Genomic DNA, 57,671 nt, shown 5'->3' on the forward strand with positions numbered 1-57,671 from the left:
TACACTGATCAGGCTTTCCGTGTAGCTCAGGCTTCTTCTGCCAAGCGCTTTCACCCTGGCAATAAATTCACTTGCCGCAAATGGCTTGGGGAGATAATCGTCTGCACCTGCGTTCAGACCTGCCACCCGGTCCTCAATTTCTGACCTGGCAGTAAGAAGCATCACAGGCGTAGCATCATGGCTGTCCCGCATTTTTCTCAGCACCTCAAGCCCGTCCATTTCCGGCATCATAATATCCAGCACAACCACATCGAATTTCCCCTGGCTGATATAGTCCCAGGCATCTTTCCCATTATGTACAATGTCCACCGAGCACTTGTTTTTTTCCAATAAAACCTTCAGCGCCGCGCAATCTCCACTTCATCTTCCGCAATCAGAATCCGCATCCTGCCACTCCCTTCTTTCCAAAAAAGGATGCTCACGCATCCTTTTTAAGCACCTTGCATTCTTTTTTGTAGCATGCGATGCCATATTTGATAATATTACGCATGCCATCCTCCGCATATTTCAGTTCAACTACAATTCCAAGAAGAATTCTGTGGTGAAAATTTTCTTTTCGGTCATTTCCCTTTCAGAAGTTGTTTGTATTTATCTTACCATTTGGATCTTCGGATGGCAAGCTTACGGGACGAATTGTGGGAGATTTTTCGTTTTGAATCGGAAAATCACCGGAGGTGAAATCAGGCTTTTGGGGATGGTTGTTTGGGTTTCTTTTTGGCCATCATGCCGCCGATTCGGCCGGTTTCTTTGGCGGAGAGGCTTTTCCAGCCGTTTTCCAGGACTTTGTCCAGGATACCGAGTTCGCGGGCGATTTCGTATTTGGTTTGTTCTTCGGTGGTGAGATTACCTTGTCTGTAGGCTTCTACTTCTTTGTCTTTGTTCATATGTCATTGCTCCTTTTTGTAAGTTTTGCATGTATATGAGGAGTATGAACAAAATACAGAAAATTATACATTTTTATGCTTTTGGAATAATAATGGCTGCGATGATGTAGGCCCAGATTCCGGCGCCGCCGAAACAGGTGAGGATGACCCAGGCCAGACGCACCAGAGTGGGGTCAATGTCGAAGTACTCGGCGATTCCGCCGCAGACACCGCACAGCATACAGTTTACAGTGGATTTGTATAGACGCTTATTGCTCATAATCGAATTCCTCCTGATTTTATTTTACATATTTTCCAAGTTACTGTTCATTCCATGACCAGTAACGTTTCAAGCAACACTTTCTATTCTTTAAGTGCTGCTATGATTCATTCTCATTTACAGATCTGTTAGAGCATGTTTGAAAAAGGCTTTCTGCAAGATGTGCGTCACAATTTGTGGGAGATTTTGTCCGGATGAGGGCGCCGTAGCGGGCTACGGCAACTGAGTTCGGACAAAATATACCGCAAAGTGGGGCGTGCAGATTGCGGGAATGATTTTTCAAACAGGCTCTAATCTTCATTTGTAAAGCTCACATCAATCTCTCCCATTCCACATTCCAAAGTTACTTTCCGTTTTGCGCCATCGTTGGAGATGGTTTTCTCAACGCCAAGACCGCTGAACTGGGAATCGTTCACCTCAACTTCACCGATTCCGCAGGAAATCTCATAATTGTAATCCTGCTCTTTGCCGGAAAGCTCCATATCGATTTCTCCGGTTCCGCAGTTTGCGCTGATTTCCTTTGCGTCAATCGTCTCGATATCAATGGTGCCTGCACCTACCTGAAGGTCACATTTGTCTGCAGTAATGGTTGCAGAAGCATCAAATTCCCCAGCCCCCACTTCCGCATAAAACTGATCTGCCTTGATTTCTCCGTACAGCTCAATAGTTCCCGCATCCACTCCAAGGGATACGCTGTCAAAGGCTGTTCCAGAAGGAATGCTGACTATTACCTGCTTTTTGGTTCTGGTGGTTCCGGCATGAGTATCCTTGATTGTAATTTTATCTGCATCTTCTGAGATCACTACATCTCCTTTTTCGTCATTGGCCGTGTCTACTTTGATCACATCACCGGCATATTCCTGCAAAATCAGCTCGTCATATTTCAGACTAATTTCCAGATTTTTCTTAAAAGCCACATCCGTGGATACCACATCCTCTTCCTTCAGTTCACCACTGCCTGTGTTTCTATATACCCTTCCCAGGCGTATCAGTCCAGCCCCAGGATAGGCATTGTCCCGAAAGGCACTCACCACCTGATCTACCACCTGGCTTCCTTCTTTGGCAGCCCCCATAGCGACTGCACTCACGCATAAGCCGATTCCTGCTACTGCAAAAACTCCTGCTGCGATCAGCATTCCTTTTGTTCCTTTTTTCATGCTCGATCCTCCTTTCGATTCCGATACAGAATTTTATTGAAAAAGTCCGTTACCTTACGAAGAATCCACGGAAATACTTTGGAACCCAGCCATCCTACAAAGATGCAGCACAAAATTCCAAATGCCATCAAAATCGCTCCGATTCCCATAACCAGAAGCCCTGCTGCTGCATTAGAAAACAGAAGTCCTACTCCTGTGCCAATGCAGGCGCATGCACCAACAATCAAACCAAATGCCACAACTCCGGAAACAAAAATCACCAGAAACGGAAGTAAGATCAGTACCAGTAAAATACCGAATACGCCGCTTGCCGCACCCACAATAAATGGGGAAAGAAACACCAGCGCAATCAAAATCAGAATGAGCCTGCTGTTGCTTCTCTTTTCCTTCGGATGATAACCCTCTCTGGCACGGCTGGAATTCTCTCTCACTTCAGGAACATAGGAATCCTGTTTTTCCCTAAGATCCTCATATCCATGCTCTGTGTACTGCGCGTATTCCTCACTGCTCTCGTTAAGGTCTGCCTTAATAATAGCTGCCACCTTGCCGGGGCTTCCAAGCTCTCTGATCACCGAAGCCTCATTCTCAGGTCCGGCTTCATCAAAATAGCTGTTGTAATAGGCCAGCGCTTCCTGCCTTTCCGCTTCCGAAATATCAGACAGCAGCCTCTCCAGCTGTTTCATAAACTGTGCTCTGTCCATACTACGATTCTCCTCCCTCAAACATGCTGCTGATCTTGGTGGAATAATTCTTCCACTCGATCTTATACAAATTAAGCTGCGCTTTCCCTTTCTCCGTCAGCTTGTAGTATCTGCGGTTCCGCCCTGCATATGCCTGATCATACACCTCCAGGCAGTCATCCTTCTGCAGTCGGCGCAGTACCGGGTAAAGGGTGGATTCCGAAATGTCCAGAACCCCGCGTACATCCTGGGTGATCTTGTATCCGTATGTACCCTGTGGCTCTTTGGACACAACTGCCAGGACAATGGCATCCAGAAGTGCAGCTCCTGTGTTAAATACCATCTGATCACTCCAATCATATTATATGATTCATCAATATTGTTTGATTGATAATACTATACGCCATATAATATAGTTTTGTCAATAGCATTTATTTAAAAAAGCCGCTCCTATTAGGAAGCAGGCTTTTCTTAGCAAGCAGGTCACCTGACGGCAACCCTATATATAAAATTCACTTCGTAATCAAATAAGAATATTTTCGCATCTGCTGGCGCATCAACAGTTCTACGCGCTGGCGGATGTCTTCCGGATAAAAATCCGCCAGCTCTTCCAGTTCCCGATGTATATCCTGGATTGTAAAATGAAATTCCAGCTGTGTTCCAAACAGTTCTTCCGCAGCTTCCAGCTGTGTATCAAATTCGCTGCTAAATGGCTTTGCTTCTATTTTGTCCATGCATTGCTCTATGGACAATTCCATAGGATAATCCTGTCTGGTATCTGCCAAAAGACACAGTCCCTGATCAAAAAAGGGACTTACAAAATACTGCTCATTTTCTTCATCGTAAAGAACCGCAATATTGTTCGTATGTCTGTCCTCATTCAGAAAAAAAGCATCAATTTCTATCATTTCTGTTATATATTCACCAAAACTCTTTATCCCAGTGATGTTTTCCACCTGTTCAACCAGATATCGGATGCGTTCCCTGACATCTGCAAATTCTGCAAGCTTCACAGCCAGACTTTCTCCTGTGTACTGACGAAATAATTTTTCCAGGGGAATCAGCACCTGTCCTTCTTTTCTGAAATCCTGGCTGACGCACGCATTTATAGAACTATTGTTATATTCAATTTTGGTAAGGTCATATGTGACAAAAGCATACTTCAGGCTGCTTTTCTTCAAAAGCCTGGAAACAAGTACCTCCGCCAGACTCTCATAGCCCATATAATCTGCTTTGTACCAGATGCCGTCAATCTCCCATTTTCGCTGATCTCCTTTCGAAGTATGACCTGTTTTGTGAAAAGGAGAATACTTGTCAAGGTTTATATTCTTCATAGTCATCCGTTCTCCTTCTTGACGATCAAAATCCACTGGTAGTCCCCTGCCATATAGCCCTTGGTCTTCTCAATGATCAAAAGGGGATCATAGAAGGGGACTCCCATTTCTCTTAAAATGTCCTTGGCGTGGTCGCGGGTTCTGGGGAAGCAGCGATCTTCCAGGAAATATTCGAAATCTGCCCAGGTTGGCTCTGTTACAACGCCAAATGCACGGAAGATAATTTTGTCCGTGTAATTTTGTATTTTAATTTTCTCGTGTCTGAAGTCGATGTCAATGGTGGTGCAAAGATCATTGTGGTTCATAAAATTCATGCGCATTTTCACATCCGGGTCATCACTGAAATGATGGGCCCGCCGGATCTGGCTGTAAATTGTTTGACGGGATACCTGGTATTCCCGGGCAATGCTGGCAATTTTCTCCCCCTGATCCTGCAGTGCCAGAATCCTGGCAATCTGGGGCTCAGTAAAGGAATTCTTTCTTCCGGAAGCATGCTTGCCCGCTGGCTGCTCTTTTTTCATACAGTCGTAGTTATGCGCAGCTTCCGAAATCTGGCGCAGTTTTTCAATATCTGTCGTGCCGAAAATATCTTGTATCTGCTTTTCAAAATCCGCCTTCATTCTGTCACCCTCCATTTGAATTTCATTTCTTGACAATACCTGTTTTATGTTAACGCATTGTGTAATGTATCGCAGGCACCTTTTGGTTAACCGAAGTATAGCATGACAGAAAAAAAGTGTCAACAAATCATTAGTTGACACTTTTTGCATGTTTATTTTCGGTTGGTGCAGACGCCTCTTCTGTCAAATTTATAATTAATCTGGCCTGGATCCATTTTCACAGTGCGGTTTCTGTACATGGCTCCTTTCTTTTTGTCAAAGCAGTACCATTTACCGCCCCTTCGAAGCCATCCGGTATGTGCGTAGCCCCTATTATTTATGTAATATCTTTCCCCGCGATAGTTGGTCCAGCCGGAACATCTTTTTCCATCGGAACCAATGATGTATATTTTTCCACTGGTGGAAATCAACTGAGTGTTTTCATATCTGATGCCATTTGCGTTAAAGCAGAAAACACCGCTGGGCCTTGTCAGCCAGCCTACACTGGCTTTTCCATCGTTTCTCTTATCAAAGAAATAGCAGTTTCCATTTATGGTTTTCCAGCCATATGCCCGGTTTCCGTTTTTATCTACATAGTAGGTGCCATCTTTTAGATGAAGTACCCGATTTTTCTGTCTTACCCCGTTGATATAGTAGCGCATATTGCTGCCGACTTTTTTCCAGCCATTCTTCTGATTGGAAGTAACCGTATCAGAGGTATCTTTGCTCTGCTCCTGAGACCTTATTCTGTTGAAGTAACGGACAATAGCTCTGGCATCTGCCTGTCCCAGCTTTTTCAGCTGGCTGTTGGTGCGGAAAAAATTATAGGCATCAGATGGACTACTGACAAAAGCATGTTCAATGATCACCCCAGGCAGATCCTGCTGCACGCTCTGTGCCACAATAGCATAATAATCTCTTCTGGCTCCGTTTGGATAAACGCTTCCGTCACTGCTTAAACGGTATTCCATTCCGCCCTGGGCTGAAAAACGTTTGGAAATTCCCAGTTTGCCCAGTTCATCTATAACATACCTGCCAAACAGCTTTTCTGTTTCTGCCAGGTACGGACGGTAGGTTCCGCTGGAAACCAGCACGGAGGCACCTTTGGCATAAGGAGTGTCAGCAGAATTGATATGCTGGCTTACCAGAAGGTCTGCCTGATAACTCTTCGCAATCAGAACTCTGTCTACCAGACCTACAAACTGATTCTGGTTGTTTCTGGTCATATGCACTTCTATATTTGGATATTTCTGCAGCTCCTGCATGGTGTATCTGGCAATTTTCCAGTTAATTTCTGCCTCTATATACTGCTGTCCATTATGCACTTCGGCAGCACCGGAATCATATCCTCCATGTCCCGGATCCAGGACTACTACTTTCTTCTCTGTGAATTTCTCGGTTGCTGCATTTACTGTAGATGGTACAGCCGCTGTCACCAGCATGGCCAGGCACAGGACTGCTGCCATCCATCTTTTTTTCTTTCCCATACGTTTCATACTTCCTTTCTTGCTGCTGTGTTTTCAGATGTCCCTGCAGCGCGTTTTTATTTGTGAAATGGCAAAATGCTACAGCACACCTTCTATGTTTCATTTTTTCTCCAGAAAATTTTCAAAATCCAGTGGAAACGGAGCTTCCAGCAGGATTTTATTTCCCGTAAACGGGTGGTAAAATTTTAGCTTCCATGCGTGAAGTGCTGCTCTTGTAAAAGGATTTCCGGGAACAGATGCTTTCCCTGTTTGGCTTTCGTTGTACAAGGTATCGCCAAGAAGGGGATGACCGGTGCCTGCCATGTGCACACGGATCTGGTGGGTGCGCCCGGTTTCCAGGTGAAGCTGGACAAGTGAGGCGTTCGCATAGCTTTTCAGGACTTGGTAATAGGTCACTGCCTTTTTGCTTCCGTGAATAGTTCCCGCTGGGGAAAGTACCATTTTTAGAGGATTCTCCGGATCTGGGGCAAGAGGGATGGAAATTTTCTCCCACTTCTCTTTTTCCATGCTTACGGACATTTCCTGCGAAGAACTTTGTGATATCTCCTCCTCAAAAGTTCTCTCCACAACTGCCAGATACGTTTTCTGCAGCTTTCCCTCTTCCCGCTGCTTCTGCAGCCTGGCGGCGCTGATCTGGTTTCTGGCAAAAAGCAGGATACCGGAGGTTTCTTTATCCAGACGGCCAATGGAACGGATGCGGGTTTCTTCCCCTTTGCTGCGGAAATATTCGGCAATCTGATTGGACAGGCTGTCCTGGTAGTGGATTCCAGATGGGTGGGTTACCATGCCGGCTGGCTTATTGACTGCGAGAACATCCTGATCCTCATACAAAATCTCTAAGTCAGGAAAGCCACATTTAAAATTTGAAACTGCGTTTTTCCCCTCACTGCATTCCTTCTTGCTATCAGACCTCAAATCAGAAATACTCTCGTTTTTTCCTCTGCACTCTACTCCAAAATCTGCATAACCATCCGAAGTATCATTTCTCTTCTTCGTTTCTTCAGCTTGGATTTGCAAGAACTTAGGCGTCTTTAACTGCGCGGAGTCAGTCCCCCTGGTTTCCAGGCAAATTCGGATCACATCCCCACAGACGGCATTTTCCGTCACCCGGCACTGTATTCCGTTTTTCTGAATGCCGCCGGGGCGAAATTTTATCTGGCTGATCTGTTTTTTGGTCAGTCCCGCCTGCCTGCGGAGAATTTCTCCTACTTTGCCTTCTCTGTTGACAGTTAACTCAAGATATCGTTCCATATTCTTTAGACTGCCAGGCTGGAATTACCGTGGCTTGCATACATCTATCCATTCCTTGTATCCGGAATATTTTTCCATTTCGGGTATGGTCAGTTCAATGGCACTGTTGCTGCTTCCGCATGCCGGAAATGCTGTTTCATATTTTTTCAGGGAAGCATCCAGGTAAATATCCACGCCTGGATTTATGGCAAATGGGCAAACGCCGCCCACCGCATGTCCGATCAGTTCGGTTACCTGCTCCTGGGTGAGCATTTTCGCTTTTTTGCCGAATGTGGCTTTGTATGCAAGCTCCACCGTCGCACTTGACACATCAAACTCCAGCACACGGGATTCCATGCCGTATCCTGCGAAGTATTTTTTTACTTTATCTACTGACATTTGTCATGCCTCCATTTTTATGATGGAAATTTTTTCAAACACGCTTTAGTATAACACTAAATTCACATTCTTGGAATGTAAAATTGCAGAAATCCTGTACGAAAAAATAGAGTATGTACTGCACTGCCATGTTTGACTTTCCCCGGGGCATCCAGTATACTACTTCTGATACTTATTTGACGTCTCGGATTGCTTTGCAGCTGCACGGCTCCCGCAATCCTCCATTTTATAAAATACAAGGAGAAACCTTATGGATTCAGATAGATCATTGGTTCTGCCCCAGGCATTTCTGGACAGAATGAAAGATATGCTGCAAGATGATTATGATGCCTTTCTTCAAGCTTACGATCAGCCCCGCACCTACGGACTTCGGGTGAACACCGCCAAGATTTCCTGCGAGGAATTTGAAAAAATCGTTCCTTTCGAAGTAAAAAAAATCCCCTGGATTTCCAACGGCTATTTTTACAGGGAAGATGTCCGCCCTTCCCGCTGTCCCCTTTACCAGGCAGGGCTTTATTACCTTCAGGAACCAAGTGCCATGACCCCGGCTTCCCGCATTCCAGTGGAACCTGGTGAATATGTGCTGGACATGTGTGCCGCTCCCGGCGGAAAAGCCACTGCTGTGGGATCTGCCCTAAAAGGCGCCGGCCTTCTGGTTGCCAACGACATCAGTACGACCAGAGCCAGAGCCCTTCTTCGCAACCTGGAGCTTTTCGGAATTCCCAACCTCTTTGTTGCCAACGAAAAACCAGAAAAAATGGTAAAAAACTTCCCGGAATTTTTCCATAAGATCATTCTGGATGCTCCCTGTTCTGGCGAAGGCATGTTCCGCAAAGAAGAAGCCCTTGCCAGAGACTGGACCCCTGAAAAATCCCAGGAGCTTTCCCAAATCCAGAAACAGCTTTGCTTAAATGCTGCCGACATGCTCCAGCCCGGCGGACAGATGCTGTATTCCACCTGCACCTTCGCCCCAGCAGAAGACGAAGAGGTCATCTCTTGGCTCCTGGAACAGCGCCCGGACCTCTCCCTCATTTCCATGGAAAACTACGAAGGCTTTTCCAGCGGAAATCCAGCCTGGGGAAACGGCAACCCGGAGTTAAAAAAATGTGTGCGTATTTTCCCACATAAAATGGCAGGGGAAGGACATTTCCTTGCCCTTCTGAAAAAAGAAGGACAATCTGGGCCCACCGCAACTATTTCCAAAGGAACCAAACTGCCAGCAGATGTAAAAAAATATATCGGAGAGTTTTTTAATGAAATTGACCTCAAATCCCTTGGCGGTCAGCCTTTTGACTGGAATCGTGTAGAAGTCCGTGCAGACAAGGTCTATTACCTGCCTCCCGTATCCTGCAGCTTCCGCGGCCTCACCTTCCTGCGCAACGGTCTCTACCTGGGTGACCTGAAGAAAAACCGTTTCGAGCCCTCCCAGCCCCTTGCACTGGCCTTCCGCAAAGATGAAGCAGAGGCCATAATCTCCCTCCCCGTTGATGACCCTCGCCTGGAGCGCTACTTAAAAGGTGAAACCCTCACCATCCTCCCTGAAGAAACCGTCCACACCAAGGGATGGCACCTGCTCTGCGTAGAAGGCTACCCCCTCGGCTTCGGCAAACTTGTCAACGGAACCTTAAAGAATAAATATCCTGCCGGCTGGCGTGCATAGCATCCCTCTTTATCAAGCTGCATATCTACAACAGGCTCACAATCTCTAATTTTCCAAAGGTTGTGAGCCTGTTTCTATTAATTTTCTTCTGGATTTTCTGCCAATCCTTAATATCTTTTCCCAAATACTAAACCATCATCTCTAACCAATCTACGTCAAATAAAGTCCCATTAATTTTGAAAAGTGGAAAATTTCGCGCTTTCTCCGCCTGCGACGTGTCTGGCGCCGTTGGGCCTGGTATGGGGGCGGTGCGCAGAACCCGGAAAATCTAAGGGGATATAATTTTGCTAAAGGCGAAGAAGGGGGAGGACAAACTCACTGCGTTCAGACAGTGTCCTCCCCCTTCTTCAACGCAAAATCCTATCCCCTAAGATTTTCTCGGAACCTGTGCAATGCCCCCAAACCAGGCCCAACGGCGCCAGACACCCCTCGGGAATCCACTCACTCTCCCAATCTTTATAACAATATTGCCTTCTTCAACGCAAACGAATAAATATACTTCTCCTTCACCCGTCTCCCCGTCATTCTCTCCAGCGCCTGCCCATAATCCCCCAGCTGCGTATGATACCTTTCAATCAGCTTCTTTTCCTCTCCTCTGCGGACATAATCCGTCTTATAATCCACCAGCACAATCTCCTCATCTTCCAGAAAATAAGCATCAATAATTCCCTGCACCAGCACCCGCTCACTCTCATCCCAGCTTTCATCAATCTCCGCCGCACTTCTGGAAATCACAAAAGGCTGCTCCCGAAACAGCCGCCCCTTAAGCGCTGCCGCCTTCATCCTCTGCCCCAGATCACACTCCACAAAACCACGAATATCCGAAACCCGAACACACTTCGCCTCAACCTCAGAAAGCTTCTGATTCTGAACAAGCTCCTCAATCTGCTCCTTCAGATTCTGAGATGTATCCGTTTTCCCATACTCCAGACACTCCATCACACGATGATAAGCCGTACCACGGGCTGCCCCCGTAAACTCTTCCTCAGCCTCTGTTTTCTCCTCAATAAACCTTGGAACCAAAGGAACAAGATCCGGCTCAAAATAAACAGCCTCCTCAATCTCCTCATCCTCATGATAACTTTTCTTTTTCAGATCCGACACCGTAACCTTCACCGGAATATCCCTGCGGTACTCATAAGGATACACAAACCCAAACCGCTTATCCAGTTCCTCCCGGATTCCGGAATCCATCACTTTCTCACAATCCCAGTCCTCCAGAAGATTCTCCTCCATCTGTCCGGTCGCCTGATCCACAACCTCCGCCTCCGTCAGCATCTGCGCCGTAATACGCTTCACCTGAAACTGGGCAGGATCCTCATAAAGAGGATTTTCCTTCGTCGGAAAAAGACCAATCTTCTCATAAAGCGAGTCCATGCATCTGTGTCTTGCCAGAGCAGGCAGAACATAATCCAGATAATTTTTCCCTTTCAGCCTGGTCTCCGCCGGAAGAAGCTCTGTCTGATTTTCACGAAAATGAGAAAGGCTGATCAACTCTTTATCCAGATTGGAAACAGCACCTGTCAGAATCATTTTCTCCTTTGCACGGGTCAGGGCAACGTAAAGCACACGGATTTCCTCCCCCAAACTTTCCTCCAGAAGCTGACGGCGGATCACCTGCTTATTCAAGGTCGAAACCACCATTCGCCTGTCCGGCAAAATCGCATCTGCTCCAAGACCATAATCCGGATGAATCAGAAGTTTTGCATTCAAGTCCTGGAAATTGAACTGTTTTCCCATTCCCGCAAGGATCACAACAGGAAATTCCAGTCCTTTACTTTTGTGGATTGTCATGATTTCCACAGAACCTTCCCCTGCACCGGAAAGGTTCACCTCGCCGTAATCCACCTCGTATTTCTGCAGATGTTCAATATAGCGAACAAAGTTAAACAAGCCGCGATAGCTGGTTTTCTCGTAATCCATGGCTTTTTCCACCAGCATGGCAAGATTGGCGCTTCGCTGTGCACCATTCGGCAGGGCCTTGGCATAATTGCCGTATCCTGTTCTTCGCAGAATTTCAAGAATCAATTCATGAACCGGAGTATAAACTGCCAGATCCCGCATTTCATTTAGAAGAGTAATAAAACCATGCAATTTTTCCTGCAAAGCTTCTCTTTCTTTAGGAGAAATCAGGCTGCACTGCTCTTCCTCCCCCAGAAAATGCAGCACGCTTTCATACAGCATGCCTTCCGGGTCTTCTTCCCGGATTACGGCAAGTTCCTGGGTGGTACAGCCTGCCAGCGGGGAACGAAGCACCCCGGCAAGGGGAATGTCCTGCAGAGGATTGTCGCATACCTGAAGATAATTCAGAACCGTAACCACCTCAAGTGCTGAAAAATATCCTGTCTTGGAAGCTGCATATACGGGAATTCCATGGGCACTTAAAACATCGGTAAAAGTTTCGCTCCAGCCAGACGCAGTTCGAAGCAAAATAACAATATCCCCATATCGCACCGGACGGTACTCCCCTGTCTCTTTATCCAGGATTTTCTCTTTCCCCACCATTTCCTGAATCCGATGGGAAATGGTAAGTGCTTCCAGTTCCCTGGCATCCTGCCCCTCCATCAGATCTTCCAGTTCCTCTGAGTCTTTTTCCACAAGCAGCACTTCCGTTGAAAGAAATTCGTCTCTGGCTCCTTCTGGAAAAACAGCGCCAGGATAAAGGGCAGCTGCCTCATCATACGCGATTCCACCCAGATCCTCGCCCATGATCTGCCGGAAAATAAAATTGGCACAGGAAAGCACCTGGGATCTGCTTCGGAAGTTTTTGTGCAAGTCGATTCGCTGTTCTTCACTATCCGTTAACATGTACTTTTTATACTTTTCCATGAACAGTTCCGGTCTTGCAAGACGAAAGCGGTAAATGCTCTGCTTCACATCACCAACCATGAAAATATTCTTACTCTTCTTCGCCCAGCCAGATACACAGGTAGTGATCATCTCCTGCACCAGGTTGCTGTCCTGATATTCATCCACCATAACCTCATCATACTTCATGGATAATTCCCGCGCAGCCTGGCTCATACGATATACCACTTCTCGTTTTTTATCCTCATATCCAGAAGTTTTCTTTTCACTCTTCGTTATGTGAGAATTTTCCTGGTTTCCAAAAGTCATTTCAAAAGCTTGCTCATTGGCGCCCTCATCCTCCACTCGCTCCATAAGGATTTCCAGCGCAAAGTGCTCCATATCCGTAAAATCCAGAATATTCTTTTCCCTTTTTTTCTCCCCATAAAGGCGGATAAATTCCCGGGTAAGCTCCACCAGCATTTCCACAGGCTCCCGGCAGCATTCCAGAAGAAGAGGCAATTCCTCTTCACCCACAGTAAAATACCTGCTTCCCAAATCCTTCAGAATATCCTTCTCGTTTTCCCGAAGTGCCTTTACCTGTTCCTTCAAAAGGTCATCCACAGGTTCCTTCGGTTTCTTCGTAGACAATCTTGCAAAAGCCGGACTGCCAAGGACCGCTCTTGTTCCATCAAAATCCCCTGTCAGGGCTTTTTCTTGTGCATCCCGTATCAGAAGCAGGTCACTTGATATGGCGTCATCATATAAATAAGGACCTCCCGGGGAAAAACACAGCTTCCTGGCCTCCTCCGCCAGACCTTTCGCCTGTTCCAGATCTGCCAGAACATTTTTCCATAACAATTTCATCCATTCGGATGCTTTTATAGATTCTATATCCGTATTTTTATAACTGTCAATACATTTTTCCATCCATTCATCCGGATATGGGTTACTCATGGCTGCATGATACAGGGAATAAATCAGGTCACGTATGCTTTCGTCTGATTTTCCAGTAGCGTAGCACTCAATAAAAAATTTATATTTTTCCTGATCCTTGGCATAGTAAGCTTCCAGAAGCTCCTTCATCACATCTTCCTGGAGAAGCTTCAACTCTCCTTCCTCTCCGGTACGGTATCCCGGGTCCAGTCCGATCAGGTGAAAATAATTACGGATCACATAAGCACAGAAACCGTCAATGGTGGTAATCTGCGCAGTGTGGATCAAAGTAGTCTGCCGCTGCAGATGCTCGTTCTCCGGATTTTCCCCAAGGGCATCCTCCAGGGCATTGGCAATTCGCTCCCGCATCTCCCCAGCCGCGGCTCTTGTAAAAGTCATGATCAGCAGCCTGTCAATGTCCACCGGATGCTCCGGGTCCATTACCTTTCCAAGGATTCGCTGAACCAGCACGGCTGTTTTGCCTGAGCCAGCCGCTGCGCTGACCAGAATGTTCCGGTTCCGCAACTCAATTACCTGTTCCTGTTCTTTCGTCCATTTTACTGCCATGCTACTCCACCTCCTTTGCAAAAGCATCCCACAGCTCTTCGTCTGCAAAATTCTTCAGCCTTCTGAATTCATATCCCGGAATCTCCGTGTCAAAGCCGCACACGGTGCTGTATGGGCAATAAGTGCAGGCATTTTTCTTTCCCAGCATATAGGGGGAAACCTGGGCATCCCCGTCCAGGATGGACTGCCGGATGTGGGAGATTTTGGTCTTCACGTAACGGTTCAGCACATCAAACTGCTCTCTTGTGGCAACCGAGGAATTCCTGCGGAAGCTTCCGTCCTTATTAAAGGACACCGGAAGAGACACCAGAGAACTGTCCATCTTCTCCACCAGATCCCGGTCAGCCTGTACAAGACCGTTCATTTTCAGCTCTTTTAGAACCTTCTGCTGAACTAATTCCACATCCGCGTCAATTTTTTCCTGTACCATAGGGTCCTTAATATTATAATAAAATACGCCGGCCGGAATCACTTCCTGATCCCGATAACGGTTCTGTTCCACCTGAAGGGCACCGTCCAGATAGATCATCAGCTGCAGCTGAAGGCCGTGATACAATGACACCAGATCAAAGGAAGTATTTCCGGTCTTATAGTCAATGACCCGCACATACAGCTTGCCGTCCTCTGTGTGCATGGTATCCACACGGTCAATACGTCCGCCCTGGAACGCCACCTCCACGCCTTCCGGTTCAAACTCCCCGGATTTCAGCTGCTCCTGCACTGCCCACACGGTTCTTCTCATCATTCTCTTGGTGCGCTGGATCATATACTCGTTGCGGGCGCTGCTTTTCAAAATGGTATTGCCGTAGTCCGCACTGACCTCATCCACCAGCCGGTCCACGATCTCATTTCTCTCTTCTTCCGTAAGGGTGGCCCATTTCAGCCCTTCCTTTTTCACCTCTTTTGCAAATTTCTCCATAACCTTGTGCATAATATTTCCCATATCCATAGGGCGGAATTCATACTCTGCACGCTCCGTCAGGCTCAGGCCATACTGGAGAAAATGGGCAAATGCACAGGCGGAAAAACGTTCCAGCCTGGTAGCACTGTAAGGAGACACCTCTCCGTAGAGCACCTTTGCCACGCTTTTGCTGATCACATCGGAAGGACGCCTGGTCATAGATGCCTCCACCAGCTTTCTCGCCAGTTCCCTGTACTTCGGACTTCTTAAGTACCAGCTGTACAGCTCTCCATAAAACGGATCTCCTTTTCCAAGGGCTCCCTCTGTCAGTCCCTTCAAAAAGCATTCCAGGCTGGTTCCCGGAAGTTCCATGCTTCCAAGAGCAAATTCCTCATCCATGGCATTTTTCACTTCAATTTCCGGGTAAAGCTTCTGGATGCTGTGGATCAGATACGCCGGGCTTACAGGCTCCCCTTTTCCGTTGGAAAAACAATAGGAAAGACAGAGATACCGGCTTGGCTTGGTCAGATTCAGGTAAAGATAAAAGCGCTGGGTGTTCATCAGCTCCTTTGGTCCCGGAGCAAGCTCCATTCCCTCTCCTGCAAAAAATTCACGATCCATCTGGGTTAGGATTCCGCCGGAGTCTGTATTTTTCGGAATGTTTCCCTCATTGACACCTACGAAAAACAGAGCCTTGATCTCCTTGAGACGGGTACGCTCCATGTCTCCCACCAGTACCTGATCCATGCTTGGTGGAATCAGTGCTACCTTGGATTTGGCGAAGCCAGTTTCAAGAAGCTGGGTAAACTCCGCCCTTGTAATTTCCTCTTCTCCGAGAATCTCCACCATACGGTCCAGCAGCTCCATAACAATTCCGTATATCTGCGCGTATTCCTTTTCCAGGGCTTTTTCCCCTTTTGCTTTGAAGGAAAGCTCCTGTTCCTTCAATTTTCTCTGAATGTCGCAGTCTGTGATAAACTGGTATAAACTATAACAATATTCACTTACTTTCTTTTTGCCGCTGGAAAATCCCTGGGCCAGGGCTTCCACTTCCGTCACAAAACGCTCCCGGTACTCATTGAGAACCTGGATGTCCCCGTCTTTCATGATCCGGTAAGTGCGCACCCATTTCTCCGACCATTTGTGCCAGCCCCGGATTCCAAGTGCCAGCACATAGTTTTCCAGCTGATCCGCCTGTTCCCTGGTGATTCCGGACATGCCGCAGCGCAGATAGCGAAAAACACTTTCGTAGGTAAAGCCCTTTGTCACCATCTCAAGAGCGGCACGTATATATTCCACAAAGGGATTCATTAAAATCGAATGCTTCTCATCCAGGAAATAGGGAATCTGTGCCTCCTCAAATACCTGGGAGGCAATACTTTTGTAGCTTTCCAGGTTTCCGGTGATCACTGCGATCTCTCCGTATTTCAGATCCTCTTCCCGGACCATTCTGCGGATTCGCCTTGCCGTTTCTTCCAGTTCTTTGATGGGGGATTCTGCCGCGAAAATACGGATTTCATCCTGGGATTTTCCATAAGCTGCTTTTCGGTAGCGGAACAGATGCTGCTCCAGAAATCCAAGAGCCGGGGCGTCAGAAAAGCGTCCCTTTTTTTCTTCTTTTAAGTATACCGGATCATCCAAGTCATTTGTCAGACCGGACAGGGTATGAATCATTTTCCGGCTCATGTAGAACAGCTGGTGAGGTTTTCCCATTTGAAGAGGATTTTCCTTGACATCCATGGTGACAGTCACAAGCACCTGGTCGCAGACTGCCAGCAGTTCCCGGATCACGTTCATCTGCACAGGGGTAAAGCCAGTGAAGCCGTCCAGTAAAAGCACGCTGTTCTTCAGTTTTCTGGAAAAGGGAATTGCTTTTTTGAGAGCATCCATGACCCCCTCACCAGTCATATAGTGCCCTTCCAGATAATCAGTAAAAGCCTGGTAAAGCACGCTTACGTCATTCATCTTCATCTGAAGCAAGGAATCTTCCCCTGTTTTTTCCAGCATGTCCGAAAGCTCTTCCTGACGGATATCATACTGCATGAACTCGGAAATCAGGGATTTCACCTCGTCCAGATAGCCAGGTTTGTTCATCTGACTTCCCAGATAGGGGAGCTCTTTTTTGTGCTGCTGCACCAGCTTCTGCAGTACCAAGCTTTTGCCTGTGTCGTCCAGAAGCACTTCCCTGGCACCGCCCACCTCCTCAAATACGCGGTAGGCAAGGCGCTGGAAGCTGAGCACGTCAATATTCAGGATTCCTTTTCCCGGATGCATTTCTACCACGTTCTTCTGGGTCTGCATGGTAAACTGCTCCGGCACAATAATATAGTACAGCTTTCCCGGATTCTCCAGAGATTCCTGTATAATCCGCTGGCAGGCGTAATGTGTTTTCCCGATTCCGGAACTTCCGATAATAAACTGTAATGACATGTGTGTCTCCCTCCTGTCTGGCATTATCACAATATTCTATCATATTTTTCCCTGTTTGATAATAGGATAGAATAAACAAAGCAAACCAGGAGGCGCAGACCATGAGTTCAAAAACCAGGATCATCGTGTTACATATGAAAGAAGTGGTGTACACAATCGCTTTTCTCATTCTTGCCATACTTCTTGGTGTACTGATCTACTTCATGTTTGGTCCGGGCAGGAGCCAGACCACATCGGGAAAAGCAGACTCCCTCTATACTCCTGGTGTTTACCGCTCTTCCATCACATTGAACCAGAATACCTTTGACGTGGAGGTTACGGTGGACCAGAACAGTATCCAGTCTGTGGAGCTGGTAAATTTAAGTGAAAGCACTACGGCTATGTTTCCTCTTGTGAAACCATCCCTGGAATCTCTGGCAAGCCAGATTGTAGACAGCCAGTCTCTTGACAACCTGAAGTATTCCACGGACCGCAAGTATACGTCAGAATTGCTTTTGAACGCCATTGAGGATGCACTGAAAAAGGCGGAGAACCAAGTCAGTTCTCCGCCAGAAAATTGATATTTTTAAAGATTTTCCAATACTTCCATCCAAACCGCAGCGCTTGCATCACTTGGCATGCGAAGGTCTCCTCTTGGGGAAAGGGCAACACTTCCCACCTTCGGGCCATCCGGCAGACAGGAGCGCTTGAACTGCTGGGCGAAAAATCTTCGGTAGAAGGTCTTCAGCCATTTCAGAATGGTCTCCCTGTCATAGGTATTCTCAAAAGTACGGCAGGCAATGCGGTAAATCTTGTCCGGCTCAAAGCCTGCACGAAGCATATAGTACAGATAAAAATCGTGAAGTTCGTAAGGTCCTACCAGATCCTCGGTTTTCTGGGCGATTTTGCCATCCTTAGGGGGCAGAAGTTCCGGGCTTACCGGAGTGTCCAGAATGTCAAGAAGCACTTCCTCCAGCTCTTTCTCGCCGCAAGTGTCTGCATAGTAGCGGACAAGATGTCTCACCAGAGTCTTGGGAACGGAAGCGTTCACGCCGTACATGGACATGTGGTCGCCATTGTAGGTGGCCCATCCAAGTGCAAGCTCGGAAAGATCTCCGGTACCAACTAAAAGTGCCCCTTCCTGGTTTGCCATATCCATCAGGATCTGGGTGCGCTCTCTTGCCTGGCAGTTCTCGTAGGTCACATCATGAACCGAATCATCATGTCCGATATCCCGGAAATGAATGTTTACCGCTTCCTTAATGTTCACCTCAGTCAAAGTTGCGCCAAGGCACTGGCTTAACTTGCAGGCATTCTGATAGGTACGGTCTGTGGTTCCAAAGCAGGGCATGGTAATGCAGCGGATATTCTCAGAAGGAAGTCCCATCATGGAAAAAGCACGGGCGATCACAAGAAGGGCCAGCGTAGAATCCAGTCCGCCGGAAAGACCCACCATTGCCTTCTGGCAGTGAATGTGACTCATTCGCTTCTTCAGTCCCATTGCCTGGATGTTCAGGATTTCCTCACAGCGCATATCCCTTTCTTCTTTCACAGAAGGTACAAATGGATATGGGGCAAAGTTTCGGGTCAGGGAGGTCTCTTCAATCTCCACATCAAAGGGTACCATCTGGCACTCTGCACTGTCAGCAGAAGGATAAGTGGAAATTCTTCTTCTCTCATCTGCCAGTCTCTGCACATCGATTTCCCCGTAGATCACAGAATTCTGGAAGCGCTTTGCCTCTGCAAGCAGGACGCCGTTCTCCGCGATCAGGTTCTGTCCGCCAAATACCAGATCCTGGGAAGACTCTCCCTCTCCTGCTGTGGCGTAAATGTATCCGCAGATCAGGCGGGCTGACTGTCCTTTCACCAGGTCGCGGCGGTAGGAATCCTTGCCTACCATCTCATCGCTTGCAGAAAGATTCACAATAATGTGAGCGCCGCTCATGGCCAGCTTCACGCTTGGGGGAAGGGGAACCCACAGATCCTCACAGAGCTCTGCTCCTACAGTCAGTTCCGGAAGCTCCTCGCAGGAGAAGATCAGGCTGCTGCCAAAGGGCACGCTTTCCTCCCCGATGGTGATCTCATCCCAGACATCCTCCCCAGAGGAAAAATGTCTCTGCTCATAAAATTCATTGTAGTTGGGAATGTGAGTTTTCGGCACAAATCCCAGGATATTTCCATGATTCAGTACAGCTGCCGCATTGTAAAGCTTGCCATTTTTCCTTACAGGAAGGCCTACAAAAATCAGCGCATCCACATCCTGTGTCTCTTCTGCCAGAGCAAGCAGGCTCTCCCACGCACTGTCCAGAAGTCTTCTCTGCAAAAACAGATCCTGACAGGTATATCCGGTAATGCAAAGCTCCGGGAATACCATGATCTTGGCATGCTGTGCTTCCATCTCTTTAATCATTTCCAGAATTGCTTTTGTATTTGCCCTGCAATCTGCAACTGTAACCCCGGGCGTTCCCGCCGCCACTTTAATAAATCCCTGATTCATGACCTAATCCTCTTTTCCTTCTCGTTCTATCTGCGTGTCTTCCCCAATTATGCAGGATTTTTACCAGAAACATAACGTTTTCGTTCCTTTACCGTTACGCCTTCGTGCCCTGATTATTTACATTTTCTCAGAATTTCTTTCATTTCTTCCACAGTGAAGGTGTAATTTGTGTTGCAGAAATGGCAGTTCATTTCAATAGGCTTGCCTTCCTGGATCATTTCGTTTAATTCTTTTCTGCCAATGCTGATCAGCGCTTTTTCAACTCGCTCTCTGGTGCAGTTGCAGTGGAAGCGGGTGTCTGTTTTCTCGTTGATCTGCATATCAAAGCCTTCCAGAACCTTCTCAAGAAGGCTCTCCGGTGTATGTCCCTCTTCTAACAGACTGGTAACGGAATTAATCTTCTGTACGTTCTGCTCCAGTCTGGAAATGACTTCTTCCTCTGCAAAAGGCATCAGCTGTACAATAAAGCCGCCAGCCTGACGTACCGTATTGTTCTTGTTCATCAGGACTCCAAGACCAACTGCTGAAGGTACCTGCTCGCTTGTTGCAAAATAGTAGGTAAGGTCCTCTGCGATTTCACAGGTCTGAAGCATAACCTGACCGCTGTATGGCTCCTTCAGGCCCATGTCCTTGATCACGTTCAGAAATCCTGGTCCAACAGCGCCTGCCACATCCAGCTTGCCTTTGGAATTGGCTGGGATACAGACATCCGGATTGCCTACGTAGCCTTTCACATTTCCCTGGGAATCGGCTGTTACGGTAATTCCCTGAAGTGGACCGCCTGCCTTGATCTGAAGAGTCAGAACGTCTTTCTCTCCTTTCATCATGGAGCCCATCATGGCTCCTGCAGTGAGAAGTCTGCCAAGGGCTGCTGTCGCAACCGGACTTGTGTTATGGTGTTCTCTTGCAGTCTCCACCATCTGGGTAGTCACTGCTGCAAATGCGCGGATCTGGTCGTTAGCCGCTGTCGCGCGGATAATATAATCGTTCATGTGTTTTCTCCTCTAAAATTTAAACTCATCTTTGTTCAGCATCTTTGCAATTACAATCAAAATGCATTCCTGCCTTCGCGATATACACAAAATCATGCTTCACCCGATTTTGTGCCACAGTTCTCATTTTGCTTTGCTGAACAATTACTATACTTCCTTCCCATGTTCTCTTACTACAAAGGTAAGTCTGCCGCTGTCTTCCTTCGGCGGCTCCATAGTGTAGGCATCGTAAACAGCAAGCAGTTCCATACCTGCATTCTGAATCAGTTCCTTAATTTTCTCCAGCGGATAGGCTCTCTGGTAGTGAACCTCCTCTGTTTTCTCATAGAGTCCGTCCTCCCTTGGAATAAAAAGAGCCAGTTCATAGGTATTGATCCCGGACTCCTCATCATAGCTGTTCTCCCAGATGAAGCTTCCTTCCTCCCGGTTCTCTGCAATGGTGGCATCCCCGATCATGGTCTGGTATTTGTATACCGTGTTCATATCAAACAGAAAGATTCCGTGGGGATCCAGGTAATTGTTCACCAGGGCAAATACATGCTGCAGTTCCTCTTCCTCTGTTATGTAATTCAGGCTGTCGCACACGCTGACAACCGCTCTTACGGTTCCGTATAGTTCAAACTCCTGCATATCCTGCAGAAGATAAAGAATGTCGTGTCCGGACTCCACACGCTTCTCCATGGCCTCTGCCAGCATTTCCTCGGAATTGTCCACTCCGATCATGTCATAGCCAGCCTCTGCAAGAAGCTCTGTCATCGTTCCGGTGCCGCATCCAAGATCCAGCACCAGTCCATCCAAAATGCCGTACTCTTTCAGCTGCTGTTTCAGCCATGCTCCCCAGGCATCGTAGTCCACATTATCCTGGAACATATCATATACCCGGGCAAATTCTCCATAAGCCTGTAAATTCTCCATATTCCCTCCAACCGTCACGGACACAGCCACCCCAAAAGGATAGCTGTGTCCGCCTGATCTTACTTTGTGCTGTTTTCCACGGAAGCTGTTTCTTCGATTTTTTCATCAGCTTCCCTGCTGTCATCTGATTACTCTACAGGCATATAGTATACGTCTGCACCCTCTCCGTGCCAGTAATAATCAACATCATTCTGGTCGTAAACGTCCTCGTTGTTTACGAAACGGTAGGTATTTCCGTCAAAGTCAACCCAGTTGCCGTTTCCATCCGGTGTGATCACAAGAGGATGTCCGTCTGAGTTGCGGTAGATGGTTCTGGTCTGGTTGGTATCGGTCAGCTGCTCCTGGGTAAATCCTGCAGAGTTGCTGATGGTTCCGTCACTGCTTCCTGCGGAGGAATCTGTGCTGTTAGACTGTGTACCGTCTGTACTTCCATCTGCAGTTCCGTCTGTGCTGCCATCAGAAGCATTATCTCCTGCTGCAGGTGCTGCTGCCTTCAGGGAAGAATCTCCTGAAATTCCAAAGGAATCAATAGCTGCCTGGATTCCCGCAAGAGAATCATCGTTCACTACAGATCCGCAGATATTGTAGTATTCATCTGCACTCTTATAGATCTTGTGAAGGGCATATGCGTAGCCGCCGCTCTTGGAAGCGTCTGTATATCTGACTGTGTAGGAATAAACGCCTACTCCCTCTACATCATTGGAAGTATAGTTCTCAACAGTGAAGTCGGTTCCCTGTACAAGATCGGAAGCCTGTTCAAGGGCATTGGCCAGATCCTCAGTATCCGGAAGCATTGCGGAAGACATGGCATCTTCTCCCTGTCCGTGAAGGATCAGGATCTTGCCCTGCTCCGGTGACTCAAAGCTGAGCATATCTGCCTCGTCTGCCTTATTCGCCCAGGTCGCATCCGGAAGTTTAATGGAAACGGCTCCGTTGCTGGATGTATAAGTGCTGTCCTGAACATCCGGTGCAATGGTCGGCTCCGGTGTAGGAGTTGCAGTCGCTGCCGGTGTAGGAGTCTCAGTCACAACAACCTGCTCGTCCGGCTCAGCTCCGCCGAAATTACATCCTGCTGCAAACATGGAAACACTAGCTGCTATGGTTAAGATTGCTAAAATCTTTTTATTCTTCATGGTATCCTCCTTGATTTTTCATTCGGTAAAAAGGATTGCTGCACATTCATGTGCTTCACAATCCATGCCTGCATAAAAATTATCTGTTCATGCAGGTTATCCTGTCCAATGTCTTTACAGAACTTACCAGACGATAAGTCCCTCGGGCTATATTTTACAATTTTATTACAGACCTGTCAATGGATTTCCAAAGTCTGAATCTAAAATTACTGTGAAAATATTATAAACTTTAACCGATTTTTTTATACATTTGTGACTAGAGCCTGTTTGAAAAAACCAGTTCTTTTTCTATTTTAGCTCCTGTTTGTCATACTTTTGTAAAATTTAGTTTCCGTACTCATACATATGCAGCTTGTGAAGGGCACGGGTAGCGGCAATGTATCTGCCCTGCTTTGCAAGTGCACTTGTATCCGCCTCTGGAAACAGAGAAAATACCTGGTCAAATTCCAGTCCTTTTGCAAGATAAAAAGTAGTTACAGTCAGTCCCTTGCAGAAGCTGGTGCTGTCCCTGTGGAGATAGGAAAAACGGTTCTCTGTGTCAAACCCAGCGGCTGCCAGCTTCTCCTTCAGAATACCTGCTGCCTTTTTTGCCTCTCCTTCTGTACGAAGGATCACTGCGGCGGTCTCAAACTGCTCTTCCCCAAGCTCCAGCTTCTTTATGATCTCATCCAGTGCCTGTTCCATAGACTGGGACTCTTTTCCCGGGAAGTGCTTCTCTTCCACAGGGGCGCCGTGACGCTCAAACAGATCCATGTCTGTAATGCCAGCCAGATGATTGGCGTAGGTCGCGATTTCCACTGTATTTCGGTAGCTTTTGTTCATCACGATCCTGCGGATATCTTTGCCGAAAATCTTCGGAAGGAATCCGATCACATCCTGGTTCTCATCCTCCATGGTCTGAGCCTTGTCTCCCAGAATGGTCATGCGGCAGGGGAACATCATCTTAATGATCAGATACTGCAGCCTGGAATAATCCTGCATTTCATCCACAACCAGATGCTTGATCCCATTGTGGCTGCTGTTCTGGCCAAGCAGACGGTATTTCATGTAAAGCACCGGATACACATCCTCATAGGAAAGCCTGCGGTCCGCCAGCTGTACATGGGGAAGTCCCGGATAACCGCAGCTTTCCAGGAAACGGCTGTACATCACATAGACATCCCTTGTCTCGTACATACCCATGAATTTCTCCATCACAAAGGCACGTTCTTCCTCATCCATATCGCTATCCCGAAGTGTCTCCACCTCGTCAATGAAATTCTCCGCCACAGCTTCCATACGGGAAAGCAGGGGAATGTCCTGGAATTTGAAATAGAACAGCTCGATGATCTCCTCTTCTTTCCTGGTGAAGTTCTTGTATTCCACATCATGGAAATTCATCAGCTCATCCTCTAATGTGGTAAGATAGCCTTCCATCTGGTTCAAAAATTCCCTGGACTGCTTCTCCTTGTAAAGAGAGGGCACATCCGGCATGGTCAGGCTTCTTTCGATCTGATCGTAGCGGTCCTCGCAGTCGGATACCGTATCCTTCAGTTCCTTATACGCAAACAGGTCAAAACTCATTTCCCGGATATTCTCTTCCCCAAGCTCCGGCAGGATATGGGAAATATAATCGGAAAAGATGCTGTTTGGTGACAGGATCAGAATGTTGGAGGATTTCAGATTCTTCCGGTCATGGTACAGAAGATAGGCAATTCTGTGCAGTGCAATGGAAGTCTTGCCGCTTCCGGCTGCCCCCTGGATCACCATGATCTTATCCTTGGTATTTCGGATAATGGCATTCTGCTCCTTCTGGATGGTGCGGACAATGTTCTTAAGAGCTACGCTTCCGCCGCTGCCCAGCTCTGCCATCAGAATCTCGTCATCGATTTTCACATCACTCTCAAACTGGTAGATCATTTTTCCATTACGGATCTTGTACTGCCATTTGGATGCAATCTCACCGGTGATAGTTCCAAGAGGTGCTTCATAGGAAGCAGGTCCCTTATCATAATCATAGAAAAGGCCGCTCACCGGAGCTCTCCAGTCGTAGATCAAAGGCGTATGTCCGGTTTCCTCTGCAAAATTGCCGATGCCGATATAAAAGATCTCAGGCTCATCCTCTCCTTCAAATATAAAATCCACTCTTCCGAAAAAAGGGGAATCCAGCATTTTGCGGAATCTTTTTCTCAGATGGATCTGCTGCTCATTGGCATTGATCTGATGGAGCAGTGCCTGCTGGTTATCAAAATTCTCATATCCGTACTGGTCCATCTCTGTATAGTTTTCCCAGTAGTATTCATGCATTCCCTCGATGTCCTTCTGGCCTTCCAGAATGGATTCGCTGATGTGCGCAATACGTGTTTTCAGTTTGTCTGTGACAAAAGTCAGAAATGCTTCTCCGTCTCTGTTGTCAATTGCCATATAATATACTCTCCTTCATCCTTCCATGGCTGGTATATTCATGGTTCCGCACTTCATATTTTGCGGAAACTTTGCTCCATTATACATTATCTTCCCCCAAAAGTATAGATAGAAAAACAGCAGTTTTTCATATATTTTTCTGAAAAACTGCTGTATATTTCTCACGTATTTTTCCTTGTTTTCAAATGGATTTTTGACGAACTATCTTGATAAAAAACTATCTGCAAAATGTGCGTGGCTTCTTATGCGCTCTGTGTCTTATCAAACTGGCTGTTATAAAGATCTGCGTAAAAGCCTTTTGCTGCAAGCAGCTCTTCGTGACTGCCCTGCTCGATAATATCGCCATCCTTCATAACCAGGATCAAGTCCGCATCCTTGATGGTGGAAAGCCTGTGGGCAATGACAAAGCTTGTTCTGCCCTTCATCAGGTTATCCATGGCCTTCTGGATCTGGACCTCTGTTCTGGTATCAACAGAGGAGGTTGCCTCATCCAGGATCAGGATCTTATTGTCTGCCAGGATTGCTCTTGCAATGGTAAGAAGCTGTTTCTGACCCTGGGAAACGTTGCTGGTCTCCTCGTCCAGGACCATCTGGTAGCCGCCCGGCTGCTGCATGATAAAGTTGTGGATGTGAGCCGCCTTAGCTGCTGCGATCACCTCTTCATCTGTGGCATCCAGTCTTCCGTAACGGATATTTTCCATAATGGTTCCTGAAAACAGCCATGTGTCCTGGAGAACCATTCCGAACATTTCATGAAGCTCGCTTCTGTTAAAGTCCTTTACATCATGTCCATCCACACAGATGGAGCCTCTGTTTACATCATAGAAACGCATCAGAAGCTTAACCATAGTGGTCTTTCCTGCGCCTGTCGGTCCTACAATGGCAATTTTCTGTCCGTCCTTTACCTTTGCGGAAAAATCATGGATAATAATCTTATCCGGATTATATCCGAAACTTACATGATTAAATTCCACATTTCCATTAAGACCTTTTATAGATACTGCGTTTTCTTTTATGGTTTCTTCCTCTTCCTCATCCAGGAACTCAAACACACGCTCGGAGGCTGCTGCTGAGGATTGCAGAAGGTTCGTTACCTGGGCAATCTGCTGGATCGGCTGAGTAAAGTTTCTGATATACTGGAAGAAGGACTGGATATCACCAACTTCAATTGCTCCCTTGATGGTAAACCAGCCTCCTAAAAGAGCAACCATAACATATCCAATATTTCCTACAAACTGCATGACAGGCATCATCATTCCGGAGAAAAACTGGGATTTCCATGCAGATTCGTAAAGCTTCTGGTTGTCCTTTTCAAATTCTGCAACTACATCCTCTTCCTTGTTAAATACCTTAACAACATTGTGTCCGCCGTAGTTTTCCTCAATCTGGCCATTTACCTCTCCAAGATATTTCTGCTGTGCCTGGAAATATTTCTGGGAGTGCTTCATAACAAAATTAATAATGATCATAGACAGAGGCAGTATCAAAAGTGCAGCCAGTGTCATCCACACATTAATGGAAAGCATCATTACGAATACACCGATCAGGGTTGTGACAGATGTGATCAGCTGGGTAATGCTCTGGTTCAGGCTCATCTGAAGGGTATCCACGTCATTAGTCACACGGGAAAGAATCTCACCATTTGTCCGACTCTCATAATAGTTCATGGGAAGGCGGCTGAATTTTTTGGAAATATCTTTTCTTAAATTATAAGTAACATCATTGGAAATTCCGGTCATCACATATCCCTGAATAAAGGAAAAGCAGGCACTTGTCACATATAGTCCAAGAGTCCATAAAAGGATATATCCGATTTTTCCAAAATCAATGCTTCCCGTACCGTTTACCTTGGCAACCAGACCGCTAAAAAGCTCTGTTGTTGCTTTTCCAAGGATTTTTGGTCCTACAATATTAAAAACAGTTCCGGCAATTGCAAAAATAAACATCAGCACGAAACGGAATTTGTAGCGTTCCATATACTGAAACAGCCTCTTCATCGCGCCTTTGAAATCTTTGGCTTTTTCCCCAGGCTGCATTCCACGTCCCCGGTGACCGCCCATCACAGGGCCTCTGGCTTTGTTTTCACTCATGCTAATTCCTCCTCTGAAAGCTGGGACATGGCAATCTGCCTGTAAACCTCGCAGTTCTTCATCAGTTCTCTGTGGGTACCTATGCCTGCCATATTTCCCTCATCCAGAACAATGATCTGATCTGCATTCAAGATGGTGCTGATTCTCTGTGCCACAATAATAGTTGTCGTATCTTCTGTTTTTTCCCTTAATGCTTTGCGAAGCCTGCTGTCAGTTTTAAAGTCAAGAGCAGAAAAGCTGTCATCAAAAATCAGGATCTCCGGTTTTTTCGCAATGGCTCTTGCAATAGACAAACGCTGTTTCTGACCACCTGATACGTTAGTTCCGCCCTGAGAAATCGGTGCATCATAGCCTTCCTTTTTCGCCTGGATAAAATCATCAGACTGGGAGATTTCTGCCGCCAGTTTTACATCCTCACTGGACATATCCGGCTTACCGTATCGAATATTGGAATCAATAGTACCGGAGAACAGCACTCCCTTCTGTGGAACATAGCCAATGCGCTCACGAAGATCGTGCTGAGTCATATCTCGAACGTCCACACCATCTACCTTTACGCTACCCTTTGTTACATCATAGAATCTTGGAATCAGATTAATAAGAGTACTCTTTCCACTTCCTGTACTTCCAATAATAGCAACTGTCTCTCCTTTGTCTGCCTTAAAAGCAATATCATTGATTACATTTTCTCTGGCGTCCGGATAGGCAAAACTTACATGGTCAAACTCTACCGTTCCTTTCTTCTGATTCTCCATAAGAACCGGATCTTCCGGATCATTTACTGAAGGCTCCATTTCCAGAACCTCGCAGATACGCCCTGCTGCAACATTGGCTCTTGGAAGCATAATAGAAATAGCTGTAATCATCAGGAAGGACATAATAATCTGCATAGCATACTGAATAAATGCCATCATATTTCCTACCTGCATATTTCCGCTGTCAACCCCATGTGCACCAAAATAAATGATTGCTACAGAGACACCATTCATGATCAGCATCATAACCGGCATCATAAAGGTCATACAACGGTTTACAAACAAATTTGTTCTGGTAAGATCACTATTTGCTTTCTCGAAACGTTCTTCCTCATGCTCTTCACGGCTGAAAGCACGAATAACCGGGATTCCGGTAAGAATCTCACGGGTTACCAGGTTTAATCGGTCAATGAGCGTTTGAAGTATGGTGAATTTCGGCATTGCGATCTGGAATAACACAAAAATTACAATAAGGATCAGTGCTACTGCCACTGCAAGAATCCAGGTCATAGAGGAATCTGTCTGCAGAACCTTGATTACGCCTCCGATACCAAGAATCGGTGCATAAAGCACAATTCGAAACATCATAGTCATAACCTGCTGTACCTGCTGTACATCATTTGTGCTTCTGGTAATCAAGGATGCAGTGGAAAACCTGTGGTACTCATTGCTGGAAAAGTGGATAACCTTGCGATATATATTATCTCTTAAATCATGTCCAAGGGCTGCTGCCACCCTTGCAGACAAAAAGACCACACATACTGCTGCCAGCATAATAAGCAGTGCCATCAGCACCATCCGTATTCCAGCATTCTTAATATACCTCATCTGAATAGTATCCAGATTTTCACCCATGGCCTGATATTCTGCTTTTACGCCACTTACCGAAGCCTGAGTAAGAATGGATTCCGGCATATCGGAAAGCTTCTCATCTACTGTCTCCAGCATCTGCTTCCTTGCTTCATCCGGCATATTGCCAAGAGCCTGCATAGGATCTGTTCCCTTAGGCATCTGCATTTTGGAAAGCATCATCTGGCTTTCTTCGCTTCCGGAAGTAAAAGAAGTATACATCATCAAGGGTTTGCACAAAAGATCGTTTAATTCATCCCTCTTATCCCCTGTAATAGTATTCTTCAGTTCATAAACATCACCATCCAGTACATAGGCATTTAAAACCTCCTTTCTGGTGTCTTCATCCATAAATATCTGCAGATCTTCCATGGTGCTCTTGCGCATTTTTTCCGGAACACCATCCGGAATACCGCCTTGCTGGATACCTACGTTAATAATCTTAGAGGTATAATCTGGCAAAGACAGATCACAGTAAGCCTGCAAAAACAGCAATCCAATGATCAGAACAATATAGCCTGCTGATTTTTTCAGATACTTCATTAATTTAATCATGCTTTGTTTTCCTTTCGTTGTTATCCTGCCCTATTTCTTCCTGACAGCTACTATTCCTTCCGCAAAAATGCCCCATTGGCATTTCATCAGGAGACAGCTCCGGTTCAGGCATTGCTGCGATATTTTCCTTAATCTGCTGACAAAATCTTCGCATCAGACAAAGCTCGCTTTCTGAGAAGCCACTCAGTATCTGCTTTTCGCCTTCTCTGGCCAGCTGCATTCCTTCTTTAATAATGGCATTGCCTGCATCGGAAAGATAGATTCTGCTCACTCTTAGATCCTTCTCATCCTGTCTGCGGATAAGGAGACCATTTTTCTCTAGGCGTTGAATACTGACTGTAACCGTAGGGGGTTTCACACCTAACTCCTGCGCAAGCTCTTTTTGGCTGCAGCCACCCCGCCTGTAAAGAACTGCCAGAATGGGAATCTGCCTTGGATGAATGCCAACCTTTTTTAATTTCACAAAGCATTTCTCCATATACATACGACTGATTTCCATTATCAGGCTTTGAATACTTTTCTCATTATCCTGTTCCACATTCTCACCTCGATTTCATATATTTCTCATTTAGTTAGACGACTAATTTTGTATTCTATACTTTTCTATAAGAAATGCAAGTGTTTTTTGTGCAGTTTATATTTTTTTTAGAATTTAGAATCTGATATTATGTTATTTTCAGATGTGTTTATTTCGTCAGACTAAGCTTTTATATTCTTCATCTGCCTTGAAAACCGGACAAAAATTGCAAGGAAACAAAAAACCGCCTGCAAATTCAGCTGAAAACTGAGTTGCAGGCGGTTTTTGCTTCTTATTTAAATAAACTGATTGGTTTGTTCATCATAATGATAATCGATGGAATCCATTTTCTCCAGCAATTCTTTTTTACGAAGCCCGCGGCAGGTACACAGTGCCTCCAGGGAATCATAATAATCCCGAAGCTGGGTGTTCACATAGCTCAGTAAGATCATTGGGTCCTTTGGTATCATAAGAATCTCCTTTGCAGGTTTATTGCTGCTGATCTTATTTTACCTTCACCACATACTCTCCATTCTCTACATCCAACACCAGTGTATCTCCTGTGTGGACTTCACCGGAAAGAATCTTACGAGCAGTCAAAGTCTCCACATATTTCTGCAGATAACGCTTCAGTGGTCTTGCACCGTAAACCGGATCATAACCATTGTCGATTACATCTTTCTTGGCTGCATCTGTAAGCTCCAGGGAAAGTTCCTGATCAGCAAGACGGTCATTGAGTTCCTTTACCATCAGGTCAACGATACTACCGATGTTATCTTTTGTCAATGGCTTAAACATAATGATCTCATCCAGACGGTTGAGAAATTCCGGGCGGAAATGTCCGCGCAAATCATCCATAACCTCTTTCTGAGCTTCTTCTTTAATCTCACCATTCTCATCAATACCATCCAGAAGATACGGAGATCCGATATTGGAGGTCATGATCAGAATTGTATTTTTGAAATCTACGGTACGACCCTGGGAATCTGTGATACGTCCGTCATCCAAAACCTGAAGAAGTACATTAAATACATCCGGATGTGCCTTCTCAATTTCATCAAAAAGAACTACACTGTATGGTTTACGACGAACGGCTTCTGTCAACTGTCCGCCTTCTTCATATCCAACATATCCCGGAGGCGCTCCGATCAGTCTGGATACAGAATATTTCTCCATGTACTCACTCATATCAATACGAACCATATTCTGCTCATCATCAAACAGGGTCTGTGCCAGGGTCTTAGCAAGCTCTGTTTTACCAACACCGGTTGGTCCAAGGAACAGGAAGGAACCGATTGGCTTCGTCGGGTCTTTGATTCCGGCTTTGGAGCGAAGAATGGCATCTGTAACACGGCGGACACCTTCATCCTGTCCGATCACACGTTTGTGAAGTTCATCCTCCAGGTGAAGAAGCTTTGCACGCTCTCCCTCTGTCAGTCTTGCAACCGGAATTCCGGTCCAGCGGGAAATAATACGGGCTATCTCATCATCGGTAACTACCTCATGAACAAGGCTTCTGTCACTTTCCTTAGTATTTCGCTCTTCAATTTCAAGCTGCTGCTGTAATTTAGGCAGCTCTCCATATTGCAGCTCGGAAGCTTTCTCCAGATCATAATTCTGTCTTGCAATCTGAATCTGCTTATTCATATCCTCAATCTGTTCACGAAGCTTCTGAAGCTTCTCTACAGAATGCTTTTCATTTTCCCACTGGGCTTTCTGTGCATTAAAGGAATCCTGCATTTCTGCAAGCTCCTTCTGAAGCTCCTCCAATCGTTCTTTGCTTAAGTTATCCGTTTCTTTTTTCAGGGAAAGCTCTTCCATTTTCATCTGATCGATCTTACGGCGCTGCTCATCCAGCTCGGTAGGCATAGAATCCAGTTCTGTTTTAATGAGCGCGCAGGCTTCATCTACCAGATCGATGGCCTTATCCGGAAGGAAACGGTCTGTAATGTAACGGTGTGAAAGAGTTGCTGCTGCCACAAGGGCACTGTCTGTAATCTTAACACCATGGAATACTTCATAGCGTTCTCTCAGTCCTCGAAGAATAGAAATAGTATCTTCTACAGATGGCTCATCTACCATAACCGGCTGGAAACGACGCTCCAGGGCTGCATCCTTTTCAATATACTGACGATACTCATCCAGAGTAGTTGCGCCGATACAATGAAGCTCACCACGTGCAAGCATTGGCTTAAGCATGTTGCTGGCATCCATGGCACCATCTGTTTTACCTGCGCCCACAATAAGATGAAGCTCATCAATAAACAGGATAATCTGACCTTCGCTTTTCTTAACTTCTTCCAACACAGCCTTCAGACGTTCCTCAAATTCGCCTCGATATTTAGCTCCGGCTACCAGAGCTCCCATATCCAGAGCAAAAATTTTCTTGTCCTTCAGTGCTTCCGGCACATCTCCTGCCACGATTCGCTGGGCAAGACCTTCTACGGCTGCAGTTTTACCAACGCCAGGCTCACCAATGAGAACCGGGTTGTTCTTGGTCTTACGGGAAAGGATTCGGATCACATTACGGATCTCGCTGTCTCTTCCGATAACCGGATCAAGCTTCTGGCTTCTGGCTTTCTCTACCAGGTCTTCACCATATTTATTCAGAGTATCATAGGTTGCCTCCGGATTGTCGCTTACCACACGCTGATTTCCACGAACTGTGGAAAGTGCCTGTAAGAAGCGCTCCCTGGTGATGCCGAATTCGCTCCAGATTTTCTTCATGCTGGGGCTTGGATATTTCAAGAGGGCAAGGAACAGATGCTCTACAGATACGTATTCATCTCCCATTGCCTTGGCTTCGTCTTCTGCATTTACAAGTGCTTTATTCAAATACTGTCCGAATCTAAGTTCACCACCGGATACCTTGACTTTGGCGTCCAGAGCGTTCTTTACTGTGTTCAGGAAGTATTCCTTATTTATTTCCATTTTCTCAATAAGCTTGAGAATCAGGCTGTCCTCCTGGGTCAGGAGGGTATATAACAAATGTTCCTGTTCAATTTCCTGGTTGCCATATTCGTAAGCAACCTTTTCCAGATCCTGAACTGCCTGTACAGATTTCTGGGTAAATTTGCTGATGTTCATAGGCTCTCCTCCTTCAGCTTATATATACAAATGCGCAGCCTGCGCGGCTCTTTAAAAAAGTAACTCGCGTGGGGCTGCGCTTGTAAGGGTTTCCTCATTACAGTTATTAATATAGCGCTTATTGTTAGCACTGTCAAGAGGTGAGTGCTAATTATTTTGTGAAGAATTTGTGAAAGCTACGAGCCATGCATTCCTCCTACCTTGTAATTTTCCAATCCGCTGATTGTCAAAGGCAACCACAGACTTCATATATTTGATACTTTTCTCCGGCAGTTGTTTTTGCTTGATAATTAAGTCTTTCAAGAATTCGCCTCAAGTAAACATATGAACCTGCACCAACACCACTTGCAAAAAGTCCTATTGCTATTCCAAGTTCTTTACGGTCTTCCTTAGAAATCACATGCTTATAAGCATCTAATTCTGGAAATGTCATGTCTGCAACAGTTGGATGGTATTGAATCAAAAATATTATGTCTCACTTTATTCTCTCCTTTACTACCGCATTTCAGGCACTTTCTCCTCATATTCCTGTTTCAATTCCTCTGCCAAATACGCATCGCTCATGCAGTGCATATCAGAAACACCATCACGGATCAGCTGATAGACCTGGGAATGATAAAAGAAATCCAATGCCGCATCCAGTGAAAGTCCCTGCTGTTTAGCAAAACATTCGATAACACGGCTATATTTTTTTTGAAGCAAAATTGGATTTGCTGTCATAGTGTTTCACTCCCTTCAAATCGCAGCAAAGACAGTGCTTTCTCTGTGCGGAAACATATTTGCAGGTTCGGCTTTTCATAACGCAAGCGGTTGATAGCTTCCGTTTTATCAATCAGTCCGTCAAAGAACCATGCCCGAAGTCTACATTGGGGCGAGAATGAACCAAATCCGGCTTTGCAATTTCTAAGAAAGAACCATGATAGAGAATCATACTTCCACACCCCTTTCTTTCATCACGTCAAGAAGGTCATCAACGATATATTCCCGGCTCTGGGTATGCAGCACTTCATATTCCGGCACAATGTAACCGTTCAGAATATCGCTTTGTTCGGTAAATGCCTGATAAACACATTCTGCATCCACGCCCAGCTTTGCCGCTACATTTTCAATGCAAAATACAGCAAACTCTAGCTCACTGGAATTTTTGATTTTTTCATCTGCCATAATCTACACCCCCTTCGAAATCACTGTTCTCAATTTAAACGCTTTTCTCCGTGATATGTAAAGTTTTCATAAGTTATGCCTTTTTCAGCTCTTTGTTCAGTAGTAATTCCGGTCTGATGATTTGAGCCTTCAGCACTTGAAAGTTGCGGAAGACCTTTTCTATTTTATTCTATCAAAACTTCTATTCTCTTACATTCGTATACGTTATATAAATAGGACACTGCTTTACAATACCAGACAAAATGGACACAGCAATCACGGTTTCTGGCAGTTTCATTTTAGACATTTCATTTTCCACATAAATTCATGCCATTATGTCAAATATCAAACATTTCCTTGCAAATCATTTTTCCACATGCTGTTCTGAAAATACTATGATAGGATTTTAAAGCAGCTTCTTTTGTCAAACCATCCTCCATGATATTTACCAAAAAATCAGCCTCTACCAATATCTGATAATCAATTTCATTAATATTATTATATGTGTGATGATGTGCGATCAAATACTGAACACGATCAGATATCTCTTGATCAAATCCTAATTTTTTAAGCAGTCTTTCTGCTATTGCAGGACCTTCTTGTTCCTGTAATTTACCATTACAATTTCCATATTTTTCTTCACAAAAATGAATTCCAATATCATGTGTCAAAGCTGCAGTTTCAATAGTAAATAAACATTTCTTATCTACATTTTCCGTTTCTGCTATTAACTTTGCATAACTATGCACTTTGCAGAAATGCTGAATTCTCTTTGCATCTCCTCTATATAATTCGATCATTGCCAAATGTAATTTATTTATCATCTAAAGCTCCTCCCCGTATCATCACAAACATTTAATTCAAAATGCTTTCTATTGGTTTTTATTATCTTTTCTTTTTGTAACTTCGATATCTCCGTAGACATTGCCGCGCGGTCAATACAAAGATAATCAGCCAGCTGCTGTCGGTCAAAAGGAATGTCAAATTTGACAAAATATTCCGATGTCCCCAAAGGTCTTCCTGAATAACAAGAACACAGCCGGATACCACAAGTCCCATTACTTCTGTAGAATCTCCAGCTCTGAAAATATAAGAATCTCGTTCTTTGGAAATTATTGCTGCATTTACGCAGTGCAGTATAGATATTATCTCGTTATCAGAAAGACCTTTAAAGAAAGGACTGTTTCTTAGAATTGGTAAATATTTTTTCAATATCATTTCTCCTGTTAGAAATCAAACATACAAGTTGTATTTATCATACTATAATTCTAACAGAAGTAAAAGGCAAAAGTATTATATTTTTAATTCAGATAGCTGCTTTGATTCTTTTCATTATAGCTACCTCTCTTTCATTTTACAGATACTCCACATAAAAAAGGGATCCTTCACTCAGTAAATTTGAATGAAATGATCCCTGATTTTCATGTAAATTGTACTTGGTTTTACATTACTTATTATACTTTATTTTTTTTAAAAATGTAAGCAGTTTTTATTTTTTATTCTCTATGCTTCTGCAATTACACATTATCAGTTATTTTTTTCAGCTGCGCCAAGATAAGCAATTGCCAATATAACGGTTATTGTTTCGCTAATCAGGAAACTCCACCATACCCTGTCTCTGGATTTTTATAAAAATCTTCGGCATTTCACATAGCTGGTATTCATTCTGGATTGCAGAAATCATTGCCTGCATTTACAGTTACTGCACGTCTCATAAATTATTAAAAACAATTTCACAAGAATGAATGTAAGAGGGCATGAATCTGATAGTAGATTCACGCCCTCTTACAAGTTATTTACTACATTCCATAATTATCTTCTCACATCTGTCATATCCTAATTGTGAGCTATTCAGGCACAACGTGTAATTGCTGGCTTTTCCCCAGTTCTGATCTGTGTAAAAATTATAATTTGTCTTGCGCCTTTTATCTGTATCCTCCATCATTTTAACAGCTTTCTGCTTTTCTACATTATATAAATCTGTGATGCACTGTATTTTTTCCGGCATATCCCCATGAATAAATACATTCAGCACATCATCCCGGTCTTTTAAAATGTAATCCGCATTTCTTCCAATAATCACACAAGGCTCCTTCTTGGCCAAATCCAGAATAACCTTTCTCTGTGCCTCATATACCATATCTTCTACAGATTTTCCTGTAATGTCGCGTCCGGCAAGTGCATATGCAAATAATCCTTTCTTCGGAGATAATTCTGCATTTTCCTGAATATATTCCGGAGACAGACCGGACTTTTCTGCAATCTGGCTGATAATATTTTTATCATAATAGGCAATTCCAAGCTTCCTGGCAACTTCTTCCCCGATAAAGCGTCCACCGCTTCCGAATTCTCTGCTGATTGTAATGATTCTTTTTGCCATCTCTGAACCCTCCTTAATTTAAAGCATCAACCTTATTTTTTCTGATTTTCTTTAAAAATACATATCCTACAAAGCATGAAATTATTTCAGTAATCGGAAATGCCCACCAGATCAGTGAGACTCCCATCTGGCCATTTCTGGCAAATACAGAAAAGATTCCAGCCAGTGGCAGAATAATAATAAGCTGTCTCAAAAGCGAAATAACCAGTGATTCCAAGCCGCCATTCAAGGCCTGATAGATTCCCTGATAAGCAATGTTAATTCCAGCAAACAGAAAGCTTACTGAAATTACTCTCATGGCACTGATAAAATATTCTCTTGACTGTCCCGCATTAAACAGAGTTGCAAATGCTCCCGGAAAAATCTCTGTGATTGCAATTCCTAAAATCATCAATACAACGGTATAAAGCAGACCATATTTGATTCCATCTCGAATTCTCTTTTTACTTCTCATTCCATACGCGAATGCAATAATCGGGGTAATCGCATCTCGCAGCCCAAAAGCAAGAAAGAGAACAAACTGCTGAACCTTATAGAATAATCCATAGGCAGTCTGTGCTGACGGATTAAACTTCAGAATCAAATTCATCACATAAACCATAATGGACATCAGAGCCTGAGCAATAATTGCCGGAAGTCCAATTGCATAGATTTCTTTTATAATGCCAGTATCCGGTTTCATGTATTTCGCCCCATGCCCAAATTCCTTATTCAGTTTGATATGAAAGATAAACAGCAATACTGCAGATGCTACCTGACCAATTACAGTTGCGTAGGCTGCACCTTTCACTCCCATTTCAGGACAAGATCCGATGCCATAAATCATAATCGGATCAAGGATAATATTTACAACCGCACCAACTACCTGTCCGATCGTTGAATAAAGAGAACGGCCTGTTGCCTGTAATAATTTTTCAAATAAAGAAAAGAAAATAATACCAAAAGAAATCACACAGCATATTCTCAGATAACTGACTCCCATTTCAAGCACTTTGGCATCAACAGTCTGTGATGCGATATATGCTTTCACGCCAAAAATGCCAAACAATAAACAAACTATATAAATAATTACGCCAAGAAACAAACTGTTTCCTGCTACCTTTGCAGCTTTTTTACTGTTTCCCTGTCCAAGTGTCCTTGCAAGAAGTGCATTGGTTCCTACACCTGTTCCGACTCCCACTGCTACCATAAGCATCTGCACCGGAAATACCAGTGTCAGGGCATTTAATGCTGCTTCACTGCCGACTTTCATATTTCCTACAAATGCACTGTCTACAATGTTGTAAACTGCCTGCAATGCCATGGATAAGATCATTGGGATTCCCATCTGGATCATCAGCTTATTCACCGGCATTTCTTTCATCTTGTTACTTTCTGCCATTTTGTTTTAGCTCCTCTCTTTTTTGGCACAAAAAAAGTGTGCACCTTGTCTCATAAGCTGGACTTACGCTAACAAGCTACACACTTTTTCATGGCAAATATTTATTTTAACCAAAAACGAGCAGCAGGGAACTGGATTTACGCTCATCTGCTACTCGTTTGTTATTATTATATTTCCAATTTTTACAAAAGTCAAACAAAATCTTTGCGCTTTATGAAAATCCCTTCCAAATATTGACCCTGTGAGGGTATCGTGGTATCTTATTTTTACAAAACATTTTACCAAAACTTACATGTTTTGCAGGGAGGATTTGATTTGAAAAAGTTAACTCTTATTGTGCCATGTTTCAATGAACAGGAAGCATTGCCTTTTTTCTATAAAGAAGCAATATCTGTATTAAAAAATCTCAATTATGAGTATGAATTATTATTTATCAACGATGGCTCGAAAGACAATACTTTGAATATCCTGAAGGATTTTGCAGACAGGGATGCCTGTGTGAAATATATTTCATTTTCAAGAAATTTTGGAAAAGAAGCCGCTATGTATGCCGGATTTTGTAATGCCACCGGGGATTATGTTGCAATCATGGATGCAGATATGCAGGATCCGCCAGATCTGCTGCCCGAGATGCTGAAGCTGATCGAATCGGGAGAATATGACAGCGTGGCCACAAGGCGTGTCAGCCGTGAGGGCGAGCCGCCAATAAGATCCTGGTTTGCCAGAAGATTCTATTCCCTGATCAATAAGATCTCCGATGCAGACATTGTAGATGGAGCCAGAGATTTCCGTCTTATGCGCCGGGAAATGGTGGATGCGATTGTTGCAATGGGAGAAACCAATCGATTTTCCAAGGGCATCTTCGGATGGATCGGGTTCCGTACATACTGGCTGCCATATGAAAACCGGGAACGGGTAGCCGGAACTACCAAGTGGAATTTCTGGGGCTTATGCAAATATGCAATTGATGGAATTATCAACTTCTCTGAGGCTCCTTTAAGCATCGCTTCCTGGTTCGGTATTATAATGACTGCAATTGCTTTTATTTTTTTGCTCTTTATTGTTGTGAGACGTCTGGTTTACGGAGATCCTGTGGCTGGCTGGGCTTCCACAATCTGCATAATTGTGTTTATTGGCGGAATTCAGCTGTTCTGCATGGGAGTTATGGGACAGTATATTGCCAAAAATTATTCTGAAAGCAAGCACAGGCCCCATTACATCGTATCAGAGACAAATAAGCCTGATGCTGAAAAGATCAAATAAGAATGAAATACGGTTATTTTAAAATGGAGGATGAAATTTTGTCACAAAAGAAAAGTATCTGGAAAAAATTACTGCCCTATTTTATGACGGGAATGCTCACTGGGATAACGCTTATTATTATGCTTTATGCGTTAAAGATTTATCCCTTTGGCGATAAAGCATATCTGTGGGCCGATGCGGATCAGTATTTTGGTATAGAGAGTTACTTTGGAAGTCTCCTTGGAAAAAATGATATTTTTTATTCCTGGGGCAATGTGTTAGGTGGAAATGCATTGGCGGAATTAGCCTATTATTCCTTCAGCCCCTTCAACGTAATCTTTATCCTTTTTCATGACCACATGATATTTGCCGCACATTTTGTTGCTTATATCAAAATCATCGCAAGTGCTCTGGCATTCTGCTACTGTCTGTTAAGCACCTGTGATGAAAAAAATATCCTAATAAAAGCTACCTTATCTACCTGCTACGCTTTTATGGGATATATGGTCTTTTATGGATGGAATACTTCCTGGATGGACGGCGTGATCCTGCTTCCCCTCATGTATGTGGGCATTCGGAAAATCATCCAAAACAAGAATATATTTCTGTATGTTTTTTCACTGGCAGTTGCTGTCATTTCTAATTTTTATATTGGCTTTATGCTGTGCATAGGCTCCTTTATCCTTTATGTGGTACAGCTGTTATTATCTGATGGAAAATTCGCAGACAATATCAAAAAATCTTTTATAAAATATATGTTTGCTTCCCTGGTTGGAGTTGGAATCAGTGCCTTTTTATTGATTCCCACTTATCTTGGCCTGCCATCCGACAGAAGCCTAACGATTTTTGATCTGTTCAAAGATATGAGTTTTAATACAACTCCTGCTGAAATATTGTCAGGATTATTTACCGGACAAAGCAATACGTTGAAAGAGAATGCTCCTTTGATTTATGTCGGCATGTTTGTTCTGATTTTGGATATCCTGTTTTTCATAAATAAGAAAATTTCTTTCAGGAAAAAAGCTGTTTACTCTGCTGTCATCCTGATTTTCTTTATCAGTTTTGAAAACAGTTTTATCAATCAGATCTGGCATGGCCTGAGTAAAAATCATTGTTTTAACTACAGATATTCCTTCCTGCTCAGTTTTGTTCTTTTGCTTATTGCATGGGAAACATGCCAGGTATTAAAAGAAGAATTGCCTCCAAAAGAAGATCTGTTGAAAGCAGTCCTGATTCTGGGAGTGATTCTGGCATTTGTGATTCAGAATGCTTCCGACAAAATAAATATCCTGGGAATCTCTCTGGATATTCTTTTGATCCTGATATTTATAACCGCATTTTCTCTGAAGAATCTGCGGGTAAGAAAAGCCACGGCAGCCATTTTGTCTTGCGGCGTCGTAGTTTCTCTGGCATGCAACGGATATTTTTACCTGAAAGACATCCGCATGCAGTCCTGCAATACCTATGGAACCAATAAGGCAATGATGGAAAACGCCACAGAAACAATCAATGATGATTCCTTCTATCGCATGGATAAAAGCTTTTCCCTTGGACGCTGTGACACCAATTTATTCGATTATAACGGTGTCTCAAACTATGCCTCTACCGAAAATGTGGAAAATTTAAAATTCCTGAAAAAATTAGGTGTCAGACATAAGTGGATGTGGGCAAAATATACCACCAATACCCCGCTTGCAACAGAGGCATTATTAGGTTTCCGATACATTCTGACAAACAGGGAAAATGCAAAGGGATACGAAGCAATTGGAGAAGGGGATGGTATCAAATATTACAGGAACCAATATGCATTGCCTGTATTGTTCCCTGTAAATGATTTCGAAAACTTTGATCTGGATGAACTGAACGATTTCCAGCTGCTGAATCAAATCTGGGCATCCATAAACGGATTGCAAGAGGATATATTTACTCCAAATACCGTTAGCAATACCTCCCACGATGGTGAAAATCAGTTAACTGTCACAGTAGAAAATGCAGGTTCTTTATATTTGCTGATTCCAACCAGATCCTCCTATACTTCTTTTAAAGTAACTGGAGCCAGAAGAGAAAGGGAAATCCGTTATGACGATGCTTCTGAAGTATATTATATTGGAGAATTTGACCGTGGCGAATCTTTAGATATTTCTTTTGCAGCAAAGGACGGAAATTTTGACTTGGACAGTATTTCCTGTTATACAGAAAACAAAGATATCATCTACCAGAATTCACAGCTGGTGAACCAGCAGAATCTTTCAATAGAGGAGAAAAGCAGTTCCCATCTGATAATGTCCTATTCCGGTAAAAGCAGCAATATTGCAACCACAATCCCTTATGACGAAGGATGGACCGTTTATGATAATGGAAAAAAACTGACCATTGAAAAGAACTGGAATAACTTTTTGGCCTTCCAATTAGATGACGCAGACGAGCATAATATAGAACTAGTTTACAGATCAACCGGATTCGGTATTGGAAGTAAGATAACCATTTTCTCTATTGTACTGCTGATCTTATTTGAGATTCTGAATTTGAACACTATAAAAAACAGACTTAGGAAAAAGCGTGCATAATGTCATGAGCATGAAAAAAGCGGTCCAGCATAAAGCTGGCCGCTTTTTCATGCAGAGAAATTACTCTGCAAATATTCTCTCTTTCGCACTCTCCACATCAGAAGCTTCGGTCAGTGCTTGGAAGCTCTGCGGGGTTGTATCTTCATTGAACTGCTTGATTACCTGCATCAGGTCATCGCAGCTGTAAGCGTTTTCGTAGATGCCGGTGGCATAGCCGTACAGTTCGATGTATTCGTCCTCTGTTTTTGCTGTCCAGAGGTTCTGATACAGACGTACAGCCTCACCGTCTTCCTCTACTGCGTCCGGATTTCCGGTGATCGCATTGTAGATCATGGCAAATGCAGGACCTGCCATGGAAGCGTATTTTCCGCGAACATAATCGATTGGCGCATTTCCAAAGGAATCCTTTTCCTGGAACACTTCGAAGTTCTGCTCAGAAAAGCTGTCGATGGCACCAACCATAATGTTGCTGTTCTGCTCTTTTTCTTTCTCCGAAATCTTATCCAGATAAGAAGCTGCATGGAAGGCACTCATAAGGGTATCACAATCTCCTGCTGCAAATGCTGTTTCCAGATTTGCAAGACCAGCTCCATCCATCTCCGTATATCCTGGGCAGATGGTCACATGCAGGTTTCCCTCTTTATCTGAAAGCTGGATCACTTCGTCTGTCATGGAAAGTGCTTCCGCATCTATTGTACGAGCATCCTTTGTAAGCACAAGGCCAGCCTTCTCTTCCAGCGTGTTCAGCATTCCCCAGGTTCTTACCTGATGGAGACGGTTGCCGGAAGCAGCCCCGCCAGACATGATCACAATGTTCCTGGCACCTTTTTCCAAGAAAAACTCTGTCATGTCGCAGCCGGCCTGATAAACGGTTTCCAGATCCGGGCCTACACTTCCCATGTACCACGGGTTGTCCTTGATTGCCTCATAGTTCTCATCGCTTACGGTATTGGAGCCAAGTGCGTAGTAGATTTCCTCTTTCTCGCAGGTTTTGATCACATCCTGAAGCCCGTCTGCATATCCGGCAAAGGAAATGATTCCCTCCGCGCCTTCTGCCTTGGCTTCCATGATAAATGCTTTCTCCGCTTCAGAGTCTGCAACCTTTCCTGAGAAAATAAATTTCACAGGAAAACCTTCCTCAATATAATCCCGGTAATAATCTGCAAACATTTCCATCTCTGCAGAATCCGGATCATACAGGATAACACCGATGGTATGAACATCACCCTCTGCGTAATTTCCGGTATCGGCAAATACAGTGCTCTGCGTTCCAAATAAAAGTGCTGTACTCATCATCAGAGTGAGTATTTTTTTCATCATACTATCTGCCTCCCTCTGCCTGATTTTGCATGCTCTCTACATAGAAGCAGGCTACTTCATGTCCCGGTGCGATTTCCTTAAGCTTCGGCATTTCCTTCTTGCACTTCTCAGTGCAATGCTCGCAGCGGTTCTGGAAGGGACAGCCAACCGGCACATCAAGAGGGCTTGGAGCCTCGCTCTCAATACTCTCAATCTTCTTAGTCGGATCCATATGCACAGAGAACTGTGCGCCAACCAGTGCCTTTGTGTACGGATGTACGGCATGGCTGGAAACGTCCTCTCCAGGAATGGTCTCCACAATATGTCCCAGATACATAACCGCGATCTGGTGTGCAAAGGAACGGATCAGTGCCAGGTCATGACAGATAAAGATCATGCAGATGTTCTTCTCTTTCTGCAGGCGAACCAGAAGCTCGATTACAGATTCCTGTACGGAAACGTCCAGTGCAGAGGTTGCCTCGTCGCAGACCAGAATCTCCGGCTCCAGGGAAAGAGCTCTGGCGATACTGATCCTCTGACGCTGTCCGCCGCTCATGTTGTGCGGATAACGGTCCACAAAATCCTCCGGAAGCTCAACCATGCGAAGAAGCTCTCTTGCCTTCGCGTTTCTTTCGCTTCTTTTGATCTTTTTGTAATTCATCAGAGGCTCTGTGAGGATGTCCCCGATCTTCATCTTCGGATTAAAGGATGCAAGCGGATCCTGGAAAACCATCTGAAGGTTCTGGCGGTTTTCCCAGGTCTCTTTCTTTGAAAGTCCTGTGATGTTTTTGCCATGATAAAGAATCTCGCCGCTGGTGGGCTGATCCAGGGAAATTACCATGCGGACAAAAGTTGACTTTCCGCATCCACTCTCTCCTACGATTCCAAGGGTACGGCCCTTGTACATAGTCAGGTTGATATCATTGCAGGCAGTTAAGGTTCTGCCGTGGGAAGCAGGGAACTGTTTTACAATATGCTTCGCCTGCATGACGATTTCATGATTCTCAGACATATCGTTTTCCCTCCATTTCCGGAACTGCTTCCAAAAGTTTTCTGGTATAATCACTGGTCGGATTGTTCAGAACCTCTTCTCTGGTTCCGTGATCCACTACCTTTCCGTGATGCATCACGATCAGCTGGTCTGCCATATAAGCAGCTACGCCGATATTATGGGTTACGATAATGATTCCGGTTCCGAAATCATCCCGAAGCTCCATCATCTGACGGACGATCTGTGCCTGTGTGGTTACATCCAGGGCACTGGTAGGCTCATCTGCCAGAAGAAGTTCCGGATTAAATGTCATGGCCATCGCGATTCCCACACGCTGACGCATACCGCCGGACAGCTGATAAGGATAGCTGTTCATGATGTTCTCTGCATCCGGGAGACGCATTTTGGTAAGCATGGAAACAGCCTTATCCCATGCTTCCTTCTTGGTCATTGACTGGTGTGTACGAATATATTCTACATATTGGCTGCCGATCTTACGGATCGGATTCAGGGTTCCTCCGCAGTCCTGGAAGATCATGGACATTTTGCTGCCGCGGATCTTTCTCCAGTCGCTTTTGGAATTTTTCAGAAGGGATTCTCCATGGTAGAGAATATCACCGCTGGTGACCCGGCCAGCTCCGGAAAGTGCTCCCAGAACGGCACGGATCACGGTAGTTTTTCCACTTCCACTCTCTCCTACCACGCTGATGATCTCCCCCTTTTTCATGGAAAGGTTGAAATGTTCGATAGTAGGTGCCTGATTCCCATACTGTACAGCCAGATCTTTAATTTCCAGCATATAACAGACTCCTTTATTACTCAGCAATCTTCATGTCAGCAGTTACCCAGTAGTAATCCATTGGATACATTACAAGTCCTTCTACGGTAGATTTGGAAATAAGGAAGGTATTCTCATATCCGAAGAATACAGTTGCTGCATCATCCATGATTGCCTGCTGAATCTTCACGATCAGCTCTTTTCTTGCCTCTGCATCGATAGTAGAAGCCAGTTCATCCAGCCATGCATCTACATCTGCATTGGAATATCCTGCAGTGTTGTTTGCAGATGTGCTGTACCAGTTCTCACGAAGGTAGTTTTCCGGGTCACCGGTGTTTGCAACCAGTACGTTCCAGATCAGAAGGTCATACTGGGAGGAATCACGACGGTCAAGAAGTGTCTCATAGGATACGCAGTCAAGCTTGATGTTGATTCCGATTTCTTTTAAGCTTGCCTGTGCTGCCTGCGCGTATACGCCAAGCTCTGCACGGCTGTCATAGTATACAAAGGTAAGCTCTACTTTATTTCCGTCTGGATCTTCTACATATCCATCACCGTCTACATCCTCATATCCGGCATCTGCAAGAACCTGCTTTGCTCCGTCTGGATCGTAAGCATTCTCATCGTTCAGTTCCTCATATCCATAGTCCAGTGTTGGCGGTACCGGAGCTTTTCCTGGTGTTGCGCCGCCCTCAAGAAGAATGCTGGTGTAGGTCTCTTTGTCAAGTCCGCGAAGAACTGCCTGACGAAGTGCAAGATCCCCAAGTGCTCCGTTCTGGTTCATAAATGCATAGGTAGAACGAAGAGATTCCAGAGACTGAATGTTGTAGTTGTCGTTTCCGTCAAACTCGAAAACGTTCTCTGTCTTTAAGTTGTAAGCAACATCGATCTCGCCGGACTGAAGTGCCATGGAACGTGTTGTCTGGTCTCCGATAATACGAAGAGTTACACTGTCATTGGGAACCTCGCCGTCCCAGTAATACTCGTTTCGTACAACAACTGTATCTCCGGACGGATCAAAGGACTGGAATGCATACGGGCCTGTGCAGACCGGGCCTTCCATTGCGATGTTGGAGTTGTCAATGCTTGTGTCCATGATCAGGAAAAGCGGGTCAGCCAGGCATCCTGCCATATTTGCGTTTGCTCTGTTCAGGTTGAATGTGATGTTCTGTCCGTCAACCTCAATGCTGTCAATGTCAAAGAACTCCGGTACACGGTTTGACATTTCCATAGTACGCTCCAGGGATGCTTTTACAAGCTCTGGTGTCATATCGTTGCCATTTGAGAATTTAACGCCCTCACGAATGGTAAATGTCCATGTTTTTCCATCTTCACTGTTGGTCCACTCTGTTGCAAGACATGGTACCATGTTTCCTTCCTCGTCAAACTTGGTAAGTCCCTGTCCAACACCGTAACGGGAAATTACCCAGCTGAAATACTGCTCTGTTGGTTCCAGTGTATCAGCAAAGCTTGTTACACCGATTGTCATGGTATTTCCATCTGCAAATACGAAAGTAGCCGGGATCATTGCCATTGCCATAAGTCCTGCCAGTGCTGCTGCACATACTTTTTTTGCGATTCTGTTTTTCATATACTTTTTCTCCTTTATCAGTCCTGTCTCGGATCCAGAATATCTCGGATACTGTCACCAAGCATGTTAAAAATGATTACTACGATTACGATGGCGATACCCGGTGCGATCATCAGCCACGGTGCTTTTGCCATATAAGTTCTTCCTTCGTTCAGCATCAGTCCCCACTCCGGTGTCGGTGCTACTGCTCCGAATCCCAGGAAGGAAAGAGATGCAAGTTCCAGCATCATGGTACCCATATCTGCCGCTGCTGTTACTGTCATAGTCGTCAGCATGTTGGGGAGGATATGCTTCCACAAAATTTTGAATGTACTGGTGCCGTTTACCACAGCCGCTTCCACATACAGATTACGTTTTACTTTCAGGACCATACTTCTTGCCAGACGGGCATATTTTGTCCAGCTTACGGCTGTGATGGCGATGACTCCGTTTCTAAGGCTTGGGCCAAGCATACCTGCGATTGCGATTGCCAGGATCATTCCAGGGAAAGAGATCATCATATCTGCGATTCGCATGATCACCTGATCGATCCAGCCGCCGAAGTATCCTGCAATAATTCCAAGCAGTGTACCTACAACAAAAATAGTTGCTACCAGGATCAGGGTGGATACCAGAGAGGTTCTGGTACCATAGATCACACGGGAAAGAATGTCTCGTCCCAGTTTGTCAGCGCCAAGGGGATATTCTGCACATGGGGCTTTCAGAGAATCCACCATCACTGCATCCAGCGGATCCTTTGGTGCGATCCAGGGAGCAAAAACAGCTACGCCTACAACCGCAAGCGCCAGAATAAAGAATACGGTAAACTGTTTATGAGCTAAGAAAAAATTCTGCTTTTTCACTTTACTTAACCTCCTTTATTCTCGGATCCAGATAAGTATAGGAAAGGTCAACGATAATGTTGATCACCATATACATAATCGCGATCATCAGTACATAGGCCTGCACCATCGGATAGTCACGACAGGCGATTGCCTTGATCGCCATGCTTCCCATTCCAGGCCAGTTGTAGATGATCTCAACAACTGCAGTTCCACCAAGCAGGGAGCCAAGGGAAAGACCAAGAAGGGTAACGATTGGGAGCATTGCATTTGGGAGCACATGTCTCCAGAGGATCACGCTTTCCTTGATTCCTCTCATTCTTGCTCCGATAACATAGTCCTGTCTTAATTCCTCCAGCACTGCGTTTCGCACCTGTCTGGTGTATTTCGCAGACATGGAAAGAGCCAGGGTTACGGAGGGCAGGATCATGGTCTTGAAATCGGTAGTACCTCCGGCTACGTTGACCCAGCGAAGCTGTACTCCGAAGATGCTAAGAAGGATCAGACCGATCCAGAAGCTTGGAATGGATACCCCGAAGAAGGTAATTCCGCGGATGAGATAATCCGGCCACTTATTCTGATACACCGCGGAGAGGATTCCGCATGGTATGGAGAATAAGATCATCAAAAGAAGGGCAAACAGTGACATCTGAAGGGTTGGCCAGAAGCATTTCATCAGTTTTTCAGTTACGGGAACTTTAAATGCATAGGATGTTCCCATGTCTCCGGTCAGAACTCCTTTTACCCAGGAGCCGTACTGTACCAGAAACGGTCGGTCAAGGCCCAGTTCATTTCTTGTCTGTTCCAGAAGTTCCGGTGTAGGCAGGTTGCCACACTCTGTCAGCATGATTTCTGCCGGGTCACCAGGAGAAAGATAAGTAAGTCCGAATGTAAAGAAACTTACACCGATCAGAACAATCAGAATCTGCAGAAGCCTTTTTCCAATTTGTTTTTTTGACATTTTCTCTCCTTCCTACATGTTGGAGGTTTTTCGCCGGATCTGATTCAGTTTTCGCAAAAAAAGGCAGGGGGAATGATACGCTTTCGAAAAAAAGCGCAGAAAAAAACAACACCCGCAGAAATTACGGATGTCATTGCACACAAAAAAACCATGCTTCCTATCTACCGTAAGAATCATATCAAATCATTTATAAGCAGGTCTCCTGACTTAAGATCCTCGCTCCAGAACCCCTTCCCAGACTGACAACTGTCCATCCAGTGAGATTATGTTCTGCAGCTCCCTATCACAGTGACGGGATCGTACCGGAATTACACCGATTTCCCTTTTAATCCATGTGCAGACATTTGCACAGGAACTTACAAAGGCTGGTTCAAAACCAACAAATGTTATCTAATTTTCCTTATAAGAATAGCTTATATTGGGAATCTTGTCCAGAAAAATTTTTTCACAGATTGTATTTTTTTGAAAACAAAGGGGAATCAATCGTTCCCCCCAAATTGTCAGTTCAATGCTTCCTCAACGCATTCTTCAATATCGTCAATAATAAATTTCCGCATAAATTCCAGATGTTTTCCAAATAATCTTGCAATAAAGCCTACCAGCAGAGCTGCGATAATGGTACCTTCACGGACACCGTTTAATTTTCCCCAGAAAATAAAGGAAAGAATTCCTGCGATCACGGTCATGGAAGAATCAAATATGATCTTTGTGGTTCCAGATATACGCCAAATCCAAGCACGATGCAGCCTGCCAGAAGGGCAGCCAGCTTCATTGCATAATTTCCGGGATTTACCCAGAAAAACAGATATCTTTTTAACTTATTCATTTCTTTCCCCCTGTAAATTCGCATAGATTTTTCCATATACAGCCAAAAACTGCTGGAATTCTTCGGCAGAAACACCGGACAATGCCTTTTCTTCTATTTTGGCAAAAGCCTGGGTCACCAGCTGCTGTTTCTTCTTTCCCTCTTCTGTCATAAAGATATGGAAGCTGCGTCTGTTGCCGTTTAAAATCCGACGCTCGATCAGCCCTTTCTCTTCCATCTTATTTAAAATAGTGGTAAGAGATCCAGCTTCCAAAAAGCAGGCTTTTGCGATTTCTTTCTGATTGCTGCCGTCATGGTCTTTCAAATAGTCAAGGATCTTGGGCTGCCCGATGGTAAGTCCGGTATCCTTAAGCTGTTCCAGCAAAGCTTTCTGGACAAGCATCTGGTTGGCCATAATCAGGTAGTGTAAGGTATCATCCATGGTTGGTTTCCTTTCTTCCGAATAGTTATAATTCAAATATTTTGAATTATAACTATCTTAGATCAGGATGTCAAGGGAAAACTGACAGCGATAAATTTTTCTTTTTGGGTGGAGCTAGAAAAAAACAACAGGGACAAAGTTTTGGATCTTGTCAGAAAACTCAGTCCCTGTTGGTTCGTTAATGAATTGCTTCATATAATTTCTTTATTTTGTCGGCCAGCTGCTGGAGAGTTTGGGCACGATGGGCGAAGATTCGAAGGACCAGGTCGCCGGTTGTCAGACGGGTAACTCCGCCGTCCGTGTCCGGTTCTTCGTCAAGAAGCTTCCAGATTTTTTCCTGTAATTCCAGATTGATTTCTTTATCTGTGCTGTCCTGTCCAGTATATATTTCTGAAAGAAAAAGATTGGCCATATGAGTGTATCCTTCGTACATTCCAATGCCTTCCATAGGCATTTTTTCCGGTTCGTAGCAGGTATTGTCCTGGTAGATCAGCTTTTCCCCTCTGTAAATCCGCACCCTGGAGGAAAATCTCCGATACTGAAAGCGCTCTTCATGAGCGTTTCTGCCGCAGGAAATCACTTCCAGCAAAAACAGCCGGGAGGTTTTATCCTCCAGACAAATGGTCATAGTGCTGTCAAATGCAGATCCAGAAAAGGGGATCACAGGCTGGGGATAATAGTACAGGATTGCATTTTGCTCCACCTGGATTTCAATGGTACGAAAAGCAGATCCCTCGTCCATTTTATGGATTTTCTCAAAGGACTGGGACAAAACTTCCAGGTTCGCCCCTTCCTTCACATGATAGGAAAATTCCTGGGAATCCCCTGCCATAATTCCCGCAGACGCACAAAGGGGCATGATCTGAATACCGTCGTTTTCTTTCTCAAAGGGCACCATGATCTTGTACGGGGCGGTAAAGGATAAATCTTCCAGAATGGTTTTGCCGTCCCTGACTGCGGCACATGCCTGAATACGGGAAATTTTTCCGAATTTATTATCCATACCTTTACATTCCTTCTAACAGTACGTTCTTTTTGATCCACTCCACTACCTTATCCACATTTTCATCTCCGCGGATGTTGGTGAACTGGAAAGGTCTGTCACCGCGCATTTTTCTGGAGTCTCGTTCCATAACTTCCAGGCTTGCACCAACGTAGGGGGCAAGGTCAATTTTGTTGATCACAAGAAGGTCGGAACGGGTAATTCCAGGGCCGCCTTTTCTCGGAATCTTATCCCCTTCTGCCACGTCGATGACAAAAATGGTAGCATCCACCAGCTCCGGGCTGAAGGTTGCAGATAAGTTGTCTCCGCCGCTTTCTATGAAAAGAAGTTCAATGTCCGGAAAGCGTTCCATCATCTCATCCACTGCCTCAAGGTTCATGGATGCATCCTCACGGATCGCAGTATGGGGACAGCCGCCTGTCTCCACGCCAATGATGCGCTCCACTGGAAGAACGCTGTTTTTGGCAAGGAACTGGGCGTCCTCCTTTGTATAAATATCGTTTGTGATCACACCAATGCTGTAGTCCTTTGCCATCTTTCTTGACAAAGCCTCAATAAGTGCTGTTTTTCCGGAACCAACAGGTCCCGCAACTCCGATTTTTACATATGACATCTCGATTTCCTCTTTTCTTCTTATGACATGTATAGCCTGGAATACAGTTTTTCGTGCTGGATTCCACTGATATCAAAACCTGGTGCGGAAAGACACAAATCTTCTTTGCTTTTATGCATCACATCTTCCAGAATCTCGCCAAATTCCTTATAACAACCGCTTAAAAGCTGCTGTCCCGCGGTCTGGCTTAAGGGGATCGTCTTCACGCAATTAGTTACCATTGCAGAGGTCTGTGCATACAGATAATGGGCCAGAGCCTCCCCAATGGAAATCTCCATCTGGGCACAGAAAACGCCGTAAATGCAGCAGTGATTCACCGCTTTTCCCTTTCTCGCGTCCAGATATTCCCGGAAAATTCCCGTTTCGCTGATGGAAAGTCCCAGCTTTTCTATGGTTTTGGCAAAACGGGAGCCCATCTTTCTTGCAGCCTCTCTTTGCTCCATGGGAATCCTGGAGGCTTCCAGAATTTCTTCCAGTTCCAGAAGCTCTGACAGGTCATTTTCCCTGGCGGCTTCATAGGCAAGTCTGGCTCCCAGAAGTTCTGTATATGCAAGATTCCATTTTATTTTATGGGTAATATATTCTCTCGCCGTGTCTGCATCATGGACAATTCCCCGCTGAATATAGGTTTCCAGTCCCTGGGAATGAGAGTAGCCTCCGATGGGAAACAGGGCGTCATTTACCTGCAAAAGATAAAACTGTTTTTCTGACATAAAGAACCTCCATAACTGCAGTTTTTTTACTTGTTTTAGTGATGATGGTTGTGGATGCTTGCAGAAATCCGCTTGTCAAAATCAAGCTTTCGCACCTCTTTTTCGGCCTTAACACCGTGGATTTTCTGGAGCATCACAAGCATTGGCTCATTATAAATGGTAATAAAAGTATCGTCCTCTCCCCAGAAAAGAGGCGCATGCCGGTTGCCAATCTCATAGCATACCTTGGCTGCCATTTTCTCATGTCCAGGGGTGAAGGACACGCGGATCACTTCGCATGGCGGGGTATTTACGGCAATTATTTTTTTATCATCTGCGTAGATCACATCATCCTGATACAGTCCCCGGGAAAGAATGGAATCATCCATGCGGATGCCAACCTCCGTCCCTTTGTCCGTTGTTTTTTTATGTATTTTCTTAAAAGCTTCGTGCCATTCGATGCCTACATATTCCACTGTTTTTCCTTCTGTATCAAAATCATGAAGCTTTCCCAAAACCTGCTCACAAAGCATTTTTTCTGACCTCCAACTTGCAGTTTTTCTTTTTACCAAATCTGAAGCAGCATCATAACACCGGGGATCCAGGCTGTTACAACGCCCTCAAAGACCTGAAGATATGGAACAAATTTTCCCAGCTTTTTCCCGCAGATATCCTCCACAAACGCAGTTCCCCACAGAATTGCCCACAGATACCAGATTCCTGCCCAGCGGATATCTGCTGTGATTCCAAGTGCAGTACTTCCGGTAAAGCCTTCGATGGTTCCGAAGATCACGGCATTGACTGCCACGAAGGTAGAAAACCATGCAAAAGGAATGGGATCTGCTTTTAAAAACTTGCTTAATGCAACAAAAAGATAGGTAAAGCAGAACAATAATCCGGTTCCTGCTGCGTAATAATTTCCCTGTACCAGGTTCACAAAGTTAATAAAAAGGGAAAGTCCTCCGGTGAAAATATTCATGATGGCAGTGGATTTTCCATCTACATGATATAAGGTACACATACCATTGTTGATCAGTACGATTCCTACAAACAAAAGGCAAACACCTAACATAAAATCTCTCCTCTTCTTAAAACAGGCTGTAAAGCTGAGTCAGCGGAAGCTTCTCGGCTGGTTTGGAAGTGATCTCTTCCCCGTCAACAGTTACCTTATAGGTCTCCGGATCAACTGTTAATTCCGGTGTTCTGTCGTTGAATACCATGTCCTTTTTGCTGATATTTCTGCAGCCCTTTACAGGCACTACAGTCTTTTCCAGACCATATTTTTCTTTTACATTTTCATCCATGGCAGCCTGGGATACAAAGGTCAGGCATGCTTCGTTTTTTGCTTTTCCGTGGGCTGCGAACATTGGCTGATAGCATACCGGCTGGGTAGTCGGAATGGAGGCATTTGCATCTCCCATCTTGGAGGCAATGATCATGCCGCCTTTGATGATCATGTCCGGTTTTGCCCCGAAAAATGCAGGATTCCACAGAACCAGGTCTGCGAATTTTCCGGTTTCCACAGAGCCTACATACTGGGAAATACCGTGGGTGATGGCCGGGTTGATGGTATATTTGGAGATGTAGCGTTTTACACGGAAGTTGTCGTTATCATGGCCTGCATCTTCCGGAAGTGCGCCTCTTTCATCTTTCATTTTGCTTGCAGTCTGCCAGGTACGTGTGACGACCTCGCCTACACGTCCCATTGCCTGAGAGTCGGAGCTCATCATGCTGAAAATTCCCATGTCGTGAAGAACATCCTCTGCAGCAATAGTCTCCGGTCGGATTCGGGAATCAGCAAATGCCACATCTTCCGGAATTCTTTTGTCCAGATGATGGCAAACCATCAGCATGTCCAGATGCTCATCCAGGGTGTTTACAGTGTATGGCATTGTGGGGTTCGTGGAGGATGGAAGCACATTTGGCGCTGCTGCCGCGCGGATGATGTCCGGTGCATGGCCGCCGCCTGCTCCTTCTGTATGATAGGTATGGATGGTTCTTCCGCCGATGGCTGCCAGGGTGTCTTCTACGCATCCGCCCTCATTCAGGGTGTCTGTGTGAATTGCCACCTGCACATCATATTCATCTGCCACATTCAGGCAGTGGTTGATAACTGCCGGTGTTGCGCCCCAGTCCTCATGTATTTTCAGTCCCATTGCCCCGGCTTTTACCTGCTCGATGAGAGGTGCTTCATCGGAGCAGTTGCCTTTGCCAAGGAAGCCAAGGTTCATAGGATACTCTTCTGCTGCTTTTAACATCATTCTCAAGTTCCATGGTCCCGGGGTACAGGTGGTGGCGTTTGTGCCGTCTGCCGGGCCTGTTCCTCCGCCGATCATGGTGGTTACGCCGCTGTACAGCGCACAGTCGATCTGCTGAGGACTGATGAAATGAATGTGGGTGTCAATTCCCCCTGCTGTTACGATCATTCCCTCTCCTGCCAGGGCTTCTGTAGATGCGCCTACTGTCATTCCAGGTGTTACGCCGTCCATAATGTCCGGGTTTCCTGCTTTTCCGATTCCTGCGATTTTGCCGTCTTTGATTCCAATGTCAGCTTTGACGATTCCGGTGGAATCCACGATCAGGGCATTGGTGATCACAAGGTCAAGATCACCGTCCTTGCTGCAGGTTTTTACAGACTGTCCCATGCCGTCACGGATGCTTTTGCCGCCGCCGAATTTTACTTCATCGCCATAGGTGGTATAGTCTTTTTCTACTTCGATCACAAGGCTTGTATCTGCCAGACGTACTTTATCTCCTGTAGTCGGGCCATACATTGCTGCATATTTGCTTCCGGAAATTTTTGTACTCATTGTTGTCCCTCCTTACAGAAATCCTTTTAATTTTGCATTTTCCACAGATGCTGCTTTGGTGTCCTCTGTTGCCTGGGCGCGGGTGAGATCATTTAAGCCGAATACTCTTTTTCTGCCGCCCATTTCGGTAAGCTGGACTTCTTTTTCTTCTCCCGGCTCAAATCTTACAGAGGTGCCGGAAGGGATGTCCAGATGGTATCCGTAGGCTTTTTCCCGGTCAAAAGAAAGGCATTTGTTTACTTCAAAGAAATGAAAATGGGAACCAACCTGAACCGGTCTGTCGCCTTTGTTTGCCACTGTTACTGTCACTGTTTTTTTGCCTTCGTTAAGTGTAATCTCACGATTCCCAGCCATAATTTCACCGATTTTCATGCTGATCTTCCTCCTTACTGAATTGGGTTGTGTACGGTTACAAGCTTGGTTCCGTCTGGAAAGGTAGCTTCTACCTGGACTTCACCGATCATATCAGCTACGCCGTCCATTACATCGTCTTTTGTAAGAATTTTGGTTCCAAGCTGCATCAGCTCTACCACTGTTTTTCCATCTCTTGCAAGCTCCAGAAGCTCAGAACTGATATACGCAAGCGCCTCCACATAATTCAGCTTCAGACCTCTGTTCTTTCTCTCTTTGGCAAGATTTCCTGCCATATGAAGCATTAATTTTTCCTGTTCCTTTGGATTCAGTCTCATGATGTTCCTCCTCTCAATCTGTGTGGAAAATTCTGATATACAGATTTTCGCAGCAAAAAAAGAGCAGACAATGGGATTTTTCAGACCCCTTTGTCTGCTCTTTGCACGAAAATTTATATGCGGTATTATAGCGTGAGATTGTTTTATGGTCAAGATGTTTTTTGTGAAATTTTTATGCGGCATTAAATGCCATAAACTGCTTCCAGCAATCTGAGACCTGTTTTGGTTTTAAAAAGCTTCCGCTTCGTGTTGCTGATATTGCCCTCTGAATAGCCAGATTCATCTGCATTTACCAGGTAGTCTGCTTCCAGAAGGATCTGGTAGTCAATGCCGTCAATACCGGTTAAGGTGTGATGATGTCCCACCAGAAAAACAACCCGTTTCTTGATTTCTTCCGGCAGATCTGTGTCTTTTAGAAACTCTTCCGCTAACAGAATGCCTTCTTTTTCCTGGTATTTCCCATTGGTGTTTCCGTATTTTTCCCTGCAAAGAGGGCAGGCAATGTCATGGACGATTGCTGCAGTTTCAACGGTAATCAAATCCTTCTCAGAAACATTTTCACTTTCCGCGATGGTTTTGGCGTAGGTGTATACTTTCATAAAATGATTGATGTCATGTCTGTTTCCATTGGAAAACTGAATCATTTTTACCATAATATCAGATGTATTTGTACTCATAGCTGGCCTCCTTGTATTCTCTTCAGGTATTATAACACAGATCCGGTATCCATCAATGGTAAAACTTCCCCAGACACAGTCTATGTCGCCGCTTTCCACCAGTTACTTTTTCTCTTCCCAGTTGATGTAGGAAAAAACAGGCTCATAGCCCATGCACCCGAAAACAGCAGTGCTTATAAAAAATATTTGCTCTATTATAACTTACTGCTGAATTTCATGTCAATTTCATATTATTGATAAAGTTAAAATTTTTTCCGGCAGGAAGCAACAATCTTTTTCTTTGCAAATAAAAATCTTTTTTGCAAAAACATATTGAAAATTATTTTCAACTGTGATACCCTGTGTTCTAGTGTGTTTCCACACAATACGAATGGCCGTCACTGCCGTACATTTCTGGCACGGTGTATTCGTAAACTCAGGAGAGTCTCTTCAAAAAATAAATGGAAGAGCGCCGAAGGTGTACGCAGCATGTATCATGCTGTTAATCTCTCAGGCAAAAGGATGGAGGAAAGAGAACATGTTTACACAAATCAACAACTTTATCACCTGGTTTGACGGAGTCGTTTGGGGACTTCCGCTTATCATTCTGATCCTGATCACAGGATTCCTTTTAACCGTTCGGTTAGGCTTTTTACAGGTAAGACATCTTGGAAAAGCACTGAAATTCATGGTACGAAATGAAGAAGGCGGGGAAGGTGAGGTTACAAGCTTTGGTGCTCTTTGCACAGCTTTGTCAGCTACCATCGGAACCGGAAATATTGTAGGTGTTGCTACTGCTATCGCAGCCGGCGGACCGGGAGCCTTATTCTGGATGATCGTTGCTGCATTCTTCGGAATGGCAACCAAATACGCAGAAGGTCTTCTCGCAATCAAATACCGTACCATTGATAAGGAAGGCCATGTACTTGGCGGACCTTTCTACTACATTGAAAACGGTATGGGAAAGCAGTGGAGATGGCTTGCAAAGATCTTCGCATTTTTCGGAGCAGGAGTTGGTCTTTTCGGAATCGGTACTTTTACACAGGTAAACGGTATTGCTTCTGCAGTGAAGAACTTCTTTGATCCGGATACCGTTCACACCGTTTCCCTTTTCGGAAATACATATTCCTGGGCAACTGTTATCGCCTGCCTGATTCTTACTTTATGTGTAGGACTTGTAGTTCTTGGCGGTATCCAGCGTATTGCTAAGGTATCCCAGATTGTTGTACCGTTTATGGCAGTTCTGTACGTAGTACTTGCGCTGATCATTGTCATCACAAATATTACGGCTGTTCCGGCAGCAATCGTTACTATCGTAAAAACAGCATTTAACGGAAGTGCCCTTGCAGGCGGCGCCATGGGAACCATGGTTATTGCAATGCAAAAAGGTATTGCCCGCGGTATTTTCTCCAATGAATCCGGTCTTGGAAGTGCTCCTATTGCTGCAGCAGCAGCTCAGACAAAGGAACCTGTTCGTCAGGGTCTCGTTTCCATGACAGGTACTTTCATTGATACCATCGTAATCTGTACCATGACAGGTCTTTCCATCGTTATTACAGGAACCTGGAACACAGGACTTGAAGGCGTCGCTATTACCACGGCAGCATTCCAGAAAGGACTTCCTTTCCCACCACAATTTGCTTCCTTTGCACTTATGCTGTGCCTGGTTTTCTTCGCATTTACAACCATCCTCGGATGGGATTACTATGGTGAACGCTGTCTTGA

General features: G+C 44.9%; 53 protein-coding genes, 2 pseudogenes and 2 riboswitches (1 of these 57 running past the window's edge). Of the genes and pseudogenes, 6 read left to right on the top strand and 49 right to left on the bottom strand.

The genetic code is table 11. The annotated features are described in order from the left end of the window. The 4 genes and pseudogenes from OCV70_RS00645 to OCV70_RS19500 all read right to left on the bottom strand — a co-directional run. Window positions 1-330: response regulator (locus OCV70_RS00645; protein ID WP_334292258.1), on the bottom strand; the 330-nt coding region annotated here is incomplete at its 3' end. A gap of 350 nt (window positions 331-680) precedes the next feature. Further along, on the bottom strand, window positions 681-884 hold the full coding sequence (locus tag OCV70_RS00650) for an alpha/beta-type small acid-soluble spore protein (protein WP_021924743.1): 204 nt from the start codon (window positions 882-884) through the stop codon (window positions 681-683). A gap of 73 nt (window positions 885-957) precedes the next feature. Beyond that, the gene (locus tag OCV70_RS00655; protein WP_021924744.1) at window positions 958-1,143 is read right to left on the bottom strand and encodes a PspC domain-containing protein; all 186 of its coding nucleotides are present in this window, start codon (window positions 1,141-1,143) and stop codon (window positions 958-960) included. A 175-nt stretch (window positions 1,144-1,318) separates the two neighbouring features. Then, window positions 1,319-1,405 (bottom strand): annotated as a pseudogene (locus OCV70_RS19500) (DUF6783 domain-containing protein); the annotation flags it as partial. Between OCV70_RS19500 and OCV70_RS19505 the strand changes: the two are divergent. Beyond that, a complete protein-coding gene (locus OCV70_RS19505; RefSeq protein ID WP_317259442.1) occupies window positions 1,400-1,450 on the top strand; it encodes a hypothetical protein in 51 nt (16 codons plus the stop codon). The pseudogene OCV70_RS19500 and the gene OCV70_RS19505 sit on opposite strands and share 6 nt — an antisense overlap. Here the strand turns inward: OCV70_RS19505 and OCV70_RS00660 are convergent. The 8 genes from OCV70_RS00660 to OCV70_RS00695 all read right to left on the bottom strand — a co-directional run bounded on the left by OCV70_RS00660 (window position 1,434) and on the right by OCV70_RS00695 (window position 8,029). Continuing rightward, entirely contained in the window at window positions 1,434-2,300 is an 867-nt protein-coding gene (locus tag OCV70_RS00660; RefSeq protein WP_262578976.1) for a DUF4097 domain-containing protein, read from the bottom strand. The two genes, OCV70_RS19505 and OCV70_RS00660, sit on opposite strands and share 17 nt — an antisense overlap. Continuing rightward, the gene (locus OCV70_RS00665) at window positions 2,297-3,001 is read right to left on the bottom strand and encodes a DUF1700 domain-containing protein (RefSeq protein ID WP_262578977.1); all 705 of its coding nucleotides are present in this window, start codon (window positions 2,999-3,001) and stop codon (window positions 2,297-2,299) included. Before OCV70_RS00665 ends, OCV70_RS00660 begins: the two co-directional genes overlap by 4 nt. A gap of 1 nt (window position 3,002) precedes the next feature. Next, window positions 3,003-3,323 carry a PadR family transcriptional regulator gene (locus tag OCV70_RS00670; protein ID WP_021924748.1) on the bottom strand — a complete coding sequence of 107 codons (321 nt, stop codon included), beginning with the start codon at window positions 3,321-3,323 and terminating at the stop codon, window positions 3,003-3,005. Window positions 3,324-3,492: 169 nt separating this feature from the next. Next, on the bottom strand, window positions 3,493-4,314 hold the full coding sequence (locus OCV70_RS00675) for a HipA domain-containing protein (protein WP_262578978.1): 822 nt from the start codon (window positions 4,312-4,314) through the stop codon (window positions 3,493-3,495). A 2-nt stretch (window positions 4,315-4,316) separates the two neighbouring features. Then, entirely contained in the window at window positions 4,317-4,934 is a 618-nt protein-coding gene (locus OCV70_RS00680; protein ID WP_021924750.1) for a helix-turn-helix domain-containing protein, read from the bottom strand. A 152-nt stretch (window positions 4,935-5,086) separates the two neighbouring features. Further along, window positions 5,087-6,400 (bottom strand): N-acetylmuramoyl-L-alanine amidase, encoded by a 1,314-nt coding sequence (locus tag OCV70_RS00685; RefSeq protein ID WP_262578979.1) that lies wholly within the window; start codon window positions 6,398-6,400, stop codon window positions 5,087-5,089. Between the two features lie 99 nt (window positions 6,401-6,499). Next, the gene (locus tag OCV70_RS00690; protein ID WP_117850586.1) at window positions 6,500-7,651 is read right to left on the bottom strand and encodes an RluA family pseudouridine synthase; all 1,152 of its coding nucleotides are present in this window, start codon (window positions 7,649-7,651) and stop codon (window positions 6,500-6,502) included. Window positions 7,652-7,675: 24 nt separating this feature from the next. Continuing rightward, the gene (locus OCV70_RS00695; protein ID WP_173766061.1) at window positions 7,676-8,029 is read right to left on the bottom strand and encodes a YbaK/EbsC family protein; all 354 of its coding nucleotides are present in this window, start codon (window positions 8,027-8,029) and stop codon (window positions 7,676-7,678) included. A gap of 250 nt (window positions 8,030-8,279) precedes the next feature. Here OCV70_RS00695 and OCV70_RS00700 point away from each other — a divergent pair, with 250 nt between their 5' ends. Continuing rightward, entirely contained in the window at window positions 8,280-9,689 is a 1,410-nt protein-coding gene (locus OCV70_RS00700; protein ID WP_262578981.1) for an RsmF rRNA methyltransferase first C-terminal domain-containing protein, read from the top strand. Window positions 9,690-10,145: 456 nt separating this feature from the next. Here the strand turns inward: OCV70_RS00700 and addA are convergent, their stop codons facing one another. Further along, window positions 10,146-13,979, bottom strand: coding sequence for a helicase-exonuclease AddAB subunit AddA (addA, locus tag OCV70_RS00705; protein ID WP_262578982.1), 3,834 nt, complete (start codon window positions 13,977-13,979; stop codon window positions 10,146-10,148). 1 nt (window position 13,980) lies between these two features. After that, a complete protein-coding gene (locus tag OCV70_RS00710) occupies window positions 13,981-17,310 on the bottom strand; it encodes a PD-(D/E)XK nuclease family protein (protein ID WP_262578984.1) in 3,330 nt (1,109 codons plus the stop codon). Window positions 17,311-17,411: 101 nt separating this feature from the next. Here OCV70_RS00710 and OCV70_RS00715 point away from each other — a divergent pair, with 101 nt between their 5' ends. Then, window positions 17,412-17,870, top strand: a complete 459-nt coding sequence (locus tag OCV70_RS00715; protein WP_117850599.1) for an FMN-binding protein — start codon at window positions 17,412-17,414, stop codon at window positions 17,868-17,870. Window positions 17,871-17,875: 5 nt separating this feature from the next. Here OCV70_RS00715 and OCV70_RS00720 read toward each other — a convergent pair whose 3' ends face one another. The 17 genes and pseudogenes from OCV70_RS00720 to OCV70_RS00800 all read right to left on the bottom strand — a co-directional run bounded on the left by OCV70_RS00720 (window position 17,876) and on the right by OCV70_RS00800 (window position 37,986). After that, window positions 17,876-19,786: an NAD(+) synthase gene (locus OCV70_RS00720; protein ID WP_117850602.1), complete on the bottom strand. Its 1,911-nt coding sequence runs from the start codon at window positions 19,784-19,786 to the stop codon at window positions 17,876-17,878. A gap of 113 nt (window positions 19,787-19,899) precedes the next feature. Continuing rightward, window positions 19,900-20,778 carry an Hsp33 family molecular chaperone HslO gene (gene hslO, locus OCV70_RS00725; protein ID WP_117850604.1) on the bottom strand — a complete coding sequence of 293 codons (879 nt, stop codon included), beginning with the start codon at window positions 20,776-20,778 and terminating at the stop codon, window positions 19,900-19,902. Between the two features lie 147 nt (window positions 20,779-20,925). After that, window positions 20,926-21,693, bottom strand: a complete 768-nt coding sequence (locus OCV70_RS00730; protein ID WP_117850606.1) for a class I SAM-dependent DNA methyltransferase — start codon at window positions 21,691-21,693, stop codon at window positions 20,926-20,928. A gap of 128 nt (window positions 21,694-21,821) precedes the next feature. After that, window positions 21,822-22,826 carry a hypothetical protein gene (locus OCV70_RS00735; protein WP_117850608.1) on the bottom strand — a complete coding sequence of 335 codons (1,005 nt, stop codon included), beginning with the start codon at window positions 22,824-22,826 and terminating at the stop codon, window positions 21,822-21,824. A gap of 324 nt (window positions 22,827-23,150) precedes the next feature. Continuing rightward, window positions 23,151-25,229, bottom strand: a complete 2,079-nt coding sequence (locus OCV70_RS00740) for a HelD family protein (RefSeq protein ID WP_117850610.1) — start codon at window positions 25,227-25,229, stop codon at window positions 23,151-23,153. Between the two features lie 242 nt (window positions 25,230-25,471). After that, on the bottom strand, window positions 25,472-27,319 hold the full coding sequence (locus OCV70_RS00745; protein ID WP_021924763.1) for an ABC transporter ATP-binding protein: 1,848 nt from the start codon (window positions 27,317-27,319) through the stop codon (window positions 25,472-25,474). Continuing rightward, on the bottom strand, window positions 27,316-29,478 hold the full coding sequence (locus tag OCV70_RS00750) for an ABC transporter ATP-binding protein (RefSeq protein WP_021924764.1): 2,163 nt from the start codon (window positions 29,476-29,478) through the stop codon (window positions 27,316-27,318). The genes OCV70_RS00745 and OCV70_RS00750 overlap by 4 nt, the downstream gene beginning before the upstream one ends. Then, window positions 29,471-29,941, bottom strand: coding sequence for a MarR family winged helix-turn-helix transcriptional regulator (locus OCV70_RS00755; protein WP_262578986.1), 471 nt, complete (start codon window positions 29,939-29,941; stop codon window positions 29,471-29,473). The genes OCV70_RS00750 and OCV70_RS00755 overlap by 8 nt, the downstream gene beginning before the upstream one ends. Window positions 29,942-30,291: 350 nt before the next feature. Beyond that, a complete protein-coding gene (locus tag OCV70_RS00760) occupies window positions 30,292-30,465 on the bottom strand; it encodes a DUF4250 domain-containing protein (RefSeq protein WP_021924766.1) in 174 nt (57 codons plus the stop codon). 34 nt (window positions 30,466-30,499) lie between these two features. Continuing rightward, window positions 30,500-33,082: an ATP-dependent chaperone ClpB gene (gene clpB, locus OCV70_RS00765; RefSeq protein WP_021924767.1), complete on the bottom strand. Its 2,583-nt coding sequence runs from the start codon at window positions 33,080-33,082 to the stop codon at window positions 30,500-30,502. 226 nt (window positions 33,083-33,308) lie between these two features. Then, window positions 33,309-33,545 (bottom strand): hypothetical protein, encoded by a 237-nt coding sequence (locus OCV70_RS00770; protein ID WP_262578988.1) that lies wholly within the window; start codon window positions 33,543-33,545, stop codon window positions 33,309-33,311. 32 nt (window positions 33,546-33,577) lie between these two features. Then, entirely contained in the window at window positions 33,578-33,802 is a 225-nt protein-coding gene (locus tag OCV70_RS00775) for a DUF3791 domain-containing protein (RefSeq protein ID WP_262578989.1), read from the bottom strand. A 207-nt stretch (window positions 33,803-34,009) separates the two neighbouring features. After that, window positions 34,010-34,249, bottom strand: coding sequence for a DUF3791 domain-containing protein (locus tag OCV70_RS00780; protein WP_262579169.1), 240 nt, complete (start codon window positions 34,247-34,249; stop codon window positions 34,010-34,012). Window positions 34,250-34,563: 314 nt separating this feature from the next. Continuing rightward, on the bottom strand, window positions 34,564-35,049 hold the full coding sequence (locus tag OCV70_RS00785; RefSeq protein ID WP_262578990.1) for an HD domain-containing protein: 486 nt from the start codon (window positions 35,047-35,049) through the stop codon (window positions 34,564-34,566). Beyond that, window positions 35,046-35,437, bottom strand: a pseudogene (locus OCV70_RS19510) (helix-turn-helix domain-containing protein). Before OCV70_RS19510 ends, OCV70_RS00785 begins: the two are co-directional and overlap by 4 nt. A 580-nt stretch (window positions 35,438-36,017) precedes the next feature. Beyond that, window positions 36,018-36,605, bottom strand: a complete 588-nt coding sequence (locus OCV70_RS00795) for a cytidylate kinase-like family protein (RefSeq protein ID WP_262578991.1) — start codon at window positions 36,603-36,605, stop codon at window positions 36,018-36,020. Window positions 36,606-36,618: 13 nt separating this feature from the next. After that, on the bottom strand, window positions 36,619-37,986 hold the full coding sequence (locus OCV70_RS00800) for an MATE family efflux transporter (RefSeq protein WP_262578992.1): 1,368 nt from the start codon (window positions 37,984-37,986) through the stop codon (window positions 36,619-36,621). 315 nt (window positions 37,987-38,301) lie between these two features. Here OCV70_RS00800 and OCV70_RS00805 point away from each other — a divergent pair, with 315 nt between their 5' ends. Next, entirely contained in the window at window positions 38,302-39,249 is a 948-nt protein-coding gene (locus OCV70_RS00805) for a glycosyltransferase family 2 protein (RefSeq protein WP_173768449.1), read from the top strand. A gap of 38 nt (window positions 39,250-39,287) precedes the next feature. Then, the gene (locus tag OCV70_RS00810) at window positions 39,288-41,795 is read left to right on the top strand and encodes a YfhO family protein (RefSeq protein ID WP_173768451.1); all 2,508 of its coding nucleotides are present in this window, start codon (window positions 39,288-39,290) and stop codon (window positions 41,793-41,795) included. 60 nt (window positions 41,796-41,855) lie between these two features. Here the strand turns inward: OCV70_RS00810 and OCV70_RS00815 are convergent, their stop codons facing one another. The 18 genes from OCV70_RS00815 to OCV70_RS00900 form a co-directional block, all read right to left on the bottom strand. Then, the gene (locus tag OCV70_RS00815; protein WP_173768453.1) at window positions 41,856-43,115 is read right to left on the bottom strand and encodes a type 1 periplasmic-binding domain-containing protein; all 1,260 of its coding nucleotides are present in this window, start codon (window positions 43,113-43,115) and stop codon (window positions 41,856-41,858) included. A gap of 1 nt (window position 43,116) precedes the next feature. Continuing rightward, entirely contained in the window at window positions 43,117-44,106 is a 990-nt protein-coding gene (locus OCV70_RS00820) for an oligopeptide/dipeptide ABC transporter ATP-binding protein (RefSeq protein ID WP_173768454.1), read from the bottom strand. After that, window positions 44,099-44,884, bottom strand: coding sequence for an ABC transporter ATP-binding protein (locus OCV70_RS00825; RefSeq protein ID WP_173768457.1), 786 nt, complete (start codon window positions 44,882-44,884; stop codon window positions 44,099-44,101). The genes OCV70_RS00820 and OCV70_RS00825 overlap by 8 nt, the downstream gene beginning before the upstream one ends. Window positions 44,885-44,900: 16 nt before the next feature. After that, window positions 44,901-46,454 (bottom strand): ABC transporter substrate-binding protein, encoded by a 1,554-nt coding sequence (locus OCV70_RS00830; protein WP_021925788.1) that lies wholly within the window; start codon window positions 46,452-46,454, stop codon window positions 44,901-44,903. 17 nt (window positions 46,455-46,471) lie between these two features. After that, complete coding sequence (nikC, locus tag OCV70_RS00835) at window positions 46,472-47,296, bottom strand: nickel transporter permease (RefSeq protein WP_021925789.1); 825 nt, start codon at window positions 47,294-47,296, stop codon at window positions 46,472-46,474. 1 nt (window position 47,297) lies between these two features. After that, window positions 47,298-48,236 (bottom strand): nickel ABC transporter permease, encoded by a 939-nt coding sequence (gene nikB, locus OCV70_RS00840; RefSeq protein WP_173768459.1) that lies wholly within the window; start codon window positions 48,234-48,236, stop codon window positions 47,298-47,300. A 175-nt stretch (window positions 48,237-48,411) separates the two neighbouring features. Then, a riboswitch (cobalamin riboswitch) is annotated at window positions 48,412-48,611 on the bottom strand. A 125-nt stretch (window positions 48,612-48,736) separates the two neighbouring features. Beyond that, on the bottom strand, window positions 48,737-48,922 hold the full coding sequence (locus OCV70_RS00845) for a DUF6198 family protein (protein ID WP_243280715.1): 186 nt from the start codon (window positions 48,920-48,922) through the stop codon (window positions 48,737-48,739). After that, window positions 48,919-49,062 carry a hypothetical protein gene (locus OCV70_RS00850; RefSeq protein WP_243000163.1) on the bottom strand — a complete coding sequence of 48 codons (144 nt, stop codon included), beginning with the start codon at window positions 49,060-49,062 and terminating at the stop codon, window positions 48,919-48,921. The genes OCV70_RS00845 and OCV70_RS00850 overlap by 4 nt, the downstream gene beginning before the upstream one ends. Continuing rightward, window positions 49,055-49,483 carry a MarR family winged helix-turn-helix transcriptional regulator gene (locus tag OCV70_RS00855; RefSeq protein ID WP_021925793.1) on the bottom strand — a complete coding sequence of 143 codons (429 nt, stop codon included), beginning with the start codon at window positions 49,481-49,483 and terminating at the stop codon, window positions 49,055-49,057. The genes OCV70_RS00850 and OCV70_RS00855 overlap by 8 nt, the downstream gene beginning before the upstream one ends. Before the next feature lie 178 nt (window positions 49,484-49,661). Then, window positions 49,662-50,486, bottom strand: a complete 825-nt coding sequence (locus OCV70_RS00860; RefSeq protein WP_173767305.1) for an urease accessory protein UreD — start codon at window positions 50,484-50,486, stop codon at window positions 49,662-49,664. Window positions 50,487-50,490: 4 nt separating this feature from the next. Then, window positions 50,491-51,099: an urease accessory protein UreG gene (gene ureG, locus OCV70_RS00865; RefSeq protein ID WP_021925795.1), complete on the bottom strand. Its 609-nt coding sequence runs from the start codon at window positions 51,097-51,099 to the stop codon at window positions 50,491-50,493. A gap of 20 nt (window positions 51,100-51,119) precedes the next feature. Continuing rightward, window positions 51,120-51,812, bottom strand: a complete 693-nt coding sequence (locus OCV70_RS00870; RefSeq protein ID WP_262578995.1) for an urease accessory protein UreF — start codon at window positions 51,810-51,812, stop codon at window positions 51,120-51,122. Between the two features lie 35 nt (window positions 51,813-51,847). Then, window positions 51,848-52,324, bottom strand: a complete 477-nt coding sequence (locus OCV70_RS00875; RefSeq protein ID WP_021925797.1) for an urease accessory protein UreE — start codon at window positions 52,322-52,324, stop codon at window positions 51,848-51,850. Between the two features lie 32 nt (window positions 52,325-52,356). After that, window positions 52,357-52,863: an AmiS/UreI family transporter gene (locus OCV70_RS00880; protein WP_173767303.1), complete on the bottom strand. Its 507-nt coding sequence runs from the start codon at window positions 52,861-52,863 to the stop codon at window positions 52,357-52,359. Window positions 52,864-52,879: 16 nt separating this feature from the next. Continuing rightward, the gene (ureB, locus tag OCV70_RS00885; RefSeq protein ID WP_173767301.1) at window positions 52,880-54,601 is read right to left on the bottom strand and encodes an urease subunit beta; all 1,722 of its coding nucleotides are present in this window, start codon (window positions 54,599-54,601) and stop codon (window positions 52,880-52,882) included. A gap of 12 nt (window positions 54,602-54,613) precedes the next feature. Beyond that, entirely contained in the window at window positions 54,614-54,973 is a 360-nt protein-coding gene (ureB, locus tag OCV70_RS00890) for an urease subunit beta (protein WP_021925800.1), read from the bottom strand. 14 nt (window positions 54,974-54,987) lie between these two features. Further along, window positions 54,988-55,290, bottom strand: a complete 303-nt coding sequence (ureA, locus tag OCV70_RS00895; protein ID WP_173767299.1) for an urease subunit gamma — start codon at window positions 55,288-55,290, stop codon at window positions 54,988-54,990. A 182-nt stretch (window positions 55,291-55,472) separates the two neighbouring features. Then, on the bottom strand, window positions 55,473-55,967 hold the full coding sequence (locus OCV70_RS00900) for an HD domain-containing protein (RefSeq protein WP_021925802.1): 495 nt from the start codon (window positions 55,965-55,967) through the stop codon (window positions 55,473-55,475). 406 nt (window positions 55,968-56,373) lie between these two features. Further along, window positions 56,374-56,482: riboswitch (glycine riboswitch) on the top strand. Between the two features lie 2 nt (window positions 56,483-56,484). Here OCV70_RS00900 and OCV70_RS00905 point away from each other — a divergent pair. Next, window positions 56,485-57,671: the 5' portion of an alanine/glycine:cation symporter family protein gene (locus OCV70_RS00905; RefSeq protein WP_021925803.1), read on the top strand. The gene runs 226 nt beyond the window's last position; 1,187 of the gene's 1,413 nt are visible here — the first part of the coding sequence; it begins with the start codon at window positions 56,485-56,487; its stop codon lies off the right edge, out of view.

The sequence above is a fragment of the Blautia acetigignens genome, from assembly GCF_025566865.1.
Lineage (GTDB): Bacteria > Bacillota > Clostridia > Lachnospirales > Lachnospiraceae > Blautia_A > Blautia_A acetigignens.

Bases quoted from the DNA above. Each gene is read 5' to 3' on its own strand.
- OCV70_RS00710 (WP_262578984.1), bottom strand. From the start codon at position 17,310: ATGTCATTACAGTTTATTATCGGAAGTTCCGGAATCGGGAAAACACAT.
- OCV70_RS00870 (WP_262578995.1), bottom strand. From the start codon at position 51,812: ATGTCAGAAAAACAGTTTTATCTTTTGCAGGTAAATGACGCCCTGTTT.
- OCV70_RS00855 (WP_021925793.1), bottom strand. From the start codon at position 49,483: ATGGATGATACCTTACACTACCTGATTATGGCCAACCAGATGCTTGTC.
- OCV70_RS00830 (WP_021925788.1), bottom strand. From the start codon at position 46,454: ATGAAAAACAGAATCGCAAAAAAAGTATGTGCAGCAGCACTGGCAGGA.
- OCV70_RS00875 (WP_021925797.1), bottom strand. From the start codon at position 52,324: ATGCTTTGTGAGCAGGTTTTGGGAAAGCTTCATGATTTTGATACAGAA.
- OCV70_RS00850 (WP_243000163.1), bottom strand. From the start codon at position 49,062: ATGAATAAGTTAAAAAGATATCTGTTTTTCTGGGTAAATCCCGGAAAT.
- OCV70_RS00845 (WP_243280715.1), bottom strand. From the start codon at position 48,922: ATGACCGTGATCGCAGGAATTCTTTCCTTTATTTTCTGGGGAAAATTA.
- OCV70_RS00730 (WP_117850606.1), bottom strand. From the start codon at position 21,693: ATGGAGAATTTACAGGCTTATGGAGAATTTGCCCGGGTATATGATATG.
- OCV70_RS00695 (WP_173766061.1), bottom strand. From the start codon at position 8,029: ATGTCAGTAGATAAAGTAAAAAAATACTTCGCAGGATACGGCATGGAA.
- OCV70_RS00685 (WP_262578979.1), bottom strand. From the start codon at position 6,400: ATGGGAAAGAAAAAAAGATGGATGGCAGCAGTCCTGTGCCTGGCCATG.
- ureG (WP_021925795.1), bottom strand. From the start codon at position 51,099: ATGTCATATGTAAAAATCGGAGTTGCGGGACCTGTTGGTTCCGGAAAA.
- hslO (WP_117850604.1), bottom strand. From the start codon at position 20,778: ATGAACGATTATATTATCCGCGCGACAGCGGCTAACGACCAGATCCGC.
- nikB (WP_173768459.1), bottom strand. From the start codon at position 48,236: ATGTCAAAAAAACAAATTGGAAAAAGGCTTCTGCAGATTCTGATTGTT.
- OCV70_RS00900 (WP_021925802.1), bottom strand. From the start codon at position 55,967: ATGAGTACAAATACATCTGATATTATGGTAAAAATGATTCAGTTTTCC.
- OCV70_RS00800 (WP_262578992.1), bottom strand. From the start codon at position 37,986: ATGGCAGAAAGTAACAAGATGAAAGAAATGCCGGTGAATAAGCTGATG.
- OCV70_RS00735 (WP_117850608.1), bottom strand. From the start codon at position 22,826: ATGAAGAATAAAAAGATTTTAGCAATCTTAACCATAGCAGCTAGTGTT.
- ureB (WP_173767301.1), bottom strand. From the start codon at position 54,601: ATGAGTACAAAAATTTCCGGAAGCAAATATGCAGCAATGTATGGCCCG.
- OCV70_RS00680 (WP_021924750.1), bottom strand. From the start codon at position 4,934: ATGAAGGCGGATTTTGAAAAGCAGATACAAGATATTTTCGGCACGACA.
- OCV70_RS00670 (WP_021924748.1), bottom strand. From the start codon at position 3,323: ATGGTATTTAACACAGGAGCTGCACTTCTGGATGCCATTGTCCTGGCA.
- OCV70_RS00655 (WP_021924744.1), bottom strand. From the start codon at position 1,143: ATGAGCAATAAGCGTCTATACAAATCCACTGTAAACTGTATGCTGTGC.
- OCV70_RS00795 (WP_262578991.1), bottom strand. From the start codon at position 36,605: ATGGCAAAAAGAATCATTACAATCAGCAGAGAATTCGGAAGCGGTGGA.
- OCV70_RS00740 (WP_117850610.1), bottom strand. From the start codon at position 25,229: ATGGCAATTGACAACAGAGACGGAGAAGCATTTCTGACTTTTGTCACA.
- OCV70_RS00825 (WP_173768457.1), bottom strand. From the start codon at position 44,884: ATGCTGGAAATTAAAGATCTGGCTGTACAGTATGGGAATCAGGCACCT.
- OCV70_RS00880 (WP_173767303.1), bottom strand. From the start codon at position 52,863: ATGTTAGGTGTTTGCCTTTTGTTTGTAGGAATCGTACTGATCAACAAT.
- OCV70_RS00720 (WP_117850602.1), bottom strand. From the start codon at position 19,786: ATGAATCAGGGATTTATTAAAGTGGCGGCGGGAACGCCCGGGGTTACA.
- OCV70_RS00820 (WP_173768454.1), bottom strand. From the start codon at position 44,106: ATGTCTGAGAATCATGAAATCGTCATGCAGGCGAAGCATATTGTAAAA.
- OCV70_RS00700 (WP_262578981.1), top strand. From the start codon at position 8,280: ATGGATTCAGATAGATCATTGGTTCTGCCCCAGGCATTTCTGGACAGA.
- OCV70_RS00665 (WP_262578977.1), bottom strand. From the start codon at position 3,001: ATGGACAGAGCACAGTTTATGAAACAGCTGGAGAGGCTGCTGTCTGAT.
- OCV70_RS00775 (WP_262578989.1), bottom strand. From the start codon at position 33,802: ATGACAGCAAATCCAATTTTGCTTCAAAAAAAATATAGCCGTGTTATC.
- OCV70_RS00675 (WP_262578978.1), bottom strand. From the start codon at position 4,314: ATGAAGAATATAAACCTTGACAAGTATTCTCCTTTTCACAAAACAGGT.
- clpB (WP_021924767.1), bottom strand. From the start codon at position 33,082: ATGAACATCAGCAAATTTACCCAGAAATCTGTACAGGCAGTTCAGGAT.
- OCV70_RS00815 (WP_173768453.1), bottom strand. From the start codon at position 43,115: ATGATGAAAAAAATACTCACTCTGATGATGAGTACAGCACTTTTATTT.
- OCV70_RS00660 (WP_262578976.1), bottom strand. From the start codon at position 2,300: ATGAAAAAAGGAACAAAAGGAATGCTGATCGCAGCAGGAGTTTTTGCA.
- OCV70_RS00650 (WP_021924743.1), bottom strand. From the start codon at position 884: ATGAACAAAGACAAAGAAGTAGAAGCCTACAGACAAGGTAATCTCACC.
- OCV70_RS00785 (WP_262578990.1), bottom strand. From the start codon at position 35,049: ATGATAAATAAATTACATTTGGCAATGATCGAATTATATAGAGGAGAT.
- OCV70_RS00690 (WP_117850586.1), bottom strand. From the start codon at position 7,651: ATGGAACGATATCTTGAGTTAACTGTCAACAGAGAAGGCAAAGTAGGA.
- addA (WP_262578982.1), bottom strand. From the start codon at position 13,979: ATGGCAGTAAAATGGACGAAAGAACAGGAACAGGTAATTGAGTTGCGG.
- OCV70_RS00750 (WP_021924764.1), bottom strand. From the start codon at position 29,478: ATGATTAAATTAATGAAGTATCTGAAAAAATCAGCAGGCTATATTGTT.
- OCV70_RS00760 (WP_021924766.1), bottom strand. From the start codon at position 30,465: ATGATACCAAAGGACCCAATGATCTTACTGAGCTATGTGAACACCCAG.
- ureA (WP_173767299.1), bottom strand. From the start codon at position 55,290: ATGAGACTGAATCCAAAGGAACAGGAAAAATTAATGCTTCATATGGCA.
- ureB (WP_021925800.1), bottom strand. From the start codon at position 54,973: ATGAAAATCGGTGAAATTATGGCTGGGAATCGTGAGATTACACTTAAC.
- OCV70_RS00745 (WP_021924763.1), bottom strand. From the start codon at position 27,319: ATGAGTGAAAACAAAGCCAGAGGCCCTGTGATGGGCGGTCACCGGGGA.
- OCV70_RS00860 (WP_173767305.1), bottom strand. From the start codon at position 50,486: ATGGATAATAAATTCGGAAAAATTTCCCGTATTCAGGCATGTGCCGCA.
- OCV70_RS00715 (WP_117850599.1), top strand. From the start codon at position 17,412: ATGAGTTCAAAAACCAGGATCATCGTGTTACATATGAAAGAAGTGGTG.